Source organism: Streptomyces bacillaris, from assembly GCF_003268675.1.
In the GTDB taxonomy this organism is placed as follows: domain Bacteria; phylum Actinomycetota; class Actinomycetes; order Streptomycetales; family Streptomycetaceae; genus Streptomyces; species Streptomyces bacillaris.
Genome location: NZ_CP029378.1, coordinates 1,436,642 through 1,494,312, shown reverse-complemented (window position 1 = coordinate 1,494,312; position 57,671 = coordinate 1,436,642). Strand labels below are relative to the sequence as shown.

Here is a 57,671-nt window from a genome sequence, read left to right as displayed (position 1 = left end):
CCGAGGTCACCAGGCACACTTCACTCCCATGGCAACCACCACGGTCGCACCGCCGAGCGGCACCGGAACCTCCCGTTCCGGTGCCGCTCGGCCGGCGTTCCTCCTGCTCATGACGGTCGCGGCGGTCGTCGCCCTGGCGGTCGCGCTCGGCGCGAGCGTCATGTTCGGCAGCCGCTCCACCTCGTTCGGCGAGGTCCTCGACGTGCTCGGCGGCAGCGCCGACGCCAATGTCACCGCCATCGTCGAGAGCCGCTACCCGCGTACGGTCCTCGGCGTCCTCGCCGGGCTCTGCCTCGCCGTCGCGGGCACGCTCATGCAGGGCGTCTCCCGCAATCCGCTGGCCGAACCGGGCCTGCTCGGCATCAACGCCGGGGCCTCCGCGAGCACCGTCGCCGCGACCGCCTGGCTCGGTGCCTCGGGCGCCACCGACACCATGTTGTGGGCGTTGCCCGGAGCGCTGATCGCCGGGGTGCTCGTCCACGTCATCGGCTCCGCCGGTACGGGGACGAGCGTGGTGCGCCTGGTGCTCGCCGGGGCCGTGCTCACCGCCGTACTGATGGCGTTCATCCAGGCGGTGACCCTCAGCAAGCCGCAGGTGTTCGACAGCTACCGCTACTGGGTCGTCGGGGCGCTCGGCGGCCGGGACTTCGACGTGTTCTGGTCCGTGCTGCCCTTCGCCGCCGTCGGTCTCCTCCTCGCGCTCGCCCTCGGCCCCGGCCTCAACGCCCTGGCCCTCGGGGACGCGACCGCCGTCGCCCTCGGCTCCAACCCGGCCCGCACCCGGGGCGGCGGGCTGCTCGCCGCCACTCTGCTCAGCGCCGCCGCGACCGCCGCCGTCGGCCCGATCGCCTTCGTCGGCCTCGCCGTTCCCCACGTGGTACGGGCCCTGGTCGGCGTCGACTTCCGGGTCCAGCTCCTCTTCTCCGCGCTGCTCGGCCCGACCCTGCTGCTCCTCGCGGACGTGATCGGCCGGACCGTCATGCGCCCCAGCGAGCTCATGGTCGGCGTCGTCACCGCGTTCATCGGCGCACCCGCGCTGCTCATCGCCGTACGCAGGATGCGGGGCACCACATGACGCTCACCACCGAACCCACCGCCCCCGCCCGCGAGTCCGTCAAGGCTCCCCGCGGCTATCTGGTCGTCGGCCGCGCGGTGGCGGTGCCGATGCGCCGCGCCTCCGTCCTCGCCTTCGCCGGGCTCCTGGTCCTCCTGCTGGCCGCCGCCGTGGCCACGCTCACCTGGGGGCGCCTGGGCCTCGACCCGGCCGACCTGCCCGCCGCCCTCCTCGGGGACGCCCAGGGCAAGGACCGCTTCGTCTTCAACCGGCTCCGCGGCCCCCGGCTCACCGTGGCCATCGGGGTCGGCGCCGCGCTCGGCCTCTCCGGCGCGCTCTTCCAGTCCGTCACCCGCAACCCGCTCGGCAGCCCCGACGTCATCGGCCTCTCCGCCGGGGCCGGGGCGGGCGCCGCGATCTGCGCCCTGATGTTCCCCGGCACAATCCCCGTCGCCCTCGGCGCGCTCATCGGCGCGGTCGCCGCGATGGCCCTCGTCTACGTCTCCACCGGCACCGGCTTCCGCAACCCCGCCCGGCTCGTCATCGCCGGTATCGGGGTCGCCGCGATGGGCGCCGCTCTCACGCAGTACGTCGTCTACGCCCTGGAGCGCGACAAGGCCTCGGTCCTCACCGCGTACGTCAACGGCAGCCTGACCGCCCGCTCCTGGTCGGACGCCACCACCATCTGGCTGGTCCTGCTGGCCGTCGCCCCGCTGACCGCGCTGATCTCCCGGCGGCTCGACATCGGTGAGATGGGCGACGACATCTCCGAAGGGCTCGGCGCCGAACCGAAGAAGGCCAAGACCCTCGCCGTCATCCTCGCCATCGCCCTCTCGGCCGCCGCCGTCAGCGTCTCGGGCCCCATCGCCTTCATCGCCCTGACGGCCCCTCAGATCGCCAGGCGCCTCACCCGCGGCTCCGGCCCCCACCTGCTGCTGTCGGCCCTCACGGGCGGGCTGTTGCTGGTCGCCGCGGACCTCTGCGCCCAGCAGCTGCCGCTCTTCGACGACCTGCCGGTCGGCATCTACACGATGGCCATCGGCGGCGCCTACCTCGGCCATCTGCTGGTACGGGAGTGGCGCCGGGGCGTGCTCTGAGGCCGGCCCCGGTCCGCCACCACGGTCGTCAGGGCGGCGGTCCCGGCGTCAGGGCAGCAATCCCGAGCGTGCCGCCGCCACGCCCGCCTGGAAGCGGCTCTCCGCGCCGAGGCCGCTGTTGAGCGCGGCCACATGGCGCCGGAAGCTGCGCACCGACACCCCCATCTGGCGGGCGGCGGTCTCGTCCTTCAGCCCCTCGGCGAGCAGCTCTGCCACCATGCGGTGCACCTCGTCGAGGGCCTCGCCGTAGCCGCGCTCGTCCGCCTGCACGGGGGTCCCGTCGCGCCAGGCGGTCTCGAAGAGGTCCTTGAGATACCGCACCACGGTCGGGTCGCGGGTCACGATCGTGCAGGTGCCGTCGGGGCCGTCCTCGTCCCCGGCCTGGTGCACCAGATAGGCGACCCGGTCGTCGAAGACCACCATGTGGGCGAAGGGGGCCGCCATGGTGCGTACTTCGCCGCCGAGCCTCGCCAGCCGGTCGACGTGCGACCGCAGTTCGAGGTCGGGCAGGGCCGTGTGCGCGTACAGCCCCCGCAGCCGCAGCCCGCGCTCCGCGACTGCCAGGTCCCGCTGGGCCGCCTCCTGGTCCAGCACGCGACCGCCCGGATCTGCGGGCGGGTGCATGACAGCCATCTCCTCCGCCGCCTCCAGCGCGGACGCGAGCATCGCCGCCCCCGCCGCGTCCCGGCCGATCAGCACCTCCACCCCGCCCGTGCGGGAGGCGATCCGCCGGCCCTCGCGGTGCAGCGGGTCCAGCTCCATGAAGGCCTGGCGCAGTTCCGCGACCCGCCGCAGGGCGGTCCCGGCGGCCCGGTGCTCGGCGCGCAGCCGCTCCTCGACCGGGTCCAGGAGTTCGTGCGCCGCGACGCGCGGGTCCGCCGCGCTCCAGCGCCCCACGCTGTGCACCACGAGCCGCAACTGCGCCAGATCCGCGAGGTGTTCCCCGACGACCGCCGGCGGGAACCCGGTGCTCGCACCGACGTCCTCGGCGCTGCTGTGGGGAGCCCGCACCAGCGCCGCGTAGATCCGTATGCAGACCTGGTCGAGCTCGGGCAACAACGGCCACCCCCGCGGCTGATATCTGCTGACACGTGAACTGGCCCGCCATACTGCCCGCGTCGCCGGGGGAAGGACAGCGGCGTATCAGATCCTGAGATCACCGCCGACCGCCGCCCCGCGCCCTCCGCCCGGTGCGGGAAGCCGCAGGCCCGGCGGGTTCCGTGGCCGTACGGGGGCCTGTCACTGGCAGGTCCGTGCCGTCAGCTTGCTGCCACCTCGGCCCCCTGGTCCGTACCACGTGAGCGCTGTCAGGGTCCGGAGGGCCAGGCGGCCCCGGGCCGAACAGCACGCAACGGAGGAACCCATGACGACCGCTCCCGCCGACCCCACCACCAGCGCGTCCACGGACTGGCGGATCACGCCGGAGTTCACCTTCACCGACGAGGAGTCCGCGGCGCTCGCGGAGGCGATCGGCACGGTGTCGGCCAACCCGTACCGGCTCTACGACGCCCACGCCTTCCAGATCGCCCGGCTCGTCGAGGACGGCGTCGTACCCGAGCGCTTCCGCGCCTACGTGGAGACCCTCGCGGACCGCGACCGCCACCAGGAGCCGGTCGTCGTCCTGAAGAACGTGCCCTACGACCGGGACGTACCCGTCTTCGACTTCGACGAGCCGGTGAAGTCCAAGTACGAGCTGAAGCGGACCTTCGTCGCGGAAGGCTTCCTCGCCCTCTTCGCCCAGCTCGCGGGGACCCCGCCGATCGGCTACCTGAACGTGAACGACGGCGATGTGTTCCAGGACATCTACCCCAAGCGCTCCATGCAGACCAGCCAGTCGCAGAAGGCGCTCAACGCGATCCACTTCCACAAGGACCTCGCCAACCACTTCGTCCGCCCCGACCAGGTCTACATGGTGGGCATGCGCAGCAACCCCGAGAACGAGGTCTACACCTCCTTCGTCCGCAACATCGACGTCATCGCCTCCTTCACCGAGGAGGAGCTGGAGCTGCTGCGCAGCCCGCAGTTCCACACCCCGTTCGACGACCTGACGGTCATGGGCGGCTCCCTGGAGCTGGGCGAGGCCGACAAGCACCCGGTCATCGGCGGCGAGGACGACCTGCGCTACTTCGAGAACCGGACGGTCGGCGTCACCGATGCCGCCCGCGCGATCGTGCCGAAGGTCTCCGCGACCCTGCACGCCCTCAAGCAGCGGGTCTTCATCGAGCCCGGCGACTTCGTGATCACGTACAACAACCACACCGTGCACGCGAAGGAGGTGCTGGAGGTACGCAAGCCCGAGGAGCTGCGCAGCCGTTGGATCATCAAGACGGTCAACGTCGACGACCTGGAGCCGCACGCCCGGCACCTCATGCCGGGGACGCGTCACCTCGTGAATGGCTGACGGACCCGCCCGCTCGTGGTGCGCGGCGTACGGCGGCTGTGTCTGCGGCCACCGGCTGCACGGCGCCGACGGGACCCGCGCGGTCCCGTCGGCGGCCCTCGCCGTACGCCGCCTCGCCCACGCCGCCCGCCCGTTGGTGGTCATCGGCCCGGGACCGGTGGGCGCCCCCGCCGCCCTGGCCCTGGCCGCGCTGGCCCAGGCCGAGGTGCTCCCGGTGGTGGCCCTGGGCAGGGCCGCGGCCTGGCCGCCGACCGCGCCGTATCTGCTGCTCGGAGGCCTGGGACCGACAGGAACCGAGCCTGCGGGACTTGCCCTGCGGGCCGCCGACGTGATCGTGTGGGCGGACGGTCCCGCCGAGGCCCGCACCTGCGTGCCGGCCATGGTGGCCCCGCACCCCGCACACCACCGGGGCGCGGGCGTGGACCGTACGGACTGGTGGGCCGACATCACGAGCTGGCGGCTCCTCCGGAGGAAGAACGGTGCCGCGGCCGTCAGCACGGGCGCGGCGGACGAAGGAGTCCACGGGGGCACCGGCCCGCCCACCGTGCGGCTGACAGCCGCACGGCCAGGACCGGGTGCCGCCGCGCTGTACTCCGTGCCGCGCCCCGGACCCCCGGGACACCCCATCGACCGGCATCCGTCCCCGCCGGGCATCCGCCCGGCCCCCGCCCCCCTCCTCCCGGCGTCCGGCACCACCGCGGGACGCCTCGACCCCGACGGTCCCTCAGCCCTCCCGCCCCGCCCGGGAGGCCCGTCGGCCGACCCGCCCCGCCCGCGAAAGAGAGCGACGACCATGCCGACCCCGCCCCCGAGCCTCGCCGACCTGATCGAGACCGCCGCGCGTACGCACCCCGAGGCGGTCGCGGTCGAGGAGTCCGGACACCTCCTCGGTTACGGCGACCTCCTGACCGGCGCCCGGGCCGTCGCCGCCGACATCACGGCCGCCCGGGCCCGCGCCGTCGCGGTCACCGGCGAGCGCGGGGCCGCGCTCGTCACCGCCGTCGTCGCCGCCGTCCTGGCGGACGTGCGGCTCGTCCTGGTCGACCCCGTGCTGCCCGAGGCGCGGCGCGCGTCGATGATCCGGCAGAGCGGGGCGGAACTGCTGCTGACCGCCGGGGCCGGGGGCACCGGCATCTCGTTCGAGCCGCTGCCCGCCGAGGCGCCGGGCGGGGCCTCCGCGGGGGCTTCCACCGGCGAGGTGCTGCCCGGCTATGTCTTCTTCACCTCCGGCACCACCTCCGCCCCGAAGGCGGTCGACGGACGCTGGTCCGGCATCGCGCACTTCACCCGCTGGCAGCGGGACACCTTCGGCATCGGCCCCGGGGACCGCTTCGCCCAGCTCACCGGGGTCTCCTTCGACGTGGTCCTGCGCGATGTGTTCACCCCCCTGATCTCGGGCGCCACCCTCTGCGTCCCGCCCGCCGGCACGGCGACCGCGCCGGGCGGTGTCCCGGGCTGGCTGACGGCGGCCGGGATCACCGTCGTCCACACCGTCCCCTCGCTCGCCGCGCGTTGGACCGCCGCGGCCCGTGCGGAGAGCGGCGCCGCCGACGCCCTGCGGCTGACCTTCTTCGCGGGCGAGCCCCTGCCCGCGGCGGCCGTCACCGGCTGGCGCGAGCGGTTCGGCGGCACCCGGGTGATCAACCTCTACGGTCCCACCGAGACCACCCTCGCCAAGTTCTGGCGGGACGTGACGGAGCCGGGGCCCGGCATCCAGCCGGTCGGGGAGCCGCTGCCCGGCACCAGCGCCGCCCTGGTCGACGGCGAGGTCTGGATCAGCACCCCGTACGCCACGCGCGGCTACCTGGACGCCGCCGCGACCGCCGACCGCTTCGTGTCCGCGCTGCCCGACACCGGGGTCGAGGCCGTCATCGGGGGAGGGGCTGCGCAGGGGGCGGCCGAGGACGTCCCCTGGTACCGGACCGGAGACCTCGGCCGCCTCGGTGACGACCGCGCGCTCCACCTTCTCGGCCGCTCGGACTTTCAGGTCAAGATCGACGGCAACCGCGTCGAGCCTGAGGGCATCGCGGCCCTCCTGCGCGAACACCCCGCGGTGCGCAACGCCGTCGTCGTCGCCCACCGCCGCTCCGACGGCGCCGCGCGCCTCGTCGGCCACTACGCCGCGGAGCCCGGGGCGGGCGCCGAGCCCCTGGTCCGGCAGTGGGCGGGGGAGCGGCTGCCCGCCGCCCATGTCCCCTCCACCCTGGTCCGCCACGACGAACTGCCCCTGAACGCCAACGGAAAGGTCGACCGGGCCGCCCTGCCGGTGCCGGGCGCCGACGACGGAGCGGGGAGCGGCGCCGGGGTGGAGGGCGCCCGCGACGCGCTGACGCGGACCGCCGTCGAGGTCTTCCGCGCCGTGCTGCCCGACGCGCCCGACCGTGCCGACAGCGACTTCTTCCAGTACGGCGGCACCTCGCTGGACGCCGCCGACCTGTCGGTGCGGCTCCTGGACGCCACCGGCCGCAGGCTGGAGATGAGCGAGGTCTACACCCTGCGGACCCCGCGGGCGATGGCCGACGCCCTGCGCGGACGCCCGCTCGACAGCCAGGGCGGCATCCCGCGCGGCACCCACCCGGACCGTACGGGACTCTCCCCCCAACAGCGCCGCTACCGCAACGTCTACCTGCCCCGGGTCAACCGCTCCTGGAGCAACATGCCCGCGTTGTTCGCCCTGCCCGACGCCACGGACGCCCCGGCCCTGGAACGGGCGCTGCGCACCGTGCTCGACCGGCACGAGAGCCTGCGGGCCCGGTTCACCGAAGCGGCCGACCCCGAAGCGGCCCCCGGCGCACCGCGCCCGCTGCACCAGCACTTCGTGCCTACGGCGGAGCTGGCCCTCGACATCGCCACCGTCGACCTGCGGACGCTGCCCGACGCCGAACAGAGCGCCCGCATGGAGGAGTTGCGCATCGAGGGAGCCAACACCCCCATCGTGATCGACCACGCGCCGCTCTTCCGCACCACCCTGCTGCTCCACCACGGCGACCGCGCCACCCTCCTGTGGAACGTGCACCACATGGTCTCCGACGGCTACAGCCAACGGCTCCTGCACCAGGAGCTGACGCTGCTGCTCACCGGCGCCGAGCGGGAGCTGCCCGAACTCCCCATCGGCTACCGCGACTACATCGCCTGGCGCGAGCGGCTCGCCACCGACCCCGAGGCCCTCGCACCCCACCGCCGCTACTGGCAGCAGGTGTTCACCGAGCCGTACGAGCGCCCGCTGCTGCCCGCGCGCGACGGGGTGGCGGACGCGGCGCGCGGCATCGCCCACCAGTTCCCGGTCCCCGACGACCTGCGCGCCGAGGTGGCCGCGTTCTGCCGCGACCGCGGCACCACGCCGTTCTCCGTCTACTTCGCCGCCTACACCCTCATGGCCCACGACCTCTACCGGCGCGAGGACCTGCTGATCGGCACCCCGGCCGCCGGCCGCACCCGCCCCGAGTTCAGCAACCTGGTGGGCAACTTCATCTCCCTGGTCGGCATCCGTGCCCGGCGCGGCGAGGCGGCGACCTTCGCCGCCCTGGTGCGGGCCCTCCAGGACCGTACGGTCCTCGCGATGGAGCACCAGGACTACCAGTACGACGAGGTCATGGCCGACATCGGCGCCGAGCCGGACGACGACCGCTTCCCGCTGACCACGGTCTTCATCTCGCTGGTCGAGGCCCCCGCGGACCAGGCCGCGGCGCTGTGCGCCCCCGCCCACCGGGATCTCGGCTGCGAGGTGAAGTTCGACCTCATGGGCTACCTGCGGCGCGCGGGCGAGATGGTCGCGCTCGACCTGCACACCCGTCAGGGGCTGCTCTCCCCGGAGCGGCTGGAGACCCTCGCCGCCTCGTTCCTCGACCACCTGCGCGCCGGACTCAAGGAGAACTGACCGTGGCACACGCCGTCCTCATCTGCTCCGGGGCGCGGGTCCCCGCGGCCCGGCTGCTCGACCACCCGCTCCTGGACCGGCTCAGCATCATCACCGAACACGGCCACACCGCCCGCTACCCCGACGGCGTGGCCGTGGAGACCGTCGGCTCCGTCCACGACGTGGACGAGGTCCTCGCCGCCGCCTGGCGGATCGCGGGCCGCCACCCGCTGGACGGCGTGCTCGCCCCGTACGAGGTGGGCCTCCCCGCCGCCGGATACGTGCGCACCGTCCTCGGGCTGCCCGGACCGGACTTCACCACGGCGACCCTCTTCACCAACAAGCACGCCATGAAACAGCGGCTGGCCGCCGCCGGGCTGCCCCTGATGCCCTTCGCCGGAGCGCACAGCGACGCCCAGGTCCGGGCGCGGGCGGTGGAGTTCGGCTGGCCCGTGGTGGTCAAACCCGCCTACGGGGGAGGCAGCAAGGACGTCGCCGTCGTCGCCGACGCGGCCGAACTGGACGCCTGGCTCGCCGGAGGCGGCAGCCCCCGCCCCCGCAACCCCACGGCCGTCGTCGAGCGCCGCGCCGACATCCTCGTCGAGTACCACTGCGACGGGGTGGTCCACGACGGCGCGGTGCGGTCCGTCGTGACCTCGCGCTACCTGGAACCCGTCCTCGGCCGGATCGGGCAGGGCGACCCCTACGGTTCGTACCAGCTCCCGTCCGACCACCCCGAACACCGGGCCGTCGCGGAGCTGCACGCCGCCGCCGTCGCGGCGCTCGGCCTGCGCTCCGGCGTGACCCACCTGGAGGTGTTCGGCACGCCCGACGGGCTGCGCGTCTCCGAGGTGGCCTGCCGTCCCGGCGGCGGTGCCATCCCGGCCGCGATCCATCTGCGCAGCGGCGTCGACCTGGTGGACGCCTGCGTCCGTACGTCCCTGGGCCTGCCGCCCTTCCCCGACGGCACCCCGGCACCGGCCCGTACCGACGCCCGCTACGTGGGGCACTGCGGGCTCGCCCTGCGCCCGGGCACCATCACCGAGCTGAGCACGGAGGCCGAACTGGCCGCGCTGCCCGGCGTCCTGGACGTCGTGCTCCACCAGCGGGTCGGTGACCGGATCGCGGGGCACATCTACTCGGCGTCGGCGGCCGGGTTCGTCCACGTGGGCGCGGACACCGAGGAGGAGGTCCGCGAACGGCTCGCAACGGTACGAGCCGCGTACCGCATCCGTACACGGCCGGACGGCACGGGCCCGGACGGTACGGGTCCGGAGAGCACGCGACCTGAAGGTCCCCCGGCGAGCGCGGCCCCGGACAGCACCGTCCCCGACAGGACCGCTCCGGACGCCACCGACCCGCGGCCCCCGACACCGGACCACGCCGCATCCGTGGCCCCCGCCCGCCCCGTCGCCGAGGCGGTCGCCTCATGAGCGCCACGCCCACGCCCACCGTCCGCCCCGTCCCCGATGGCGTCACCCACGTCCTGGTCGGCTACAGCGCCCAGCTCATGGCCGAGGTCGACCGCCTCCTGCCGCCCGGCAGCGTCCTCGTCGTGGAGGAGCCGCACGTCATCCGGGCCCGGGACGTCCGCACCGCCGCGGCCGGCCACCGCTGTGTCGCCGGGGTGCTGGCCGCGCCCACCCAGGACGAGGCCCGCGCCGGTGAACTGGCCTCCCTCGTCCCGCGCCCGCCCGGCGTGCGCGCGGTGATGCCCGCCGTCGAGTACGGGGTGGTCGCCGCGGCGGCCCTCGCCGCCGCCTGGGGCCTGCCCGGCGCGGGCACCGAAGCGGCCCGGCTGCTGCGGGACAAACTGGCCCTGCGCCGCGCCGCCGCCCGGCGGGACGTCCCCCAGCCCGCGTTCACCGAGGCCACCGGACCGGCCGATGTCGATGCCCTGCGCGCCCGGCACGGTGGCCGCTGCGTGCTCAAGCCGGCCAACCGGCAGGCCAGCCTCGGCGTCGTGCTCATGGACCCCGGGGACGACACCGCCGAGGCCTGGCGGCACACCGTCGCCGCCGACGAGCCCCGCCTCCGCGTCCACTACGCCGACACCGCCCGCTACCTGGTCGAGGAGCGGCTCGACGGCCCGGAGGTGAGCGTCGAGGCACTGGTCCACGAAGGCGTGGTCGGCTTCCTCAACGTGACCGCCAAGCAGGTGCTGCCCGGGCCCTACCCCGTCGAGCTGGGCCATACCGTCCCCGCCCCCGAGGACGGCCCCGGAGGCGCCGCACGGGAGGCCCTGGCCCACGCCACGGCCGAACTCGTGGCCGCCGTCGGCTTCTCGACCGGCGTCCTCCACGCCGAGTGGGTGCTCTCCGACGGCCGCCCGCACCTGATCGAGTGCGCGGGCCGCCTGCCCGGCGACCACATACCCGACCTCGTCGACCTGGCGTACGGCGGCGAAGGCCTGCTGGCCGGGCTGCTCGCCCTGCTCTCCGGCGACGGCCCCCGCCCGCCCCGCCCCGCCGCACAGGGCGCGGCGATCCGCTTCCTGCCCACGCCCGCCGCCCCCGGTGCCGTGGTCCGTTCGGTCTCCGGGGTCACCGACGCCGAAGCGCTGGACGGCGTGCAGCGGGTGGCGGTCGCGCTCCGCGAGGGCACCGGGATCGGGCCGGTCACCAACTCCTGGCAGCGGGCGGGCCATGTCCTCGCCACCGGCACGACCCCCCAGGAGGCGGCCCGCACGGCGGAACGCGCCGCGGCGGCCGTGCGTTTCGGCCTGGCCGCACCGGCCGGTGAACCCCGGTGAGCCCCGCCGTGCGCAAGGTGCTCGACGCCTACGTCCCCGCCACCCGGGCCGGGCGGGTCTTCGCGCTCTCCACCCTGCTGAGCGCCTTCGGCACCGGCCTCTTCCTCGCGGGCGCCGCCGTCTTCTTCACCCGCCAGGCCGGACTGACCCCCACCCAGCTCGGTACCGGCCTCGCCCTCGCCGCCGCCTTCGGCCTCGCCGCGCTGCTGCCCCTGGGAGCGGTCGCGGACCGCTTCGGGGCCCGCGCCACGTTGGTCGGGGCGCTGCTCTGGCGTGCCCTGTGCTTCGTCGGTCTCGCCTTCGTCCAGGGGCCGGTCGCCTTCACCGTCGTGGCGGCCTGTCAGGCGGCCGCCCAGAGCATCACCGCACCCGTCACCCAGGCCCTGGTCGGCACCCTCGCGGACGAGGGCGACCGGACGCGCATGATGGCCGTGATCCGTACCGTACGGAACGTCGGCTTCTCCCTGGGCGCGTTGGCCGCCGCCCCGCTGCTGCTCGCGGACGGCGTCTGGCTCAACCGGGGCGTGCTCCTGGGCAACGCCGTCGCCTTCGTCGCCGCGGCCGTGCCGGTGGCCCGGCTCCGGCTCGCCGCCGCGCCGCGTCCCGTCACCGTCCGCAGCCCGCTCGCCGCCTTCGGCGCCGTACGGGACTGGCGTTACGTCTGTCTCACCGCGCTCAACGCGGTGCTCGCCCTCCACATGACGCTGCTGGCGGTGGGGCTGCCGCTCTGGGTGACCCACCACTCGGACGTGCCCGACGCCCTCGTGCCGTTCCTGGTGCTGGTCAACACCGTGCTGGCGATCGCCCTCCAGGTGCCCTTCGCCCGGGGCGTCACCGAACCCCGGAGCGGTGCGCGCGCCCTGCGCCGGGCCGGGCTCGCGCTCGCCGTCTGCGCCGCGCTGCTCGCCGTGCCCGCCGGAGCCGCACCCGCCGTGGCGATCGGCGCCGTGATCCTCTCCTGCGTCGCGCTCACCGCCGGTGAACTCTGGCAGGCCGCAGGCGGCTGGGAACTCTCGTACGCCTATGCCCCCGAGAACCGCCGCACCACCTATCTGTCGCTCTTCGGCCTGGGCACATCGGCGCAGGACATGGCGGGCCCGCTGGTGGTGGCCCTGGTCCTCGGCGTCGGCAGTGCCGGATGGCTGGCGCTGGCCGTGGTCTTCGTGGCCGCCGCGCTGCTGGCCGGGCCCGTCGTACCGCTCCTGGAACGCCGCCCCTCCGCCCCCGCGCCCGCAGAAGCGGCGTCCGCCGCACCGACCCCGGGATGAGTGCCATGGCCCCCCACCCGCACACCGCCACCCACGCCCCCGTCACGGTCCGCGCCGCCGACTCGCCCCGCGCGCACCGGGAGTGGGACCTCCTGGCCGCCCCCACGCCGTTCTACTGCGGCGCGCCCTGGCTGGAGTTCAGCGACACCGACCACGTCGCCGAGGCCCGCTACCTGGTCGCCGAAAGCACCGAAAGCACCGCGAGCGCGGGCAGCGGCGGGGACGACGGAACGGCCCGCCCGGTCGCCGGGCTCGTCGCCCACTGGTCGCCGCGCGAGAACAACGAACGGTACGTCCCCGAGCGGGTCTTCCCCGACCTCGACCGCGCGGACGTGCTGACCCTCGGAGGCAGACGCGGCTACCTCAGCGGCCCCCTGGCCGCCCCGGGGCTCACCCCCGCGCGGCGGGGCGCCGCGCTCGGGGCGCTGATCGACGCGGCGGCCGCCTGGCGCCCCGCCGCACAGGGCCGCTGGTGGTGGCCGTATCTGACCGGCGAGGACGCCGGGACCGTCCGTACCGCCCTCTCCGCCGCCGGACACGGCGCGGTGGCGGCCCGGCTGATCGGGGCCGACTGCTCGATCGCGGTGCCCGAGGGCGGGCTCGACGCCCACATCGCCGCCCTGCCCGCCAAACAGCGCCGCACCAACGCCCGCCGCGAACTGCGCGCGTTCACCGAGAGCGGGCTCCGTATCGTCCGGGCCACCCTGGCGGAGCACGTCGACACCCTCGGCCCGCTGCTCGCCAACGTCCAGCAGCGGTACGGCCACGACCACAGCGCCGAGCAGATGACCTCCCTGCTGCGCCGCCAGGCCGAGCACCTCCAGGACTCCTCGGTGGTCTTCCTCTGCCGTACCCCGGACGACGACCGGACCATCGGCTTCTGCCTCGCCTACCGCCACGGCCGCTCGCTCGCCGTGCGCGTGGTCGGCTTCGACTACGACCGGCTGCCCGGCGCCGCCGAGTACGCGCAGCTCGCCGTCTACGAACCGCTGCGCTACTGCCACGAGTCCGGGCTCGACCGCCTTGAGCTGGGCATGGAGTCCTTCGAGGCCAAGTGCCGCCGCGGCGCCGCGCTCCGCCCCCTCTGGGCCCTGTCGCACGGCCTCCCGGCGCCCGCCCCCGGCACCCCGGACGCCCGCCGCGACGCGCTCCTGGCCGCGCTCCCGGCGTACGAGGCCGAACTCTTCCGCACCGCCACGGAGGCCGGACCCGCCTAGGGCCTGTCGTCCCCCAACTCCGCGAACAGCTCCCGCAGGGTCTCCTCGCTCGGGATGTGGTCCGGCTCCCGCTTCTCCGTCAGCCGGGCGGCGGGGAGGAGCGCCGCGGTCGCCTCGGCCGCCGGGAACGGCACCTCCTGGTCGGCCGGTGCGTGCCACGATCTGGAGGCCCATGGCGAGGCGGGTGCGGGCCCGGACCGGCGCGAGCATCGAGGAGAGCGCGGCCCGCGCGGCGCGCGCTTCGGCTTTCGCCCGGTCCGCCGTCGCCCCGTTCTTCTCCGCGCTCTGTTCCGGCTCCCCCTGCGGGCCGTCGTCGTGATCCGTCCGCTCGCGCCTCCTCCTGGCATACCTCGGCACAGCTCTGCCGCTATCAGAGACAGGATGTCGTGATTAGGCAAGGCTAACTTTATATTGATGTGGGCGGACAGAGCTCCTCCCCGGCTTCTTCGTTCCGTATCAAGGGAGTTCGGCCGCGGAGCGCGGAGGAGGCGCCCGGATCGGGGCGCCGGAGACGGTGACGACTGGTCACGTACAGGTTCGTCGACCATACTGCCCGCCGTGGAGCAGAGCATAGATTCGAACAAGAAGCCCGAGTTCGCCGCAGGCACCGACCCGGCGTTCATCCCCCTCCCCGGCCTGGCGGCGCCCGCCGCGCCCCGGAAGACCGAACCGGAAGCGGAGGCCGACCCGAAGACGGAGCCGGAGCCGGAGGTGGAGGAGGCGCCGGGGGCAGCCACCGACGCCGACGGCGAAGCGGACGCGGAGGCGGAATCGGTACAGGGCCCGGAAGCGGAAGCGGAGGGCGCAGCGGAAGCGGAGGGCGCCGAGGACGGTCCGGTCTTCGAGATCAGTGACCGCCGCGGTTCGATCCGGGTGGCCCGGGAAGGCGTCCGGTTCACGCTGGACGACCAGGAGGCCGAGTTCGACTGGGCCGAGATCGGCGCGGTGGAGATGCACCCGGCCCGCTTCGGCCGCCGGTTCACCGTGACCGTGCACCTGTCGACCCGGCGCTGGTTCAACGCCGAGGTCGAGGCGGCGAGCCGGGCCCAGCTCAAGGAGTGGCCGGCCGAGCTGGACGCCGTCCTGGACGCCTACTTCGAGGAGTCCTGACCGCACCGCCGCGCCCCGGCCGCCGCCCTGGGGCCGGGGATGGTGCGCCGGGGCGACCGGGGCGCGTGATGCCGTGCGCGACGGGGTGCGCGGGGCCGTGCGCGACGGTGGTGTGTGCGGAGCCGTACGCGACGGGCCGCGCAGGGCCGGGCGGCGGCGTGCCGGGGCCCGGGCCGTCACTCCTCGCCGCGTCGGGAGCCGTTACGGCCCCGGAGGCGCGTCACCACGTACCAGGTCACCGACAGCACCGCCGCCCCGAGCACGACCTTGGACATGATGCCGACGTACGTCCCGACCACGTCCCAGCTGTCCCCGAGCCAGTAACCCGCCAGCACCAGCACGGTGTTCCACACCAGGCTGCCCGCCGTCGTCAGTGCCACGAACACCGGCAGCGGCATGCGCTCCACACCCGCGGGCACGGAGATCAGGCTCCGGAAGACCGGCATCATGCGGCTCAGCAGGACCGCCTTGGTGCCGTGCCGTGCGAACCACTCCTCCGTACGCACCAGGTCGGAGGCCTTGACCAGCGGCAGCTTGGCCCACAGGGCGTGCATCCGCTCCCGGCCGAACACGGCCCCGAGCCCGTACAGCGCGACCGCCCCCACGACCGAGCCGAGCGTCGTCCAGAACAGGGCGGAGGCCAGACTGAGCACCCCCTGCGCCACGGCGAACCCGGTCAGCGGCAGGATGATCTCGCTCGGCAGCGGGGGAACAGGTTCTCCAGGGCGATGGCGAACCCCGCCCCCGGCCCGCCGAACGTCTCGACCAGCCCGGTGGCCCACCCCGCGATGCCTCCCTGGGGCCCCTCGGCGGCGGCGACGGCTGACAGTGCGAGGTGCATGGGCTCTCCGGCATGGGGGGCGTAGGGCGCTCGGGGGGCGTGGGGCGCTCGGGGGGTGCGGGGCGCGCGGAGGGGATCGGCCGCGCCCCTGCCGCCATCCTCCCTCAGCCGTGACCCCGCCCCGCCGACCGGGGCCGGTGGCGGGGGCGCGGAGCCGTTTCCCGGGGCGGCTGTGCGAGGCTGGCGGCGGTCCGGCACGCCGCCGGCGACCGCGCTCCCGGGAAGCGCGGAGCCCGGCGCCGGACGGATGAGGAGAGGTACGTGGCCAGGGACGCCCGGTGGGACGCGCTGCTGGAACTGGTCGGCAAGCACGGCAGGGTGGAGGTCGAGGAGGCGGCGGCCGCGCTCGCCGTGTCGGCCGCGACCATCCGCCGCGACCTGGACCAGCTCGCCGAACAGCACCTGCTCACCCGCACCCGGGGCGGGGCGGTCGCGCACGGGGTCTCGTACGAACTGGCGCTCCGCTACAAGACCGGCCGCCACGCCCCCGAGAAGCAGGCGATCGGCCGCGCGGTCTCCGAACTCGTCGCCGTCGGTGAGGTGGTCGGTCTGACCGGCGGTACGACGGTGACCGAGGTGGCCCGGGCGCTGGCGGTCCGCCCCGATGTCGTCGGTGAGACGGCGGTCGCGGGCGGGCCGCCGACGCTCACCGTCGTGACCAACGCGCTCAACATCGCGAGCGAGCTGGCGATCCGGCCGCAGATCAAGATGGTCGTCACGGGCGGGGTGGCCAGACCGCAGTCGTACGAACTGACCGGCCCGCTCGCCGTCGGGGTGATGAACGAGATCACGCTCGACGTCGCCGTCCTCGGGGTCAACGCCATCGACCTCGAACGCGGCGCCTACGTCCACCACGAGGGCGAGGCGAGCGTCAACCGGCTCCTCGCGGAGCGGGCCCAGCGGGTGGTGGTGGCGGCCGACTCCTCGAAGATCGGCAAGCGGGCCTTCGCCCGGGTCTGCGACCTCGGGCGGATCGATGTGCTGGTCACCGACTCCCGTATCCCGGCGGCCGCCAAGGACCGGCTCGGTGAGGCGGGGGTTCAGGTCGTCACGGTGTGAGCGCGGTCCCGGCCCGGTGCGGGAGCGACTCGATCCGGCCCTTCGCCGTGTCGCTGGTACGCCGAACGGGTGAGGGAGGAGAGGATTGGCCGATGAACAGTGAGTGCAGCCGGCGCGGACCCGCCCGGCTCGACGACGGGGTGGCCCTGTGAGCAGGTACGACAGGTACGACAGATATGACGCCACCGACGAACAGTGGGAGGGGCTGGCCCAGGTCGTACCCCTGCGCGGCCGCGACGAGTGGCCGTCCCGGATCGACCACCGCACGGTCCCGGACGAACGCGCGGCCGAGCAGCGCCGCCTAGTGGTGCTGCGGGTGCAGGTCTTCGCGGACGCCCGCGAGGTCGCGGAGTACCTGGTCGCCCAGGTGCCGGTGCTGCTCGACCTGACGGCGGCGGAGACGGACGTGGCCAAGCGGATTCTCGACTTCAGCAGCGGTGTGGTCTTCGGGCTCGGCAGCGGTATGCACCGCGTCGACCGGAACGTCTTCCTCCTCGCCCCGGAGGGCATGGAGGTCGAAGGGGTCACGCCCGCGGGCCTCACCCAGGCGTAGCGCCCGCGCCACCCCGGCTCCGGCCCCGAACGCCATGGCCCCGCCACCGGACGCCCCTGTGGGCGTCCGGGGCGGCGGTGGTAGACCTGGGGCCGTGACGGAACTCGATGTGACAGAACTCCAGCGCCGGCTGGTCGCGTTCGCGGCGGCCCGGGACTGGGGGCAGTACCACACCCCGAAGAACCTGGCGGCGGCCCTGAGCGTCGAAGCCTCCGAACTGCTGGAGATCTTCCAGTGGCTGACGCCCGAACAGTCCGCGCGGATCATGGACGAGCCCGGACAGGCCCATCGCGTGACCGACGAGGTCGCCGATGTGCTCGCCTATCTCCTCCAGTTCTGCGCGGAGTTGGGCATCGACCCGCTGCGGGCGCTGGCGGCCAAGATCGAGCGGAACGAGGAACGCTTCCCCGTCCCTGCCCCCGCTCCGGACCCCGGCCCGGACTCTCCGGAAACCCGGGATCGTCACTCTTCGGAGTGATCGAGTTATCCACAATCGATTTTGTGTCCACAGATTTCCGATTTCCTCTGGCCTTCCGGTGCCATCTACCTCACTGTGGGTAATGAAAGAGGAGAGCAGGGTTGTGTGACGGCAGGCACGACGGGGGAGACCTGGCATGGAAGCGGAGCGACTCATCGAGAGCGGGCGGCGGGCCCTGGCGGAGAGCCGGGGCGCGCTGGAGGTCATGGCGGAGGCCTGGCAGGCACAGGCCCTCGCGCGGACGGTCGGCAGCCGGCTGGCGCTGCTCGGCCCGATGGAGTTACGGGGGGAGGCGCGGGCCCTCGGTGAGATCGGCGGCGGGTGCCCGGCGCCGGACCATCCGGCGGTCCTCGGCCGGGGCACCCGGGCGGCACAGCTCTCCGGGATCACCGATGTGCGGGCGGCCCTGACGGGCCTGGCGCTGCTCCTCGGAGAGGCGGGCATCGCGCTCGTCTCGGTGGCCTGCGACACGGGGGAGGACGGTCTCTACTGGCAGTGCATCGAGGCCATGGACGCCGCCGACGAGTCGCTGGACCGGGTGCACGGGCTGCTGAGACGGCTGGGCGAGCGGGAGCGGGAGCGCGACGGCCCCTACGGCGGGATACGCGGCCCGGCCCCGTCGGCGGCGGGGTCCTGAGGGAGCGCCGCCGCTGAAAGGGGCAGGATGGGGGGCATGGATCTTCGCATCTTCACCGAGCCCCAGCAAGGGGCCGACTACGACACCCTGCTCACCGTCGCCAAGGCCACCGAGGACCTCGGCTTCGACGCCTTCTACCGCTCCGACCACTATCTCCGCATGGGCTCCGGCGACGGCCTGCCCGGACCGACCGACGCCTGGATCACCCTGGCCGGCCTGGCCCGTGAGACCAAGCGGATCCGGCTCGGCACCCTGATGACGGCGGGCACCTTCCGGCTTCCCGGCGTGCTCGCCATCCAGGTGGCGCAGGTGGACCGGATGTCCGGCGGCCGGGTCGAACTGGGCCTGGGCGCGGGCTGGTTCGAGGAGGAGCACAAGGCCTACGGCATCCCGTTCCCGAAAGAGAAGTTCGGCAGGCTGGAGGAGCAGCTGGCGATCATCACCGGCCTCTGGGCGACGGAGATCGGCAAGACCTTCAGTTACGACGGCACCTACTACCAGCTCACCGACTCGCCCGCGCTCCCGAAGCCCGCCCAGCCCAAGGTGCCCATCCTGGTCGGCGGCCACGGCGCGACCCGCACCCCGCGCCTCGCCGCGCAGTACGCGGACGAGTTCAACATCCCCTTCGCCTCGCTGGAGGACAGCGAGAAGCAGTTCGGCCGCGTCCGGGCGGCGGCCAAGGCGTTCGGGCGCGAGCCGGACGACCTGGTGTACTCCAACGCCCTGGTCGTCTGCACCGGCAAGGACGACGCCGAGGTGGCCCGGCGGGCGGCGGCCATCGGCCGGGAGGTGGCGGAGCTGAAGGCCAACGGGCTGGCCGGCTCGCCCGCCGAGGTGGTCGACAAGATCGGCCGGTACGCGGAGATCGGCTCGTCCCGGATCTACCTCCAGGTCCTCGACCTGGCCGACCTGGACCACCTGGAGCTGATCTCCTCGCAGATCCAGTCCCAGCTGAACTGAGACCGCTCCCGGCCGGACCGGCACCGCATCCGGCCCCGGGAAAGGGACGAGGAGGAGATGACATGAGTTCCGGCCGTACGGTGGCCGAAGCGCTGGCGGAGGGACCCGTCCTGCTGGACGGCGGGCTCTCCAACCAGCTGGAGGCCCAGGGGTGCGACCTCTCCGACGCGCTCTGGTCGGCCCGGCTGCTGGCCGACGCGCCGGAACAGATCGAGGCCGCCCACCTGGCGTATCTGCGGGCCGGGGCACAGGTGCTCATCACCTCCGGCTACCAGGCCACGTTCGAGGGTTTCGCGCACTGGGGGATCGGGCCGGAGCGGGCCCGGGCGCTGCTCGCCCGCAGCGTGGAGCTGGCCCGGCGGGCGGCTGGTGCCGCCCGCCGGGCCGATCCGGGGCGGGAGGTCTGGGTCGCCGCCTCGGTCGGCCCGTACGGGGCGATGCTCGCGGACGGCAGCGAGTACCGGGGGCGGTACGGGCTCGCGGTTCGGGAGCTGGAGCGGTTCCACCGCCCCCGGATGGCGGCGTTCGCGGAGGCGGGGCCGGACGTGCTGGCGCTGGAGACGGTGCCGGACATCGACGAGGCCGAGGCGGTGGTGCGGGTGGCCGAGGAGACCGGGCTGCCGTACTGGCTCTCGTACAGCGTGGCGGGCGGCCGGACCCGGGCCGGGCAGCCGTTGGAGGAGGCGTTCGCGGTGGTCGCCGGGCGGGACCGGGCGGTGGCCGTCGGGGTCAACTGCTGCGACCCGGCCGAGGCGGAGGAGGCGGTGCGGGTGGCGGCGGAGGTCACCGGCAAGCCGGCCGTGGTCTACCCGAACAGCGGGGAGGGCTGGGACGCGGAGGGCCGGGGGTGGACGGGGCGGTCCACCTTCGCCCCGGAGCGGGTGCGGGCCTGGACGGGGGCCGGGGCACGGCTGGTCGGCGGCTGCTGCCGGGTGGGGCCGGAGCACATCGAGGAGCTGGCGGCGCTGCTGGGCGCGGGGCCGGGGGCCGGGCCGAGTGCCGGGCACGGTGGGGACGGGGCGCCGCACTCCTGAACCGGGGCCCGGCCGGAGAGCGGGGGAAAATGCCTGGTGGGGGACGGGAGGTGAGGACCATACTCGGACAGGTGTTCCTGACGATCAGTACGACCGGCACCCCAGAACGTCCCGCCACGGACCTCGGCTTCCTGCTGCACAAGCACCCCGACCGGGCGCAGACGTTCTCCACCTCGCACGGCACCGCCCACGTCTTCTACCCCGAGGCGTCCGCCGAGCGCTGCACGGCCGCACTCCTGCTGGAGGTGGATCCGGTGGCGCTGGTGCGGCGCGGCAAGGGCAAGGGCCGGGGCGGGGCGCCCGACGCGGCGCTCGCGCAGTACGTCAACGACCGCCCCTACGCGGCCTCCTCGCTGCTCTCGGTAGCCCTGTCCGCCGTCTTCAAGTCCGCGCTGGCCGGAGTCTGCCGGGCCCTGCCCGAGCGGGCCGAAGCTCCGCTGCCGCTGCGGATCGAGGTGCCCGCGCTCCCCGCCCGGGGCGGTGCGGAGCTGGTGCGCAAGCTGTTCGCGCCGCTCGGCTGGGAGCTGGTCGAGGCCACGGCCGTACCGCTGGACGAGCAGTTCCCGGCGTGGGGCGACTCGCGTTACGTACGGCTCGTGCTGGAGGGGGAGTTGCGGCTGGCCGACGCCCTGCGCCAGCTCTACGTCCTGCTGCCGGTGCTCGACGACGCCAAGCACTACTGGGTCGCGCCCGACGAGGTGGACAAGCTGCTGCGGGCCGGTGAGGGCTGGCTGGCCGACCACCCCGAGCGGCCCCTGATCACCCGGCGCTATCTCTCCCACCGCTGGGGGCTGACCCGCCAGGCCGACCAGGCCCTGGAGCTGGTCCGGCTCGCGGAGTCGGACGACCTGGACGTGGAGAGCGTCGACAACGCGGTGGACGAGAGCACCGACACCGAGGAGAAGCCGGTCCCGCTCGCCGAGCACCGCCGCACCGCGATCCTCGAAGCGCTGCGCACGGCCGGTGCCCGCCGGGTGCTCGACCTGGGCTGTGGCCAGGGCCAGTTGGTGCAGGCGCTCCTCAAGGACGTGGAGTTCACCGAGATCGTGGGCGTCGACGTCTCCATGCGGGCCCTCACCATCGCCTCGCGGCGGCTGAAGCTGGACCGGATGGGGGAGCGCCAGGCGGCCCGGGTGACGCTCCGCCAGGGCTCCCTCACCTATACGGACAAGCGGCTCAAGGGGTACGACGCCGCCGTGCTCAGCGAGGTGATCGAGCACGTCGACCTGGACCGGCTGCCCGCCCTGGAGTACGCGGTCTTCGGCTCGGCCCGCCCGCGCACGGTCCTCGTGACCACGCCCAACGTGGAGTACAACGTCCGCTGGGAGACCCTCCCGGCCGGGCACGCACGCCACGGGGACCACCGGTTCGAGTGGACCAGGGCCGAGTTCCGCGCCTGGGCCCGGAAGGTGGCCGAGCGCCACGGCTACACCGTCGCGCAACTGCCCGTCGGCCCGGACGACCCCGAGGTCGGCCCGCCCACCCAGCTGGCCGTCTTCACCCTGACCGACACCGCGCACGACCACAGGACCGAGAAGAAGAAGGAGGCGGAAGCCGCATGACGAACACCCACGACACCGACACCGACACCGACAGCGACACCAGCACCCCCACCGGCGCCGCCCCCCGCACCCTGCCCGTGCCCGACCTCTCCCTGGTCGTTCTCGTCGGCGCCAGCGGATCGGGCAAGTCCACCTTCGCCCGCAAGCACTTCAAGCCCACCGAGATCGTTTCCTCGGACTTCTGCCGGGGCCTGGTCGCCGACGACGAGAACGACCAGAGCGCCAGCGGCGACGCCTTCGACGTGCTGCACTACATCGCGGGCAAGCGCCTCGCCGCCGGGCGGCTCACCGTCGTCGACGCCACCAGCGTCCAGTCCGAGAGCCGCAAGCAGCTCGTCCGGCTGGCCCGCGAGCACGACGTGCTGCCCGTCGCCGTCGTCCTCGACCTCCCCGAGGAGGTCTGCCTCGCCCGTAACGCCGCACGCCCCGACCGTGCGGACATGCCCCGCCATGTCGTCCAGCGCCACCGCCGCGAGCTGCGCCGCTCCCTGCGCGGCCTGGAGCGCGAGGGCTTCCGCAAGGTGCACATCCTGCGCACCGAGGAGGAGGCCGAGAGCGCCGAAGTCGTCCTGGAGCGCCGCTACAACGACCTGCGCCACCTCACCGGCCCGTTCGACATCATCGGTGACATCCACGGCTGCCGCTCCGAGCTGGACACCCTGCTCGGCAAGCTTGGTTACGTGGACGGCGCCCACCCCGAAGGGCGTACGGCCGTCTTCGTCGGCGACCTCGTCGACCGGGGCCCGGACAGCCCGGGCGTGCTGCGCCGCGTCATGTCCATGGTCGCGGCGGGCACCGCCCTCTGCGTCCCCGGCAACCACGAGAACAAGCTCGGCCGCTATCTCGCGGGCCGCAAGGTCCAGCGGACCCACGGCCTCGCGGAGACCATCGAGCAGCTGGAGCGCGAGGACGCCGAGCACCCCGAGTTCCGGCAGCAGGTGCGGGAGTTCATCGACTCCCTGGTCAGCCACTACGTCCTGGACGGCGGCAACCTGGTGGTCTGCCACGCCGGGCTGCCCGAGAAGTACCACGGCCGCGCCTCCGGCCGGGTCCGCTCGCACGCGCTGTACGGGGACACCACCGGCGAGACCGACGAGTTCGGCCTGCCCGTGCGCTACCCGTGGGCCGAGGAGTACCGGGGCCGTGCCGCCGTCGTCTACGGCCACACCCCCGTGCCCACCACCTCCTGGATCAACAACACCATCTGCCTGGACACCGGCGTCGTCTTCGGCGGGAAGATGACCGCGCTGCGCTGGCCGGAGCGCGAACTCGTCGACGTACCGGCCGAGAAGGTCTGGTACGAGCCCGCCAGGCCGCTGTCGACCGAGGCGCCCGGCGGCCGGGAGGGCAGGCCGCTGGACCTCGCGGACGTGCAGGGCCGCCGGGTCGTGGAGACCCGGTACATGGGCCGGATCGCCGTGCGCGAGGAGAACGCGGCCGCCGCGCTCGAAGTGATGAGCCGGTTCGCCGTCGACCCGCAGCTCCTGCCGTACCTCCCGCCCACCATGGCCCCCACCGCCACCTCCCGCGAGGACGGCTTTCTGGAGCACCCGGCCGAGGCGTTCGCGCAGTACGCGGCGGACGGCGTCGAGCGGGTCGTGTGCGAGGAGAAGCACATGGGCTCCCGGGCCGTCGCCCTGGTCTGCAAGGACGCGGCCGCCGCCACCGCCCGCTTCGGCACGGACGGACCGGCCGGCGCCCTCTACACCCGCACCGGCCGCCCCTTCCTGGACGACCCGGCCCTGACCGAAGGCGTCCTGGACCGGCTCCGTACGGCGGTCACCGCCGCCGGGCTCTGGGAGGAGTGGGAGACCGACTGGGTGCTGCTCGACGCCGAGCTGATGCCCTGGTCGCTCAAGGCCGGCGGCCTGCTGCGCTCGCAGTACGCGGCGGTCGGCGCGGCCTCCGGCGCGGTCTTCCCGTCCGCGCTCGCCGCCCTGGAGACGGCCGCCGCGCGCGGGATCGACCTCGGGGAGCTGGCCGGACGCCAGCAGGGCCGGGCTACGGACGCGGCCGCGTTCACCGAGGCGTACCGGCGCTACTGCTGGACCACCGAAGGGCTGGACGGGGTACGGATCGCCCCGTTCCAGATCCTTGCCGTCCAGGGCCGCTCGCTGGCTGCCGTCCCCCACGACGAGCAGCTGGCCTGGCTGGACCGCCTCGTCGAGCACGACCCGACCGGGCTGCTCCAGGTCACCCGCCGACTCGTCGTGGACCCGGCCGACGAGGCGTCCGTCCGCGCGGGCACCGACTGGTGGCTGGAGCTGACCGGACGCGGCGGTGAGGGCATGGTCGTCAAGCCGCTCGGCGCCCTGGTCCGGGACGCCAAGGGCCGGCTGGTCCAGCCGGGCATCAAGGTGCGCGGCCGGGAGTATCTGCGGATCATCTACGGCCCCGAGTACACCCGCCCGGAGAATCTGGAGCGGCTGCGCTCCCGCTTCCTCGGCCACAAGCGCTCGCTGGCGCTGCGGGAGTACGCGCTCGGCCTGGAGGCGCTGGACCGGCTGGCCGAGGGCGAGCCGCTGTGGCGGGTCCACGAGGCGGTCTTCGCCGTCCTGGCCCTGGAGTCGGAGCCGGTCGACCCCCGGCTCTGAGAGCCGCCGCAACCCGTGGGCGGTTCGCGGGGTGAACGGTGCTCCGCCCGGTGAGGATGAAGGCATGGGATTCCACGTCGACTCCGAAGCCGGGCGGCTGCGCCGCGTCATACTGCACCGCCCCGATCTGGAACTGAAGCGGCTGACCCCCCGCAACAAGGACGCGCTCCTCTTCGACGACGTGCTCTGGGTGCGCCGGGCCCGGCAGGAGCACGACGGGTTCGCCGACGTGCTGCGCGACCGGGGGGTGGAGGTGCACCTCTTCGGCGACCTCCTCCAGGAGTCCCTGGACATCCCCGTCGCGCGGCGGCTCGTGCTCGACCGGGTCTTCGACGAGAAGGAGTACGGGCCGCTCGCCACCGAGCATCTGCGCGCCGCCTTCGAGGAGCTGCCCTCGGCGGAGCTGGCGGAGGCGCTGGTCGGCGGGATGACCAAGCGGGAGTTCCTGGAGCGGCACAGCGAGCCGACCTCCGTCCGCTTCCACGTGATGGACCTGGACGACTTCCTGCTCGGCCCGCTGCCCAACCACCTCTTCACCCGGGACACCTCCGCCTGGATCTACGACGGGGTCTCCATCAACGCGATGCGCTGGCCCGCCCGGCAGCGCGAGACCGTCCACTTCGAGGCGATCTACCGTCACCACCCGCTCTTCACCGGTCCGGAGGCCGGGGTCTTCCACCACTGGTCGGAGGGGCAGGACGACTACCCGTCCACGATCGAGGGCGGTGACGTCCTGGTCATCGGGCAGGGGGCCGTCCTGATCGGGATGAGCGAGCGCACCACCCCGCAGGCGGTGGAGATGCTGGCGCGCGGCCTCTTCGACGCCGGTTCCGCGCGCACGATCGTGGCGCTCGACATGCCCAAGGCCCGGGCGTTCATGCACCTGGACACGGTGATGACGATGGTCGACGGCGACACCTTCACCCAGTACGCGGGGCTCGGGATGCTCCGCTCGTACACGATCGAGCCGGGCAGCGGTCCCCGTGAGCTGAAGGTCACCGACCATCCGTCCGAGCACATGCACCGGGCCATCGCCGCCGCCCTCGGCCTCGACTCCATCCGGGTCCTCACCGCCACCCAGGACGTGCACGCGGCCGAGCGCGAGCAGTGGGACGACGGCTGCAACGTGCTGGCGGTCGAGCCGGGCGTCGTCGTCGCGTACGAGCGGAACGCGACCACCAACACCTATCTGCGCAAGCAGGGCATCGAGGTCATCGAGATCAGGGGCAGCGAGCTGGGCCGGGGGAGGGGCGGACCGCGCTGCATGAGCTGTCCGGTCGTGCGGGACCCTGTGTAGTACCAGCGCTTTCGGGACAGGGGGCGACGATTTCCGGACCGAGGGGACTGTATATAGATGCAGGTGGTCGTATAGACTTCCAGCACTGTCCGTCGCCCTCCCCGGAGGGTCCGCGGACCCGTGGATCCCGCAGACACCCCCGTCCCACCCCTGGAGCAGTCACCATGGCCATCGACCTCACCGGCCGCCCCTTCCTCAAGGAGCTGGACTTCACCGCCGAGGAGTTCCTCGGCCTGGTCGCGCTGGCCGGTGAGCTGAAGGCGGCCAAGAAGGCCGGGGCCGAGGTGCTGCGGCTGCGCGGGAAGAACATCGCGCTGATCTTCGAGAAGACCTCGACCCGTACGCGCTGCGCGTTCGAGGTCGCCGCCGCCGACCAGGGCGCCTTCACCACCTACCTGGACCCCTCCGGCTCCCAGATGGGCCACAAGGAGTCGGTGAAGGACACCGCCCGGGTGCTCGGCCGGATGTTCGACGGGATCGAGTACCGGGGCGACAGTCAGCAGGTGGTCGAGGAGCTGGCCGCGTACGGCGGGGTCCCGGTCTTCAACGGGCTCACCGACGACTGGCACCCCACCCAGATGCTCGCCGACGTGCTGACCATGACCGAGCACAGCGGGAAGCCCGTCACCGATCTGGCCTTCGCCTACCTCGGGGACGCCCGCTTCAACATGGGCAACTCCTACCTGATCACCGGCGCCCTGCTCGGCCTCGACATCCGGATCGTCGCCCCCGAGATGTACTGGCCGGCCCCTTCCGTCGTGGCCCAGGCGGAGAAGCTCGCCGCCGTCAGCGGGGCGAAGGTCACGCTCACCACCGACGTCACCGAGGGGGTCCGGGGCGCCGACTTCGTCGCCACGGACGTCTGGGTCTCGATGGGGGAGCCCAAGGAGGTCTGGGACGAGCGCATCGCCGCCCTCGCCCCGTACGCCGTGACGATGGACGTCCTGCGGGCCACCGGCAACCCGGACGTCAAGTTCCTGCACTGCCTGCCCGCCTTCCACGACCTCGGCACCCAGGTCGGCCGGGACGTCCACGCCGCCCACGGCCTCACCGAGCTGGAGGTCACCGACGAGGTCTTCGAGTCGGCGCACTCCGTCGTCTTCGACCAGGCCGAGAACCGGATGCACACGATCAAGGCCGTCCTGGTGGCCACGCTGGCGGGCCCGTAGTCACACCCGTACACGGGCAGGGATTCGCATGCTCATACACCCGATTGGGTGAACATGCGCGGAGGTGGCTACCATGTCGCCTCTTGGTGGGGTTCGGGCTCTGACGCGCCCGGACCCCTTTCCCGTGCCGCCCCCGCGCGGACGGGACCGTCCCCCCACTGCACCACCAGAGAAGAGAACGTCCCGCATGAGCCCCGGCCTGCCGAACTCCGGCACCCCGAAGCGCACCGGCCCCTCCCTGCCCGGTCTGCGCCGCAAGAGCCCCGCCCAGCTCATCGCCGAGTCCGGCGGCGACCTGGAGGGCCACGGCCTCAGGCGGACGATGGGCCTCTTCCAGCTCGTCTGCTTCGGCGTCGGGGCCATCGTCGGCACCGGCATCTTCGTCGGCCTCTCCGACACCGTCTCCGAGGCCGGGCCCGCCGTCGTCATCTCGTTCGTCCTGGCCGCGATCACCTGCATCTTCACCGCCTTCTCCTTCGCGGAGCTGGGCAGTGCGATCCCGGTCTCCGGAAGCTCGTACTCCTTCGCGTACGCCGCCCTCGGCGAGCGCACGGCGTTCCTCGTCGGCTGGTGCCTGATGCTGGAGTACGGCGTCTCGGTCTCCGCGGTCGCGGTGGGGTGGAGCCAGTACGTCAACGAGCTGCTGAACAGCCTGATCGGCTGGCAGCTGCCCGCCGCCGTCTCCGCCGGGCCCGGCGACGGCGGGGTGATCAACCTCCCGGCGGTCGTCGTGATCGCCATGGCCGCCACCCTGCTGGTGCGCGGTGTCCGGGAGAGCGCGGGCGCGACCGCCGCCATGGCGGTCCTGAAGATCGGCATCCTGCTGGCGTTCTGCGTGATCGCCTTCACCGCGTTCCAGGACGACAACCTCGTGCCGTTCGCCGGTCACGGGCTCGGCGGGATCACGGCGGGCGCCTCGCTGGCGTTCTTCTCGTACATCGGCTTCGACGCCATCACCACCGCCGGCGAGGAGGTCAAGAACCCCCGCCGGAACATCCCCATCGCCATTCTGATCTGCATCGGCGTCGTCACGCTGCTCTACTGCGCGGTGGCGCTCTCGGCCATCGGCGCACTCGGCGCGGACGCCGTCTCGGACAAGCCCGCGGCCCTCTCGCTGGTCGTCAACCAGGTCACCGACTCCGCCGTGGGCGGGGGCATCATCGCCTTCGGCGCGGTCGTCGCCATCGCCTCGGTGGTGCTCGCCGTGATGTACGGGCAGACCCGCATCCTGATGTCGATGTCCCGCGACGGGCTGATCCCGCGCGTCTTCGAGCGGGTCTCGCCCCGGACCCACACCCCGGTCGCCAACACCTGGATCGTGGCCTGTGTCTTCGCCGTACCGGCCGCCTTCGCCTCGCTGGACGTCGTCGTCAACCTGACGACCATCGGTACCCTCGCCACCATGGTCGCGGTCAACGTGGCCGTCGTGGTGCTGCGCCGCCGCAACCCCGAGCTGGAGCGGACCTTCCGGGTGCCGCTCTACCCGGTGAGCCCGGTGCTCGGCGTCGTGTTCTGCCTGTATCTGATGTACGGGACCGGCTGGACGACCTGGCTCCAGTTCGCGGTCTTCCTCGCCGCCGGATCGCTGCTCTACACCTGCTACGGGCGCAAGCGGTCCCGGCTGGTCAGCTCTCCGGCGACGGACCCGGCTGGGACGGTATCGCCGGAAGCGTGAACCAGACGGCCTTGCCGTGCTCCGTGGTGCGGTGACCGCAGGCGGAGCTGAGGGTCCGGATCAGCAGCAGACCGCGCCCGTGCTCCTGCCAGGGGTCCACCTCGAACCCCGGCCGGGGCCGGGAGAGGTCGCCGGGCGGCGCCGGGTCGTGGTCGTGCACCTCGACCTGGCAGCCGGTCGGCAGCAGCTCCACGACCAGCTCGATCGGCTCGCTGCTCACCGTGTGCTCGACCGCGTTGGCCACCAGCTCGGCCGTCAGCAGCTCGGCGGTATCGCTGTCCGCCGGGGCGTCGATGTCCGACAGGGCGGTGCGCACGAGGGCGCGGGCGATCGGCACGGCTGCCGTGGAGTGCGGCAGGGCGATGCGCCAGGAGGCGGGAGCGGAGGGATCGGGCGGCACGGCGGGGTTCCGTTCGGGAGCTGGTCTTCCTTGTAGCGGGACTTCTCGACTCATCGTGGTCACTCGACTCGTCATCGGGGTCACACGACCGGTCATCGGGGTCTCTCGACTCGACGTCGGGCTCCGACGACCTGGTGTCGGGGTTTCTCGACTCATCGGCATCGCGTATCGAGACTTCCTGGGGACTTCCTGGGGTCAACCTTACGAACCGCACGGCCCCGGCCATAGAGCCGGTCGGCCGGTGCAAACAGGACTTTCGCCACAACAGTCTCACGGCTCGTCTATTGCGACCTCGTGACGACAGTCACGCACGAGTGATAACTTCGGTGGTGGAATGCGCCCCGCGCCCGGTCGGCAACCCGCCCGAATGCTGAAGGGAACCCCTTCATGAGTTCGTATCCCAGCTCCGCCCAGCGCGTGGAGGAGTGGCGCCACATCCGGGTCACCCGGGACGACGGTGTGGTGACCGTCACACTGGACAGGCCCGAGAAACTCAACGCCCTCACCTTCGGCGCCTACGCCGATCTGCGCGACCTGCTCGCCGAGCTGACCCGGGAGCGCTCCGCCCGGGCCCTCGTCCTCGCCGGGGAGGGGCGCGGCTTCTGCTCCGGCGGGGACGTCGACGAAATCATTGGCGCCACCCTCGCCATGGACACCGCCGCGATCCTGGAGTTCAACCGGATGACCGGCCAGGTCGTACGGGCCCTGCGCGAATGCCCCTTCCCCGTCGTCGCGGCCCTCCACGGGGTCGCCGCCGGGGCCGGAGCGGTGCTGGCCCTCGCCGCCGACTTCCGGGTCGCCGATCCCACCGCCCGCTTCGCCTTCCTCTTCACCCGGGTCGGCCTCTCCGGCGGCGACATGGGCGCGGCCTATCTGCTGCCCCGGGTCGTCGGCCTCGGCCACGCCACCCGGCTGCTGATGCTCGGGGACGCCGTCCGGGCTCCCGAGGCCGAGCGGATCGGGCTGATCAGCGAGCTGACCGAGGAGGGGCAGGCCGACGCCCGCGCCGCCGAGCTGGCCCGCCGCCTGGCGGACGGCCCCGCGCTCGCCCTCGCCCAGACCAAGGCGCTGCTCACCGCCGAGCTGGACATGCCGCTCGCCGCCTCCGTCGAGCTGGACGCCAACACCCAGGCCCTCCTGATGCACGGCGAGGACTACGCGGAGTTCCACGCCGCCTTCACCGAGAAGCGGCCCCCGAAGTGGCGGGGGAGGTAGCCGTGGCGGGCAGCGGACCGTCCGTGCGGCGCATCGCGGTCATCGGCGGCGGACCCGGCGGGCTCTACGCCGCCGCCCTCCTCAAGCGGCTCGACCCGGCCCGCACGATCACTGTGTACGAGCGCAACGCCCCCGACGACACCTTCGGCTTCGGCGTCGTCCTCTCCGACGAGACCCTCGGCGGCATCGAGCACGCCGACCCCGAGGTCTACCGCGCCCTCAGCCGCGCGTTCGTCCGCTGGGACACCATCGACATCGTCCACCGCTCCCGCACCCACACCTCCGGCGGCCACGGCTTCGCCGCCCTGGGCCGCCGCCGGCTGCTGGAGATCCTGCACGAGCGCTGCACCGTCCTCGGCGTCGACCTCCGCTTCCGCACGGAGGCCCCGCCCGCCACCGAGCTGGCCGCCGGCCACGACCTGGTCATCGCCGCCGACGGGGTCAACAGCGTGACCCGCCGGGCCCACGCCGACGTCTTCGGCCCCTCCCTCACCGAGCACCGCAACCGCTACATCTGGCTCGCCGCCGACTTCGCCCTCGACGCCTTCCGCTTCGAGATCGCCGAAACCCCGTACGGCGTCATGCAGTTGCACGGCTACCCGTACGCCGCCGACGCCTCCACCGTCATCGTCGAGATGCGCGAGGAGGTCTGGCGGGCCGCCGGACTCGACAGCTGCGACCCGGCCGAATCCACCGCCCGCTGCGCCAAGTTCTTCACCGAGGCCCTGGACGGCCGGCCTCTGCGCTCCAACAGGTCCAGCTGGATCGCCTTCCGTACGGTCACCAACTCCCGCTGGTCGCACGGGAACACGGTCCTCATCGGGGACGCCGCCCACACCGCGCACTTCTCCATCGGCTCCGGCACCAAACTCGCCGTCGAGGACGCCCTCGCGCTCGCCGCCTGCATCGAGGAACAGCCGGACCTGCCTGCCGCGTTGACGGCGTACGAGGCCGAGCGCCGCCCGGTCGTCGCCTCCACCCAGCGGGCGGCGGCGGCCAGTCTGCGCTGGTTCGAGGAGCTGGCCACCTATGTGGGCCAGCCGCCCCGCCGCTTCGCCTTCAACCTGCTCACCCGCAGCCGCCGGGTCACCCACGACAACCTGCGGCTGCGCGACGCCTCGTTCACCGCCGCCGTGGAGGAGGAGTTCGGCTGCCCGCCCGGCACCCCGCCGATGTTCACCCCCTTCCGGCTGCGCGGTCTGGAGCTGCGCAACCGGGTGGTCGTGTCGCCCATGGACATGTACTCGGCCACCGACGGGCTCCCCGGCGACTTCCACCTGGTCCACCTCGGTGCCCGCGCCCTCGGCGGCGCCGGGCTCACCATGACCGAGATGGTCTGCGTCAGCCCCGAGGGCCGCATCACCCCCGGCTGCACCGGTCTGTGGACCGACGAACAGGCCACCGCCTGGCGGCGGATCACCGACTTCGTCCACACCTCCGCCCCCGGCGCGGCCATCGGCGTCCAGCTCGGCCACTCCGGCCGCAAGGGCTCCACCAAGCTCATGTGGGAGGGTATCGACCAGCCCCTGGAGACCGGCAACTGGCCCGTGTCGGCCGCCTCCCCGCTCCCGTACCGGCCGGGCGTCAACCAGGTCCCGCGCGAGCTGGACGCGAACCAACTTGGCGCAATCCGGGACCAGTTCGTGGCGGCGGCCCGCCGGGCGGCCACCGCCGGGTTCGACCTCCTCGAACTCCACTGCGCCCACGGCTACTTGCTCTCCGGCTTCCTCTCCCCGCTCACCAACCACCGCACCGACGGCTACGGCGGCCCGCTGGAGAACCGGCTCCGCTTCCCCCTCGAAGTCTTCGACGCCGTCCGCGAGGTCTGGCCGGCCGAGCGGCCGATGACCGTCCGCATCTCCGCCACCGACTGGGCCGAGGGCGGCACGGACGCGGCCGACGGCGTGGAGATCGCCCGCGCCTTCGCCGCCCACGGGGCCGACGCCATCGACGTCTCCACCGGCCAGGTGGTGCCCGAGGAGCGCCCCGAGTACGGCCGCTCCTACCAGACCCCGTACGCCGACCGGATCCGCAACACCGTCGACGTCCCGGTCATCGCCGTCGGCGCCATCTCCTCCTGGGACGACGTCAACTCCCTGCTCCTCGCGGGCCGCGCCGACCTCTGCGCCCTGGCCCGCCCGCACCTCTACGACCCCCACTGGACCCTCCACGCGGCGGCCGAACAGGGCTACACCGGCCCGGGCGCCCCCTGGCCCCTCCCGTACGGCGCGGGCAGCCGCACCCCGCCCACCGGCCGCACGGACGCCCCGAAGCCCCGGCTCGCCCTGGACTGACCGGAACCGGAGACATCGTCAACTCCCTTCATTCACAACGAAGAACGAGTAAAATCAACTGTCTACTCGGGGGAGGGCAGATGTCCGAACTACTGGCTGCCGCCGCAGTCATCGCACCATTCGTCAGCACCGCCGCGATCTCCTTCGCCGGGGCCGTCGTCGACTCCGCACGGGACCGGCTGGCGGACAGCGCGGTGGAGCGGGGGCGGAGGCTGCTCGGCGCGGCACTGCACCGGGGCAGTGAGGAGCCGCCCCTCACCGCGGACGACACCGAGGCGGTCGCGGCGATCGAGGGGCTGCACCTGCGGGAGCGGGAGATGCTGGAGAGCGCCATCGGGCGATGGCTGGCCGACGGCGGTGATCTGAGCGCGGGGTCCCTCGTCCACTCCATCGGGACCGTCCACAGCGAGTACAGGTCGGGTGACCGGATCCAGGCGACCACCCACGGGCCCAACTCCCCGGCGATCGGCACCGTGCACACGGCGACCTTCAACTTCCCCGGCGGACCGGACGGCGGGACGGCTTGACGGCCGAACCACCGTTCCGGGGCGACGCCGTCACCCATGGGCCCAACTCCCCGGCGATCGGTTTCGTCGGCAAGCTCTTCCTGAGTGTCCTGGTCGGGGACTCGGTCGACCTCACCGACCGGGCCCGGCGCTGGAGCCTGTGGAACTGGCCCCCGTTCCTGCTGGTGGTGACGCTCGTGGCCGCCTCCCTGGTCGCCGCCCCGGACGGGCCCGCCCGCCAGTTCCTCTGGGTCCACCTCGCGCTCGGCCTCTCGGTGGCCCTGGTGCTCGTCCGGCTGGTCCTGCCGGTGCGCAAGGGCCGACCTCACTGGCGCGTCCTGATGTCGGCGACGGCCCTGATCGGCTCGCTGACCGGAGTGGTGGGCATGGACCACCTGGCGGACCACGGTGAGCTGGACGTCACCGGCCGCAGCCGCATCGGCGGCGGCCCGTTCACCGACGGCTCCTCGGCCGGCCTCGTGGTGGACAGCCCGGCCTACCGCGCACGGCTGCGGCTGACCCTCACGATCCGGGACGCCGACCGCGCCACCCAGTTCTGCGCGCCGGAGACCCGCTACTCCGCACAGCTTCGAGGCGTCACGAGCACCCGCGTCGAGGACGTGCGCGGCGGGCAGACGATCGGCTTCCCCCTGGGCGGGCTCCAGGGCCCGATCCATGTGGAGATCACCCTGCGGACCGACGAGGGGTGCTGGATGAACCTGTCCGTCACCCGCGCCGTCCTGCACGACTGAGAGGACACCGTGGCATCCATCCGTGACAGCAGCCGCCGGGCCCGGCCCCGGACCGTCCGGCTGGCCGGCGGCCTGGCCGCGCTGGGCCTGCTGGTGACCTCAGCCGCTTGCTCCGCCCCCGCGGTGGAGCGGGAGTTCCTCGGTGTGAAGCGGGTGACGGTCGCGATGCACAACGACCTGCCCGGCCTGTCGTACTCCTCGAACTACGACCGCTCCGGCCTCGACTTCATCATGCTCCAGCACATCGAGGAGGAGATCGAGGTGCCGTTCAGCGAGCCCGTCGACGTCTCATCGGGGGACCGGATCACCCAACTCCTGCAAGGCAAAGCTGATATGACCATCGCCTCGTTCTCGATCACCGCCGAGCGGATGGAGGAGATCGACTTCGTCGGCCCCTACCTCAAGACCCGCCAGGGCTTCCTCGTCGGCCCCGGGAGCGCCGAGGTCGAGAGGCTGCGCGACCTGCGCGGCAGCCGGATCTGCACCTGGCAGGGAACCACCTCGGTCGAGGCGCTGGGCGGCATCAGGGAGAGCAGCGGCTCCGACCCCGTCGTCCTGACCGACGCCTCGGACTGCATCGACCAGTTGGTGGAGGGCCAGGTGCAGGCGGTCTCCACCGACCAGGCCATCCTCTACGGTTTCGCGCGGCAGTACGAGAAGGAGGGGCTGCGCGTGGTGCCGGACGTCACGATAGGAGCGCCGCAGCACTACGGCATCGGGCTGCCGAAGGGGCACACCGAGGACTGCCGCAGGCTCGCGTCCTGGCTGATGAGGCACGTCGGGACCAGCGGTTGGATCAGGGACGTGGAGACCTCGCTACCCGCCCTGATCAAGGCGGACCCGGGCTGGATCAGCAGCCACAAGCCGAGCGCCGCCGAGATCGAGGCCCGCTCCTGCCGGAACAGCATCAGCCCCTGACGAACCGCTCCCCGGCGTCTCGCAGCCGCTCGTGCAGCTTGCCGAAGACCTCCGCCGAGCGCCCGCCCGGCCACCCCTCCGGCAGCAGCTCCTCCGGCAAGCCCGGGTCGGCGTAAGGGAGTTGGCGCCAGGAGTCCAGGGCCAGCAGATAGTCCCGGTAGGCGTCCTGCGGGCGCGGGCCCTCCTCGGTGGCGGGGGCCGCCTCCCACTCCCTCAGCACCGGCTCGTGCAACTCCAGGAAGTCCTGGTGGAGTCGGGCCACCGCGTCTAGGTCCCACCAGCGGGCCACCGACTCCCGGGTCGCGGCGAACCCCAGGTGGTCGCCGCGGAACAGGTCGACGTACGGGGCCAGTTCGAGCCGCTCCAAGGTGTGCCGGGTCTCCTCGTAGAGTCCGGCCGGGGCGATCCACACCCCCGGGGCCGCCGTGCCGAAGCCGAGCCGGGCCAGCCGGGAGCGCAGCAGATGACGCTTGCTCCGCTCGGCCTCGGGCACCGAGAAGACCGCCAGCACCCACCCGTCGGCCAGCCGGTGCGCCGGACGGTCGTAGATCCGCCCGTCCCCGTCGTCGAGCAGCTGGCGGGCGTCCGGCGACAGGGCGTACCCCGCCGAGCCGTCCGCCGTCCGCGCCGCCACCAGCAGCCCGCGCCGCTTCAGCCGCGAGACGCAGGAGCGTACGGAAGGGGCGTCGACGCCCACGGCGTGGAGCAGGCGGATCAGCTCCGACACCGGGAACGGGGCGTGGTCGGCGGGCCGACCGTAGGCGCCGTAGAGCGTGACGATCAGGGAACGGGGGGTGCGCAGCTCGGCCACGTGATCACTCTAGGGGCAGTCTTCCCGGAGCAGGAAGCGCTGGAGTTTGCCGGTCGCGGTGCGTGGCAGCGACTGTTCGAAGACGAAGACGCGCGGGCATTTGTGTGGGGCCAGGTTGGCCTTCATGTGCGCGCGCAGCGAGTCCGCGGTCTGCTCCGAGCCCTCCGTCAGCACCACGTGCGCCACCACGATCTCCCCGCGAAGTTCGTCCGACCGGCCGACCACCGCCGCCTCCGCGACCTCCGGATGGCGCAGCAGGGCGTCCTCCACCTCGGGGCCCGCGATGTTGTAGCCCGAGGAGATGATCATGTCGTCGGCGCGGGCCACGTAACGGAAGTAGCCGTCCGGTTCGCGGACGAAGGTGTCGCCCGTCAGATTCCAGCCGTGCCGGACGTACTCCGTCTGCCGGGGGTCGGAGAGATAGCGGCAGCCGACCGGTCCGCGCACGGCGAGCAGCCCCGGCTCGCCGTCGGGCAGCTCCTCGCCGTGCTCGTCGACCACCCTGGCCTGCCAGCCGGGGACGGGGACGCCCACGGTGCCGGGGCGGATGGCGTCGTCGGCGGCGGAGATGAAGATGTGCAGCAGCTCGGTGGCGCCGATGCCGTTGATGATGCGCAGCCCGGTCGCCTCCTGCCAGGCGTGCCAGGTGGCGGCCGGCAGGTTCTCCCCGGCCGAGACACAGCGGCGCAGTGCGGAGAGGTCGTGGCCGTCCAGCTCCCCGAGCATCGTGCGGTAGGCGGTCGGCGCGGTGAAGAGGACCGAGACCCGGTGGCGTACCAGCGCGGGCAGCAGCTGCCGCGGCCCGGCCTGCTCCAGCAGCAGCGTCGAGGCCCCGGCCCGCAGCGGGAAGACCAGCAGCCCGCCGAGGCCGAAGGTGAAGCCGAGCGGCGGGCTGCCCGCGAACACGTCGTCGGGGACGGGCCGCAGGACCTCGCGGGAGAAGGTGTCCGCGACGGCCAGCAGATCCCGGTGCAGGTGCATACAGCCCTTGGGCTGCCCGGTGGTCCCCGAGGTGAACGCGATCAGCGCGACCTCGTCGGCTGCCGTGTCGACCGCCCGGTACGGGCCGGAGCCGGTGTGCGCGGCCGCCAGCCGGGTCAGGTCCCCGGGGTCCTCCCCGCCGTACAGCGTGGTCCGCAGCCCCTTCACGTCCGCCTCGGCCAGATCCGCGGCCGACCGCGCGTCGCACAGCGCGTGGCTCACCCGGGCGAGTGAGCAGATGGTGGCCAGCTCGCCCGCCCGGGCCTGCGCCAGGACGGTCACGGCGACCGCGCCCGCCTTCATGACGGCGAGCCAGCAGGCGGCCAGCCACGGTGTGGTGGGGCCGCGCAGCAGCACCCGGTTGCCGGGCACCACGCCCAGCTCGCCGGTCAGGACGTGCGCGATGCGGTCCACGGTCTCCCGCAGCTCCCCGTAGCTCCAGACGCTCCCGTCGCCCGCGTGCAGCGCGGGGCGGTCGGGCCCCCGCTCCTCGACCGTGCGGTCGAGCAGCTCATGACCGCAGTTGAGCCGATCGGGGTACTGCGGCCCGGGCGGGCCGAGGAGGAGCCGTGGCCACTGGTCCGGTGGTGGCAGGTGGTCGCGCGTGAACGTGTCGGTGTGCGCGCCGGGGACGCGTACGGACGCGTCGGCGGCGGTGGGCGTGTGCGGCGTGCTCTTCGGCGTGGTCGAGGAATTCGGCTCCATGAAGGATCGCCCCCTTGTCGCTTCTGGAGCGTATCGTTTGGGTGACGGTAGTCAACGGTCCGCGATAAGACGGTTCCGCGGCAAGACTGGGACGCGCCAACACGCAGACGCGAAATGACCAGAGAAGCGACAAGAGAGGCGCCGCCATGACGGCATTCTCCCTCGAACCGGAACAGACCGCCTGGTGCGAGGAGCTGCGCACCCTCGCCGAGGAGAGGCTCCGTCCGCTGGCGGAGAAGGGGGAGCCCGGACGCGTCAACCGCCCGCTGCTGGCCGCCCTCGGGGAGCTGGGCCTGCTGGACCGGATGTTCGGCTCCGGCGCGCTGGAGCTGTGCCTGCTGCGGGAGTCCCTGGCCCGGGGATGCACCGAGGCCGAGACCGCGCTCGCCCTCCAGGGGCTCGGCACCACCCCCGTCGTCCGGGCCGGCACCCCCGCCCAGCGCGAGCGCTGGCTCCCCGGTGTCCGGGCGGGCCGGACCGTCGCCGCCTTCGCCCTGAGCGAGCCGGGCGCGGGCTCGGACGCCGGGGCCCTCTCCCTGGCCGCCGAGCCCACCCCCGGCGGCTGGCGGCTCACCGGCGAGAAGTGCTGGATCTCCAACGCCCCCGAGGCCGACTTCGCCACCGTCTTCGCCCGCACCACCCCCGGGGCAGGATCGCGCGGGATCACCGCCTTCCTGGTCCCCGCCGACCGCCCCGGACTCACCGGCCACCGCCTCGACATGCTCTCCCCGCACCCCATCGGCACCCTGGAGTTCGACGGCGTACCGGTCACCGCCGACGACATCCTCGGTGAGCCCGACCGGGGCTTCCGGGTCGCGATGGACACCCTCAACCTCTTCCGCCCCAGCGTCGGCGCCTTCGCCGTCGGGATGGCCCGCGCCGCCCTGGACGCCACCGTCGCCCACACGGCCCGCCGCACCGCGTTCGGCGGCCCCCTCAGCGACCTCCAGGCCGTCTCCCACCAGGTGGCCGAGATGGCCACCCGTACGGAGGCCGCCCGCCTCCTGGTGTTCGCGGCGGCAGCGGCGTACGACGCGGGGGAGAGCGGGGTGCCGCGCCGCGCCGCGATGGCCAAGCTGTACGCCACCGAGACCGCGCAGTACGTCGTCGACACCGCCGTCCAGCTGCACGGCGCCCGGGCCCTGCGCCGCGGCCATCTGCTCGAACACCTCTACCGCGAGGTCCGCGCGCCCCGGATCTACGAGGGCGCCAGCGAGGTGCAGCGCGCCATCATCGCCAAGGAGCTGTACGCGACGGCGGCCGCCCGGCAGGCCGAGGCGCGGCAGACACCCGTCCAGGAGCCCGCAGCCGACCCCCGTACCCAGGAGCCGACCGTATGAGCCCGTCCCACCGGATCAACCCGGCCGAACTCTCCCCGCCCACCGGCTTCTCGCACGCCGTCGTCGCCACCGGGGGCCATCTGGTCTTCCTGGCCGGGCAGACCGCCCTCGACACGGACGGCAAGGTCGTCGGCGCCACCCTGCCCGACCAGTTCGCCACCGCGCTCACCAATCTGCTCACCGCCCTGCACGCTGCGGGCGGTGCCCCCGCCGACCTGGCCCGCGTCACCGTGTACGCCACCGATGTGGCCGACTACCGCTCCCATGCCCCCGAACTGGGCCGGATCTGGCGCAGGCTCGCGGGGCGCGACTACCCGGCGATGGCGGTCATCGGGGTGGCCCGGCTCTGGGACGAACAGGCGATGGTCGAGATCGACGGGGTCGCCGTACTGCCCTGAGACGGGCGCCGCCCGGCCCCGGCCATGCGTGCCGGGGCCTGGTCACGGTCCGGACTCCGGGAGGAAATACCGAAACAACGACCCCGTAAAGAAACCGTCAAGAAGGTCGCGTTAGGCTTGCCGGGTGCGGCACCACATGGAACACCCCCAGCACCAGTCACTGCGGCTCCTGCACCCTCTGCTGACGAAACGTCACAACCGCCCCCGGCCCAGGCGGGCCGGAGCGCGCGCGGCGTGCCGGTCCGGTGAATCCGCTGGGGCGATATATCTGTATTTGGTGCCCCCTATCCCGGTTGTCCCCATCTCGGCCGTCTCGCCGCCTGACCCGGACACCGCCCCGTGATCGCGCTCATCCTCTTCCATTTCGCGCTGGCGGCCTGTGCGGGCCCCCTGGTGCACCGGTTCGGCCGGCGCGCCTTCGTCGTGCTCGCCCTGCCCCGGCGGCCGCCGCGGGCTGGGCGCTGACGCAGTGGAACACCACCGCCTCCGGTGACGCGGTCACCTGGTCCTGGCAGTGGATCCCGGACTACCGGGTCGGGCTCGACCTCCGCCTGGACGCGCTCTCCGAGCTGATGGTCCTGCTGGCCACCGGGGTCGGCGCGCTCGTCCTGGTCTACTGCGCCTCCTACTTCCGCGACGACACGCCCCAACTGGCCCGGTTCGCCGGGAACCTGCTGGCCTTCGCGGGCGCGATGGTCGCCCTGGTCCTCGCCGACGACCTGATCACGCTCTATGTGTTCTGGGAGCTGACCACGGTCTTCTCCTATCTGCTGATCGGCCACGGCAGCGAACACCGGCACAGCCGCCGCTCCGCCCTCCAGGCCCTGACGGTCACCACGCTCGGCGGCCTCGCCATGCTGGTCGGCTTCCTGATCGTCGGTCACGCCGCCGGGACGTACCGGATCTCCGCGATCGTGGCCGACCCGCCGGAGACCACCCTCGCGATCTCCGTCGCCCTCGTCCTGATCCTGAGCGGTGCCCTGTCGAAGTCCGCGATCTGGCCGTTCTCCATGTGGCTGCCGAACGCCATGGCCGCCCCCACCCCGGTCAGCGCCTATCTGCACGCCGCCGCGATGGTGAAGGCCGGTGTCTACCTGGTCGCCCGGCTCTCCCCGGCCTTCGCCGACGTACCCGTGTGGAAGCCCGTCGTCCTGGTGCTCGGCGGGGCCACCATGCTGCTCGGCGGCTGGCGCGCCCTGCGCCTCAACGACCTCAAGCTGGTCCTGGCCTACGGCACCGTCAGCCAGCTCGGCTTCCTCACCCTGCTCGCCGGCACCGGCAACCGGAACGCCGCCCTCGCCGCCGTCGCGATGATCCTCGGCCACGCCCTCTTCAAAGCGCCGCTCTTCCTCGTCACCGGCATCGTCGACCACGCCACCGGCACCCGCGACCTGCGCAGACTCTCCGGCGTCGGCCGCTCCCTGCCGTACGTCGCCGGGGTCGCCGTCCTCGCCGCCGCCTCCATGGCCGCCCTGCCGCCACTCCTCGGCTTCGCCGCCAAGGAAGCCGCGTTCGAGGCGCTGCTGCACGGCTCCACCGCCGACCGGTGGGCGCTGGCCGTCGTCGTCGTGGGCTCGGCGCTGACCACCGCGTACACCCTGCGCTTCGTCTGGGGCGCCTTCGCCCGCAAGCCCGGCGTTCCCGACACCCCCGTGCACCGCGTCGGCTGGGCCTTCCTCGCCCCGCCCGCCCTGCTCGCCGTCCTCGGCCTGGTCCTCGGCCCCGCCGTCGGCCTGACCGACCGGCTGCTCTCCGCGTACGCCGACACCTATCCGGCCGCCGAGGACCCCTACCACCTGGCCCTCTGGCACGGGTTCGGCCTCGCGCTGCTCCTGTCCGCCGTCGCCTGGGCCGCCGGTACGGGCCTCTTCCTCGCCCGGAACACCGTCACCAAGCTCTCCCGCCGCGTCGCCTGGCCCACCGCCGACAGCGTCTTCGGCCATCTGCTGCTCGGTCAGGAACGGCTCGCCCTCCAGGTCACCGGCTTCATCCAGCGTGGTTCCCTCTCGGTCTACCTGGCGACCACGCTGCTGGTGATGGTCGGCGGCCAGCTCGCCGTCCTCATCACCGACACCCCGTGGCAGGACGCCCCCGCCCCCGGCTCTGGGACAACTGGCTCCAGGGCGGTGTGGCCGTGCTCACCTGCATCGCGGCTCTGCTCTGCCTGACCGTACGGCGCCGCATGAAGGCGGTCGTCCTCAGCGGCCTGATCGGTTACGGCACCGCCCTGCTCTTCGTCGTCCAGGGCGCGCCGGACCTGGCGCTCACCCAGTTCTGCGTCGAGACCGTGGCGATGATCGTCTTCGTCCTGGTGCTGCGCCGGATGCCGGTCCACTTCGAGGAGACCGTCTCGCCCTGGCGGCGCGCGGTCCGCATCCCGGTGGCCCTCGTCGCGGCCGCCACCGTCGGCGTCGCCGTCTGGGTGGCCGCCGCCGCCCGTACCGCGGACCCCGCCGGTGCCGCCATGGTCAAGGAGGTCGCGGACCACGGGTACAAGGACGTGGTCGCCACGATCCTGGTGGACCTGCGCGCCTGGGACACCATGGGCGAGTCCGCCGTGCTGGCCGCCGCCGCGATCGGCGTCACCAGCCTCATCTACCTGCACCGCCGCAGCGACGGCCCGATGCCGCCGGAGGAGCTGAAGGGGCGCACCGCCTGGTCGCTCGCCGCCCAGCACACCATCCGGCTGCCGCAGGGCGACGACGTGGCGCCCGAGCGCAGTTGGCTGGCGGCCGGCTCCACCCTCGCCCCCGAGCACCGCTCGATCGTCTTCGAAGTGGTGGCGCGGCTGCTCTTCCACCCGATCCTGATCCTCTCGGTCTACCTGCTGTTCTGCGCCGAGAACATGCCCGGCGGCGGCTTCGTCGCCGGACTGGTCGCCGGGGTCGCGCTCATCACCCGCTATCTCGCGGGGGGCCGCTTCGAACTGGCCCAGGCCGCGCCCCTGCAACCCGGACTCTTCACCGGACTCGGCCTCTTCATCTCCACCGGCGTCGGCCTGCTCGGTCTGATCGACGGCACGGTGCTGCACGCCTTCACCTACCACGGACACCTGCCGATCTTCGGCGATTTCCACATGAGTACGCCGGTCCTCTTCGACTTCGGCGTCTACCTGCTGGTCCTCGGCGTCGTCCTGGACATCGTCCGGGCCCTCGGCGCCAAGATCGACCGGCAGATCGAACGGGCCGCGGGCGCGCTCAACGCCCCGGGCGGCCCCGCGGCGGGAGGGGACCCCCGATGACCGTCAGTGCCTCACTCCTCGCCACCGCCGTGGTGCTCTGCGCGGTGGGCGGCATCCTGATGCTCACCCGGCCGCTGACCCGCATCCTGCTCGGCGCCGTGATCCTGAGCAACGGGGTCAACCTGCTGATCATCGCGTCGGCGGGCAGGGCGGGTGCCGCTCCGTTGCTCTACGGGGTCGACCTGGACCTGGTCACCGACCCGCTGCCGCAGGCCATCGCGCTCACCGCGATTGTGATCACCCTCGGCACCACCGCGTTCCTGCTCGCCATGGCCTACCGCAGCCACCAGATCACCGGCACCGACGAGGTGCACGACGACCTGGAGGACCGGCGCATCGTGCTCCGCGCCGAAGTGCTCGGCGAGCGCGCCCAGCTCCGCGAGGAGTTCCGCTCGGGCGCCGAACCCACCGCGGACGAGCGCGAGCGCTACCGGGAGGAGCGCCGCAGACTCCGCGACCGGCTCCGCGCCGACCGCGCCCGCCAGGCCCGCGGCCGCGACGCGTCCGGCGACCTCTGGCACGACGTCATCGGCGCCGACCCCGATGACTACGAACGCGACGGCGACGCCAAGGCCGACGACCGCTACCCGAGAGACGAAAGAGGAGCCGCCGGATGAACGCGCTCGTCCCGCTGCCGGTGCTCCTGCCGCTCTGCGCCACCGGACTCAGCCTCACCTTCGGCACCCGGATGCAGCGCTTCCAGCGCTTCATCAGCGTTGCCGTGCTCACCGCCGTACTGGCGCTGTCGATCATCCTGATGATCGCCGCCGACCGGCAGGGCCCGCTCTCCGTCCACCTCGGGGACTTCGCCCCGCCGCTCGGCATCACCCTGGTCGCCGACCGGCTCTCCGGGCTGATGCTCACGGTCTCCTCGGCCGTCACGCTCTGCGTGCTGATCTACTCCCTCGGCCAGGGCATGACCGACCGGGACCGGGAGACTCCGCTCGCCGTCTTCCACCCGGCCTATCTCATCCTGGTCGCCGGGGTCTCCTGCACCTTCCTCGCGGGCGACCTCGTCAACCTCTTCGTCAGCTTCGAGATCATGCTGGTGGCCAGCTTCGTGCTGCTCACCCTCGGCGGCACCGGACCCCGTATGCGGGCCGGTTCCACGTACGTGATCATCTCGCTGTTCTCGTCGATGCTCTTCCTCATCGCCATCGCGATGACGTACGCGGCCCTGGGCACCGTCAACTTCGCCCAGCTCGCCGAGGGGCTGCCCGAGCTGTCCATCGGGGTGCAGACCCTGATCCAGGCGATGCTGATCACCGTCTTCGCCATCAAGGCGGCGGTCTTCCCGCTCGCCGCCTGGCTCCCCGACTCCTACCCGACGGCGCCCGCGCCCGTCACCGCCGTCTTCGCCGGACTGCTCACCAAGGTCGGCGTCTACTGCATGATGCGGACCGAGGCTCTGCTCTTCCCTGGCAACCGGATCGGTGACCTCCTGATGGCCGTCGCCCTGGCCTCGATGATCATCGGCATCCTCGGCGCGGTCGCCCAGACCGACCTGAAGCGGCTGCTCTCCTTCACCCTGATCAGCCACATCGGCTTCATGGTCTTCGGGATCGGCCTCGCCACCCGGGAGGCGTACGGCGGAGCCATCGTCTACGTGGTCCACCACATCACCGTGCAGACCACCCTTTTCCTCGTCGCGGGGCTCATCGAGCGCCGGGGCGGCACCACGGAGCTGACCCGGCTCGGCGGGCTGGCCAAGGCCGCGCCGGTGCTCGCGCTCCTCTTCTTCGTCCCCGCCATGAACCTCGCGGGCATCCCACCGCTCTCCGGCTTCATCGGCAAGCTCGGACTGATGCGCGCGGGTGTCGCGGACGGCTCCACCTGGGCCTGGACCCTAGTGGCGGGATCGGTGGTCACCAGCCTGCTGACGCTGTACGTCGTCGCCAAGGTCTGGAACCTGGCCTTCTGGCGGGCGGCCCCGCCCGGCCAGGCCGAGACGGGCACGGTCCTGGAGTCCGGCGACGACAGCGACGACGACGTCGACGAGGGCCCCGACGGCCTCCCCGGCACCGGTGACGAGGGCGTGACCCCGGTCCCGTCCGGCGGGCCCGTCGCGGCGAAGCTGCGCGAGAAGGCGGTCACCACCACCAGCCGGCTGCCCTGGCCGATGACGGCGGCCACCGCCGCGACCATCGTGCTGGCCCTGTCCTTCACGGTCCTGGCCGGTCCGCTCACGGCCTTCACCGACCGCTCGGCCGTCGAACTGCTCGAACGCACGCCCTACATCGAGGAGGTGCTGGGCCGGTGAGCCGTTTCCTGCGGTTCTCGTACCGCGACGCCGACCTGCCGCCGATGAGCTGCAAGATCGGCCGCCGCGGCCGGGTCCTGGACCTGCCGCTGATCGCCTGGCTCACCCTCATCTGGGTGCTGCTCTGGTCCACCTTCAACCTGGCCAACATCATCACCGGCGTGATCGTCGCGTCCGCCGTCTGCCTGGCCTTCCCGCTGCCCCCGGTCGACCTGGGGCTCCGGCTCCACCCCTGGGGCATCATCCGGCTCGCCGGCTATCTGCTCTACGACATGTACACCTCGGGGGTGAAGGTCACCCGGCAGATCTTCGTCGGGCTGCCGCACCGGGCCGCCGTCATCGGCGTGCCCCTGCGCTGCCGCAGCGACCTGATGCTCGCCGCCGTCGCCGTGGCCGTCTCCAATGTGCCGGGCGGCTCCGTCATCGAGGTGCGCCGGGCCACCGCCACCGTCTTCCTGCACGTCCTGGACGCCGATCTGCCCGAGGAGCTGGACGCCGCCCGGCGCCAGGTCTGGCGGCTGGAGGAGCTGACCGTACGGGCCTTCGGCACCCCCGACGAGATCGCCCGCGTCGCCGAACCGCCCCCATCGCCGCAGCCCGAGGCCGGGAGGCTCGAACCGTGAGCGTTTTCGAACAGATCGACCGCATCCTGCTGACGGCCGCCGTCGTCCTGGTGCTGGTGGCGGGCCTCCTGCTGCTGGTCCGGATCTGGCGGGGCCCCTCCATGCTGGACCGGGCGATCTCGCTGGATGTGATCGCCGCCCTGATCATCGCCGGTCTCGGCGCCAAGTCCGCCTTCGCGCGGGACGCGTTCTACTTCCCCATCATGATGGTGCTGGCCTTCCTCGGATTCACCGGCTCCGTGGGCATCGCCCGCTTCATCGCCGTACGGGACAGGCCCACCGTCACGGCCCCGGCTCCCGACACCGACGAGACCCAGAAGGGCCCGCAGTGAACGCCTGGCTCCAGATCCTCGACACGGCCGGGGCCGTGCTCGTCCTCCTCGGCGCGGCGATCTGCCTGCTCGGGGTGATCGGCATGCTCCGGCTGCCCGACGTGCTCTCCCGCAGCCATGCCGCGACCAAGCCCCAGACCCTCGGCATGATCCTCGTGCTGGCGGGGGTCGCCCTGCGGCTGCGCACCGGCATGGACCTCGCCACCCTCGCGCTCATCGGCTTCTTCCAGATGCTCACCGGTCCGGTCGCCTCGCACCTGGTCGCCCGCTCCGCGTACCGCACCGGACAGGTCCAGCACGAGGAGCTGCTCTTCGACGACCTGGACGAGCAGCTCACCAACGGCAGCAAGAAGTAGCCCGCCCCGTCGCGAGGTGATCACGGAACTGTTCCGGCTCCGGAGATCACCCCACGCCCCCGGTGTCCGCATGCCATGATGCGGGCAATGCCGGACGCTGGGGGGCGTATGGGAAGCACGGGCACAGTGCTGCGCGAACTGCGCGGCGCACAGAAGAGCGCCAAGGGCGTCTCGCTCTACTCGCGGTACGTGAACCGCCCGGCCGGGCGGGTGCTCGCCGCGGGCGCCTACCGGACCGGATTGACGCCCAATCAGGTCACTCTGATCAGTGGCCTGTTCACCTACTCCGCGATCGCGGCGGTGGCGCTCGTCGAGCCGTCCTGGACGCTGGGCCTGGTGGTCTGGGCGGGCCTCGTCATCGGCTTCGCCTTCGACTCGGCCGACGGCCAGCTGGCCCGGCTCACCGGTCGCGGCGGGCCCGCGGGGGAGTGGCTGGACCATGTGGTGGACTGCGGCAAGCTGCTGCTCGTCCACGCCGCCGTGCTGATCTCCTTCTACCGCTTCGGCGAACTGCCCTCGGACGGCTGGCTGTTGCTGCCGCTGGGCTTCCAGCTGGCCGCCGTGGTGACCTTCTGCGCGGGGCTGCTGCGCGAACACCTCGGCAAGGCGGCGGCCGGGCAGGCGACGACGGCTCCCGCCGCCCCGGTCTCCCGGGCGCGGGCCGTCGCCCTGCTGCCCGCCGACTACGGGGTGTTCTGCCTGGTCTTCCTGCTGCTCGGCGCACCCGGAGTCTTCCTGGCCGGGTACGCCGCGCTCGCGGTGGTCCACACGCTCTTCCTGGCGGCCTTCCTCGCCAAGTGGTTCAGGGAGCTGAGAGCGCTCCGTCCCGGCTGACGAGCACGTCCAGCGCCCGGCGCAGCTGGGTGCTGGACGTGTGCACGGTGTACGGGAAGTAGACGACCTCCACGCCGACCTCGGCGAAGTCGCGCTCCAGCTTCTTCCCCTTCTCCGTGCCCCGCCAGTCGTCGCCCTTGAAGATCACGTCGAACCGGACCTGCTGCCAGGTCTCGACCTTGTCCGGCACGGTCTCCACGAACGCCGCGTCGACGAACCGCACACTGCGGACGATCTCCAGCCGCTCGCGCAACGGGATCACGGGCGTGTGGCCCTTGGCGAGGGCGGCCATCTCGTCCGAGACGACCCCGGCGACCAGGTAGTCGCACTGACTGCGGGCGTGCCGCAGGATGTTGAGGTGACCCACGTGGAACAGGTCGTACACCCCTGGTGCGTACCCCACCCTGTGCTGCACCATCCGTATCTCTCCCCCCACGGTCGACATGATCCGGTGATGTTCCAACGACCTTACTGTGAAGAACACTTGTGCAGGCCGTGAACGGATAAGCTCGACGGGAGCCGCTCCCGTGCAGGGGGCGGCGGCTGTTGTGGGGGAAGGACCGACCGATGTCCGATGGCGAACGGCACAGGCCGTTTGAGGGCCGCCGCCTTCTGGTGGTCTCGACGAACTACGCACCCGAGGTCACGGGCATCGGCCCGTACGCCACTCAACTCGCCGAGCACTGGGCGCAGTCGGGCGCCAGGGTGCGGGCGCTCACCGGGTTGCCGCACTACCCGTCCTGGCAGCTGGACGAGGCGTACCGGAGCGTCTGGCGGACCGTGGAGGTGCGCGGCGGCGTCGGGGTCCACCGGCGGCGCCACTATGTGCCGTCCCGTCAGAGCGCCCTGCGCCGCGCCGCGTTCGAGGCATCCGTCCTCGCCACCGGGCTCCTCGCGCCACCATCGGGACGGCCGGACGCGGTGGTGGCGCAGATGCCCAGCCTGGCCGGCGGGGTCATCGGCGCCCGTATCGCCCGCCGCCACCGCGTCCCCTACATACCCGTCGTCCAGGACCTGATGGGCGCCGCCGCCGCGCAGAGCGGCATCCGGGGCGGGGACCGGGCGGCGGCGCTCGCGGCGGCGGCCGAGCGGTACGCGCTGAGCCGCGCGACCCTGGTCGGCGTCATCCACGAGAGCTTCGTCCCCCGCGTCACCGCCCTCGGCGTCGACCCCGGCCGCATCCGTACCGTCCCCAACTGGACCCATGTGCAAGGCCCCACGGCCGACCGGGCCGCCACCCGCGCCCGGCTCGGCTGGGGCCCCGCCACCCCCGTCCTGCTCCACTCCGGGAACATGGGCCTCAAGCAGGGCCTGGAGGTCCTGGTGGACACCGCCCGCCTCGCTCCCGACCTCCGGGTCGTCCTGATGGGCGACGGCAACCAGCGCGACGCCCTGCGTGCCCGGGCCGAGGGGCTGCCCAACGTCGACTTCCTGGAGCCCGCGGGGGCAGGGGAGTTCACCGACATCCTCGCCGCCGCCGATGTCCTCGCGGTCACCCAGCGGGCCTCCGTCCTCGACATGAGCGTCCCCTCCAAGCTCACCTCCTACTTCGTCTCCGGCCGCCCGGTCGTCGCCTCCGTCGCCGACGAGGGCGGCACCGCCGACGAGGTGCGCCGCTCCGGGGCCGGGGTGCTCGTCGCCCCCGAGGACCCGGCCGCGCTGCTGGAGACCGTACGGAAGCTGGCCGCCGACCCCGTCGCCGCGGGCGAGCTGGGGGCCGGGGGACCGGCGTACGTGGCGCGCCGGCTGAGCCGGGAGGCGGGGCTCGCCCGCTTCGACGACCTGCTGACCGAGGCCCTGGACGGACGAGGGAGCGCCCGCCGATGACCCCTGCCAACCGAATCCCGGACGACCAGGACGAACCGGCACTCCTGCGCGACCAGTTCCGCCAACTCCTGCGCTACCGCGCCCTGCTGGCGGCCGGAGTCGTCATCGGCCTGTTCGGCGGCGGCTTTCTCGCCCTCAGCGGCGAGGACACCTACACCGCCACCGGCGAAGTGCTCGTCCGCTCCGCCATCTCCGACCCCTTCGCCGCCGGGGCCAGCGCCGACAAGGGCATCAACATCGGCTCCGAGCGCCAGACCGCCGTCAGCGACACCGTCGGCACCCTGGCCGCCGCCACCCTCCTCAAGGCGGGCGACGACGTCACCGCCCGCGACCTCCTCGCCGGGATCCAGGTCACCAACCCGCCCAACACCCTCACCCTCCGCTTCGCCTACACCGGCGCCACCCCCGAGCAGGCCCGCGCCCGCGCCGAAGCCCTCGCAGGCGCCTATCTGACCCACCGCAAGGCGCGCACCGAGGACAGCATCAAGAACATGTCCGACGGCTACCGGGCCCAGCTCGGCCCGCTGGAGGAGAAGCGCGACCTGCTGGAGAAGCAGATAGGAGCGGGTGCGGACAACGACGTCACCAGCGCCCGCGCCAACATCATCGTCTCCATCTCCGAGCTGAGCCGGAAGATCTCCGAACTCAAGGCCCTGGACACCACCCCCGGCTACCTCAACAAGAAGCCCGTCGCCCCGACGTCGCCCACCGGCCCCGGTCTGCCCCTGCTGCTCGGGCTCGGCGGGGTCGTCGGCCTCGCGCTCGGGCTGCTGCTCTCCTGGGTGCGGCTCGTCTTCGACCCCGCCGTACGCTCCACCCGCGAGCTGGTCCGCTCGCTCGGCGGCCCGCTGCTCGGCACCCTGCCCCGCGAACGCGCGGCCACCGGGACGGTACTGGCCATCGGCCGCGGCGGCTCCCGGCTCGCGGAGGAGTACCGCGCCGTCGCCTTCCGGCTCGCCTACGACCCCGAGTTCGCCGAGCGCCGCAGGCTCCTGGTCACCTCTCCGCGCGGCGACAACCAGGAGGCGGCGGCCGCCGCCGCCAACCTGGCCGCCGCCTTCGCCGAGATGGGCCGGGACGTCCTCCTGGTCGAGGCCGACCTCCGTACGCCCTCCCTCGCCCGCGCCCTGGGCTCCGCCGCGCACGAGGTCCGCCCGCCGCGCTGGGCCGCCGAGGAGGGCGACGGCAGCTGGCCCACCGGCGGCCGCGCCAATGTGGACGTCCCCGGCTCCGGCGCCTTCGCCCTGATCCCCGGCACCATTGTCGACAACGTCCCGCGCGCCCTCACCTCCACCCCGGTCGGCCGCATCGTCGCGGAGGCCGACCGGCCCGGCAGCGTCGTCATCGTGCTCGCCCCGCCGGTCCTCTCCTACGCGGACGCGGTCGCCCTGGTGGACCGGGTGGAGGGCGTCATGATCGTCTGCGACCCGCGCGAGGTGCACCGCAGCGACCTGGAGCGCATCCGCGAGATCATCGGCGCCTCCGGCGGCTCCGTCCTCGGCGCCCTGCTCCACCCGGGCCGACGGCGGCTCCGGCCGGTGCGCCGCTCCACATCCGCCCGGCGCCGCACCGGAGGCGACGGACCCGGCCCCACCGGCGGTCCGGAAGGCCCCGAGATCACCGGGGACCCCACCGAGACCCTCGGCCTGCGCTCGCTGACCCTCCCGGCGGTCCGGCGGTGAGAGCCCGCTGGGCCGTCCTCAGCTCGGTGGCGGACCAGGGCGTGGCGGCGCTCACCAACATCCTGGTGCTGGTGGCCGCCGCCCGGCTCTCCACCCTGGCCGACTTCGCCCGCTTCTCCGCGGTCTACCTGGTCTTCACGGTGCTGCTCGGCGTCTCGGGCGCGTACACCGGACAGCCCCTCGTCCTCAAGCGCGGCGGAGGTACGGAGACCCAGGGCGCCTGCCGCTCGGCCGTCGCCTTCACCCTGCTCGCCGCCGCCTCGCTCGGCGCGCTGCTGGCCGCCGTCTGCTTCCTCGTCCCCGGGGACACCGCACGGGCGCTGATGATGCTCGGCCTGGTGCTGCCGGTGGTCCTCGGCCAGGACGCCGTACGGTACGCCTTCTCCACCCTCCAGCAGCCCCATCTCGCCCTGCTCTCGGACCTGTTGCGGCTGGCCTGCGTCCTCGGCGCGCTCGGCACCCAGGTGTACGGGGCCTCTCCCGCCCGCCTGGTCGCGCTCTGGGGCCTCTCCGCCCTGCCCGCGCTGCTGCTCTCCGCCGCCCTGCTCCACCGCGCCACCGCCGGGGCCCCCATGGCCCTGCGCCCGCTGCTCCGGCGCGGCCACCTCGGGCAGCGGTTCACCGTCGAGTTCGGGGTCGGCAACGCCACCAGTCAGCTCTCCGTCCTCGGCCTCTCCGCCGTCGGCAACCCGCTCCTGGTCGGCGCCCTGCGCGGGGCCACCACCCTCTTCGGCCCGCTCAACGTGCTCTTCACCTCCGCCACCTCCTTCGGCCCCCCACTGCTCGGCCGCATCACCGACGAGCGCCGCCGCGTCCGGGCCACCGCCGCCCTGGCCGCCGTCCTCGCCGCCACCGCCGCCCTCTGGGCCACCGCGCTGGCCCTGCTGCCCGACCGCACCGGACGCCAACTCCTGGGCGACACCTGGTCCGTGGCGGCCGACCTGCTGCCCGCGACCGGCAGCCAGTACGCGGCGATGGCCGTCGGCACCTGCGGGCTGCTGGCCCTGCGGATGCTCGACCCGCGCACCACCCTCGCCATCCAGGTGGTCTTCTCGCTCACCGCCGTGGCGTTCCTCGCGGGCGGTTACGTCCTCGGGGGCGTCCAGGGAGCCGCCTGGGGGCTCTTCCTCGGCTCGCTCTGCAAGGCCGTCGTCACCTGGATCAGGGTCTCCCGGCTGCGCCGCCGCCCACCGGCCCCGCGCGAGGACGTCAGCGCCGCCGCGCTGCCCGCTGCTCCCTGAACGTGGCTATCGCCAGCAGACAGAGCGCCGCGATGGCCAGCTTCCCCGCCGCCTGGAGGAGCGGGCCGCGCAGCAGGATGAAGGTGTACCCGGCGATCAGCGGCGCGGCGATGGCCAGCACGCTCCCCGGGCCGGGCCCCGCCCGGGTGACGGCCAGGGCGTACCGGCGGTCGGTGCGGGCCGACGCGTAACCGATCAGCGCCATCCCGCCGATCATGCCGGTGGCGCCGAAGTCGACCCAGAACTCCGTCCATATCGGGGCCGAGAGGTTGGTCATCCGCAGCCCCATCCACTGCCCGACCCGCACCCCGGTGTCCTCCGGCTTCCCGCTCCACACCGCGCGCGGCACGAAGAACAGCCCGGAGCCCGCCAGTTGGCGGCCGTAGGTATGGCCCCGGGTGTCCACCCACGAGATGGTGTTGGCGAACATCACCATCTGGTCGTAGTCCTTGGTCACCAGCGGCTCGAAGACCGAGGCCGACTGCGCGGGCCGCTGCCCCTCGTCGTCGTACCGGAACTTGTCCGCGTACGGGAACACCACCAGCGCCCCCACCACCCCCGTGGCCAGCACGGTGCGGTAGACCGCCGCGCTGCTCGGCATCGCGGTGAACACGAACGCCATCAACACCGTCAGGAACCAGTAACGGGCGTTGGAGATGGGGTTGTTGACCACCAGGTTCAGCCCCGCCAGCGCCACCCACACCAGCACCGTCGAGGGGGTGCGCCGGGCCCGGTAGGAGGTCGCCAGGCGGCGGGTGTAGAAGAGCAGCGCCAGCAGCGCCGGGACCTGGCCGAACCCCTTGATGAAGGCCGAGCCCACATTGGACCCCTCCGTGACCACCCCGCTCGCCGCGACGGTCTCGTTGATCTCCTGGCGGCTGGTGAAGAAGACCGCGGGCCCGCCCAGCTTCAGCACGTAGAACGCGCTCGCCGCGAACGCCAGCACCACCAGCAGCCGCAGCCGCACCGGATGCGCCACCGCGGGGCCGCCGCCCGACCCCCGCGCGGAGGGCGTACGGCGCCGCAGCGGCCGGCGCGAGGCCAGCAACGCCCCCAGGTCGTAGGCGGCACACCCCACCAGGATCATCGCGATCGCGGTCACCAGGTCCTGGCGCGGCCCCACCATCGGCGTCGGCGTCTGCCCGATCACCACCTGGGCGAACGGCGCCACGCCCATCGCGATGTACACGAACATCCAGAAGACGCCCTGGAGCAGCCGCCGCCGGGTGGAGAGGATCATCGTCGCCAGCCGGGCCCCCGCGTAGCAGGTCAGCACCAGCTGGAGCCAGTACGCCGTGTCCCGGACCCCGCTGCCGGGCTGGGCGGCGATGACCGCGGGCAGGAAGCAGACCAGCCCCAGGATGAGCGGCACCGAGAGCGCCCGCGACAGCATCGACCAGGCGATCGGCCGCTCGGGCGGCTCCAGGGGGCCGCCCGGGGCCCCCGGCCCCTTCGGACCCGCCACCGCGCCCCCGGCCTCTCCCCGCGCCGACGTGTGCACCGACGCCATGCGCCGCCCCCCAGAGATCAGTGAACCGCTGAACACTCTAACGAATCAGCCCACTTGGGGAGGGCCGATGACTACCCTGTAAATACTTGGCCTTAGTTGAGGGGAACTCTGGTGAAAATCCTGCACGTCGTCACGCTCCACACCCCGGACCACGCCTTCGGCGGTCCGACCCGAGTGGCGTTCAACCTCTCCAAGGTCCAGCGGGCACACGGCGACGACGCCCGTGTCATGGCGCTCGGCGACGGTTTCCCCGGCGGCGAACTACCCAGCCAAGTCGAGGGAGTTCCGGTCCACCTCTTCCAGGCCCGCCACCTGCTCCCGATGTTCGAGGTCAGCGGCATCACCTCCGCCGGACTGCTGCGCACCGCCCGCCGCATGATGCGCGGCGCCGACCTGGTCCACGTCCATCTGATGCGGGACCTGGTGACCCTGCCCGCGGCGCTCCTCGCCCTCGCGACCCGTACGCCGCTGGTCGTCCAGACCCACGGCATGATCGACCCCACCGAGAAGAAGGTCGCCCAGCTCACCGACCTCCTCGGGGTCCGCAGGGTGCTGCGCGAGGCCGACGCCGTGCTGCACCTCACCGAGATGGAGCGGCTCGATGTGAACGCCGTCGCCGCCCCCGTCCCGCTCACCCGCACCGTACGGCTGGTCAACGGCGTCCGCCCGCAGGAGCGCAAGCCCGCCCGCGAGCCCGGCCGCCCGCCCACCATCCTCTACCTCGCCCGGATCCAGGAGCGCAAGCGGCCCGAGGACTTCATCGCCGCGATGCCGCACGTCCTCGCCCGCCACCCGGACGCCCGCTTCGTGCTGGCCGGTCCGGACACCGGCGCGCTGGCCGGCACCCTCGCCCTCGCCCGGAAGCTCGGCGTGACCGGATCCCTGGACCACGTCGGCCCGTTGGAGCACGACGAGGTGCTGGCCGCCGGGCGCGAGGCCGATGTGTATGTGCTCCCGGCGATCGAGGAGCCGTTCCCGGTCTCGGTGCTGGAGGCGATGTCGGTCGGCACCCCGGTCGTCATCACCCGCACCTGCGGCCAGGCCCCCGATGTGGCGGCGGCGGGATCGGGCCGGGTCATCGACAGCAGGGTCGGCGAGGACGCGGCCAACGCCCGCAAGGTCGCCGACGCCATTCTGGAGCTGCTGGAGCCGGAGGCCGCCGAGCAGGCGGGCAAGGCTGCCTGGGAGCTGGTGAACGAGCAGTTCACCATCGAGGCCGTCACCGCCACCCTCCGGCGGACCTACGAGGACGTGGTCCACCGGAGGCGAGGGTGACCGGGGGAGCCGTCAACGTACGGGCTTCTCACGGGACTTGAGGGCGATCTGCCAGCGGTAGAAGCTCATCGCCAGCGCGAAGTCGAACCCGGCGCGGCCGTCCAGGAAGCCGCGCTTGTAGAGATACATGTAGGCGAACGAGACCACCGGCTTGAACGGCGCCTTGTGGAACAACTGCCCCTGGCGTGACTTGACCTGGCGCACCTGCTCCTTCACCTGGGGGTGGTGCTCCAGCCAGGCCTCCCAGTCCGAGTACCGGTTGTGGCGCTCGAACCAGGCGGTGACCGGGTCGAGGTCCTGGTGCTCGATGGGGTGGGTGAGCGTGCCCACGGTCGCCGCCACCGGCTGGTAGTGGCCCTCCACCTCCCCGATCCCCGGTGCGTCCAGGTCCCCGACCTCCGGGTAGTGGCAGCGGGTCCGGTCGGTCAACGACCGCTTGCGGATGGTGTATCCGTGGCGCAGCCGCTTGCCGGAGAACCAGTAGCCGAGCGGGATGTCGTATGCGGCGGGCTTCGGCGCCGACGGGTCGCGGAAGGTCTCCCGCAGCTCGGCCAGCAGCCCCGGGCTCAGCCGCTCGTCGCCGTCGAGCAGCAGGATCCAGTCCAGGTCGGTGCGGACGTTCTCCAGGCACCACTGCTTCTTGCGGGGGTGGCCCCCGTCCCAGGTGTACGTGACCACCTCGGCCCCGCACTCCTCGGCGATCTTCGCGGTGTCGTCGGTGCTGTGGGAGTCCACCACGACGACCGCCTCGAAGTGGCCGAGCACCGACTTCACCGCCTCGGCGATGTTCAGGCCCTCGTTCTTCGTGGGGATCGCCACGGCTATGGGCAGCTTCGTCGTGCCGGCGGTCATCCCTTGACTCCTTCGGGCAGCCAGGCGTAGCAGCCTGTGGAGGTGAACGTACGGGCGGACTTCGGGATCGTGATCTTCCGCGACTCGCCCGTGTCGGAGGTCCCGGAGGCCAGCTCCTTGCCGTCCGCGCCCTCGATCTGCCAGGAGCAGTTCAGGGTGGGGGAGGCGGAGCGGTAGACGCCGGGGCGCAGCGCCTTGCCGGTGTGGGTGCCGTCCGGATAGGCGTACACGGCCTCGTCGACCAGGTCCTGGTGCTGGGGGCAGAGCCCCGCCACCGCGGCCGGGGCGCCCTTGATCTCGCCGGTGGCGATGGCGCCCACGGCGGTGTCCCGGTCGGCCTTGACCAGATAGCGCAGCTTGTCGCAGGTCTCCTGGCCGGTCTGGAGCACGGCGGCCGGGTCCATGCCCTGGGGCACCCGGTCCTCCAGATACTTCTTCTGCTTCTCGGTGAAGGTCCCGGTGGCCGGGGTGATCTCCCCGGGGGGTGTCTTCGGGCCCTGGGCGGCCGCGCCGGGAGCGGACGGCCCGCCGGGCCCCGGCTCCTCGGTGGCGGGCGCCGTGGGCGTGCCGGGGGTGCCGGTCGTCTCGGGCGGGGTGGACGTCGTGGCGGACGGGCCGGGGGCGGAGGGCCCGGAGGCCGCGGGGCGCTGTGCGCCCGCGGCCTCCGGCCCGTTCCCGTCGGCGGACGATCCGCAGGCGGCCAGCGCCACCGCCGTCAGGACGACGGCGGCACCGGCCAGGAACGGATTTCTCATGGGTCAGCTGTTCCTCAGAGCGTAGTGCGCACTGACCTGGGAAGAGGTCAGCGTGGTCGGATAGACGGCTGTCTCGTCGATCTGCCCGGCGAAGAAGTTGCTCGTCGGACGGTTCGGCCAGCTACCGATGTTGTCCCCGCCGATCCGCCAGTACCCCGGGGTGCTCTCGTTGGTGGAGACCAGGATGTTCGACGCGCGCAGCTGCCCGTCGACGTACAGCGCCATGCCCTGGCCGAAGGGGCCCTGGGTGGCGACGACATGGTGCCACTGGCCGTCGTTGTAGGCGGCCGGGGTGGTGACCGTCTGGGCGGAGCCGTTGTGGACGCCGAAGACGAGCCGGCCGTCGTTGCGCATGTAGATGTGCTTGTCGTGGCGGGTGCTGTTCTGCTGGGTCAGGTTCCCGAAGCCGATGATCTTGCCGCCGCGGGTGGTCGTGGTCTTGATCCAGGTCTCGATGGAGAACCGGCCCGGCGCGGTGTGCTGCCGGTTGCTGTAGGCGTACTGGTTGGTGCCGTTGAACCCGATCGCGGTGGACGGGCCGGTGATGGCCGCCGGGGTCTGCCGGTAGGCCGGGGCGTTGCGCAGGAAGCCGTTGTTGAGGTTGCCGCTGCTGTCGTGGGCGAAGGTGGCGCTCGGCTCGTCGAAGCGCCAGTAGAGGATCGCTCCGTCGGACTTCACCCGGGCGGGGTAGGCCTGGGTGGAGGTCGCCACGGTGGCCGACTGGGCCGGGGACCTGGCGCTGGTGTTGGTGCCGTCGCTCGCGGTGATCCGGTACGAGTAGGTCTGGCCCGGTACGACGTCGGTGTCGGTCCAGCTCAGCTGCGGCCGGTCCCAGAAGACGGAGTACCCGGTCGTGGTGTGGACGGGGGTGTTCGACCCGTCCTTGTAGATCCGGTAGGTCAGCTCACCGTCGTCGGTGTCGAAGCTGGTCTGCCAGTTCACCTCGATGGTGCCCGGGTTGAGCGTGGAGAGACTGACGTTGGGCACCCAGGGCGCCCCGGTGTCCGGACCGTCCCAGAACCGGGTCAGCCCCTGCTGCGGGGCCCCGTTGACGGTGGTGAACTCGCCGCCGACCCACAGGTAGTGGCGGCCGTCCTTGCCGGTCTGGGTCATGACGCGGGGACCGACCGGCTCCCCGATGCCGTCGTTGGTGTCCGGGAACCACGGCAGCAGCTTCGGGTCGTCGACCGACTGGGCCAGCAGGTGCTTGCGCGGCTGGTCGGGGAAGGCGCCCATGGAGGAGCAGTCGTGGGCGTGGCTGCCGCTGTAGAGCACACCGGAGTAGACGGCCACGGCCTGGGTGGCGCCCAGGCAGGTGTCCCGCCAGCGCTGCTGGAAGTTGTTCAGGTTGAGCGCGATCCGGCCGTCGAACACCCCGCCGCCGGTGCCCTCGTTGGCGGTGTAGAAGCCGGTCTCGTCGGTGGTGATGTCCATGACGGTGGACCGGTCGTGGATGAAGCCCGGGTAGGACTTGGTGAGCTGGCCGGTGGTGGCGTCGACCACGGCCAGGGCGTGGGTGCTGGTGCCGTTGATCCGGAAGAAGTCACCGCCGAGCAGCACGTTCTGCCCGTCGGGGGTCACCTCGACCGCCCGGCCGACCTCGTCGGCGTTGGCCGTGAACGGCAGCAGGGAGGCGTTGGCGGTGGTGACCGCCGCGAACCGGGTCCGGCTCTGGCCGCCGACGCTGCTGAAGTCTCCGCCCAGGTAGACCGTGTCGGACGTGACGGCGAGTGCCCGCACGGTGGCCGAGACGGCGATCTTGAAGTTGTTGCGGACGGTGCAGGTCGCGGTGTCGATCGCCGCGATGTTGCTGACCCCGACCCCGTTCACCGCGCCGAACTGGCCGCCCGCGTACAGGGTTTCCCCGTCGGGGGAGAGCGCCAGCGAACGTACGGTCGCGGTCCCCGAGGAGACGGTGAACGACAGCGAGCAGTCGGTGGGCGCCCCGG

The 57,671-nt window shown here is 72.9% G+C and carries 48 protein-coding genes and 2 pseudogenes (1 of these 50 cut by a window edge); 39 read left to right on the top strand and 11 right to left on the bottom strand.

What is annotated here, in order from left to right; genetic code table 11:
* The first annotated feature begins 28 nt into the window (after nt 1-28).
* The gene (locus tag DJ476_RS06125) at nt 29-1,075 is read left to right on the top strand and encodes a FecCD family ABC transporter permease (RefSeq protein ID WP_103419573.1); all 1,047 of its coding nucleotides are present in this window, start codon (nt 29-31) and stop codon (nt 1,073-1,075) included.
* Nucleotides 1,072-2,151: a FecCD family ABC transporter permease gene (locus DJ476_RS06120; protein ID WP_103419572.1), complete on the top strand. Its 1,080-nt coding sequence runs from the start codon at nt 1,072-1,074 to the stop codon at nt 2,149-2,151. Before DJ476_RS06125 ends, DJ476_RS06120 begins: the two co-directional genes overlap by 4 nt.
* A 48-nt stretch (nt 2,152-2,199) precedes the next feature.
* Here the strand turns inward: DJ476_RS06120 and DJ476_RS06115 are convergent, their stop codons facing one another.
* A complete protein-coding gene (locus tag DJ476_RS06115; RefSeq protein ID WP_103419571.1) occupies nt 2,200-3,207 on the bottom strand; it encodes a hypothetical protein in 1,008 nt (335 codons plus the stop codon).
* Nucleotides 3,208-3,514: 307 nt separating this feature from the next.
* On the opposite strand from DJ476_RS06115, the gene DJ476_RS06110 reads away from it, so the two are divergent.
* The 6 genes from DJ476_RS06110 to DJ476_RS06080 are packed head-to-tail and all read left to right on the top strand — an operon-like array spanning nt 3,515 to nt 13,645.
* Nucleotides 3,515-4,552 (top strand): thymidylate synthase family protein, encoded by a 1,038-nt coding sequence (locus DJ476_RS06110; RefSeq protein ID WP_103419570.1) that lies wholly within the window; start codon nt 3,515-3,517, stop codon nt 4,550-4,552.
* Nucleotides 4,545-8,429, top strand: a complete 3,885-nt coding sequence (locus DJ476_RS06100) for a condensation domain-containing protein (RefSeq protein ID WP_208853474.1) — start codon at nt 4,545-4,547, stop codon at nt 8,427-8,429. The genes DJ476_RS06110 and DJ476_RS06100 overlap by 8 nt, the downstream gene beginning before the upstream one ends.
* A 2-nt stretch (nt 8,430-8,431) precedes the next feature.
* Nucleotides 8,432-9,841, top strand: coding sequence for an ATP-grasp domain-containing protein (locus DJ476_RS06095; RefSeq protein WP_112490035.1), 1,410 nt, complete (start codon nt 8,432-8,434; stop codon nt 9,839-9,841).
* Nucleotides 9,838-11,160: an ATP-grasp domain-containing protein gene (locus DJ476_RS06090; protein ID WP_103419568.1), complete on the top strand. Its 1,323-nt coding sequence runs from the start codon at nt 9,838-9,840 to the stop codon at nt 11,158-11,160. Before DJ476_RS06095 ends, DJ476_RS06090 begins: the two co-directional genes overlap by 4 nt.
* Nucleotides 11,157-12,428: an MFS transporter gene (locus DJ476_RS06085; protein WP_206608345.1), complete on the top strand. Its 1,272-nt coding sequence runs from the start codon at nt 11,157-11,159 to the stop codon at nt 12,426-12,428. Before DJ476_RS06090 ends, DJ476_RS06085 begins: the two co-directional genes overlap by 4 nt.
* Nucleotides 12,425-13,645 carry a GNAT family N-acetyltransferase gene (locus DJ476_RS06080; RefSeq protein ID WP_318294405.1) on the top strand — a complete coding sequence of 407 codons (1,221 nt, stop codon included), beginning with the start codon at nt 12,425-12,427 and terminating at the stop codon, nt 13,643-13,645. Before DJ476_RS06085 ends, DJ476_RS06080 begins: the two co-directional genes overlap by 4 nt.
* Here DJ476_RS06080 and DJ476_RS34815 read toward each other — a convergent pair.
* The gene (locus tag DJ476_RS34815) at nt 13,642-13,779 is read right to left on the bottom strand and encodes a hypothetical protein (RefSeq protein ID WP_167480368.1); all 138 of its coding nucleotides are present in this window, start codon (nt 13,777-13,779) and stop codon (nt 13,642-13,644) included. The genes DJ476_RS06080 and DJ476_RS34815 overlap by 4 nt on opposite strands.
* Nucleotides 13,780-13,817: 38 nt before the next feature.
* Here DJ476_RS34815 and DJ476_RS34395 point away from each other — a divergent pair, with 38 nt between their 5' ends.
* On the top strand, nt 13,818-13,964 hold the full coding sequence (locus DJ476_RS34395; RefSeq protein WP_162638634.1) for a hypothetical protein: 147 nt from the start codon (nt 13,818-13,820) through the stop codon (nt 13,962-13,964).
* 239 nt (nt 13,965-14,203) lie between these two features.
* Nucleotides 14,204-14,755, top strand: a complete 552-nt coding sequence (locus tag DJ476_RS06070; protein ID WP_103419566.1) for a hypothetical protein — start codon at nt 14,204-14,206, stop codon at nt 14,753-14,755.
* Nucleotides 14,756-14,931: 176 nt separating this feature from the next.
* Here DJ476_RS06070 and DJ476_RS06065 read toward each other — a convergent pair.
* Nucleotides 14,932-15,596: pseudogene (locus tag DJ476_RS06065) on the bottom strand (DedA family protein).
* Nucleotides 15,597-15,857: 261 nt separating this feature from the next.
* Here DJ476_RS06065 and DJ476_RS06060 point away from each other — a divergent pair.
* From DJ476_RS06060 to DJ476_RS06010, 11 genes are all read left to right on the top strand, one after another.
* Nucleotides 15,858-16,655, top strand: coding sequence for a DeoR/GlpR family DNA-binding transcription regulator (locus DJ476_RS06060; RefSeq protein WP_103419564.1), 798 nt, complete (start codon nt 15,858-15,860; stop codon nt 16,653-16,655).
* A 148-nt stretch (nt 16,656-16,803) separates the two neighbouring features.
* On the top strand, nt 16,804-17,208 hold the full coding sequence (locus tag DJ476_RS06055) for a cell division protein SepF (protein ID WP_018491767.1): 405 nt from the start codon (nt 16,804-16,806) through the stop codon (nt 17,206-17,208).
* A 94-nt stretch (nt 17,209-17,302) separates the two neighbouring features.
* Complete coding sequence (locus DJ476_RS06050; RefSeq protein WP_103419563.1) at nt 17,303-17,686, top strand: nucleotide pyrophosphohydrolase; 384 nt, start codon at nt 17,303-17,305, stop codon at nt 17,684-17,686.
* Between the two features lie 136 nt (nt 17,687-17,822).
* Complete coding sequence (locus DJ476_RS06045) at nt 17,823-18,323, top strand: DUF6099 family protein (RefSeq protein ID WP_070202407.1); 501 nt, start codon at nt 17,823-17,825, stop codon at nt 18,321-18,323.
* A 36-nt stretch (nt 18,324-18,359) separates the two neighbouring features.
* Complete coding sequence (locus DJ476_RS06040; RefSeq protein ID WP_103419561.1) at nt 18,360-19,283, top strand: LLM class F420-dependent oxidoreductase; 924 nt, start codon at nt 18,360-18,362, stop codon at nt 19,281-19,283.
* A 62-nt stretch (nt 19,284-19,345) separates the two neighbouring features.
* A complete protein-coding gene (mmuM, locus tag DJ476_RS06035) occupies nt 19,346-20,317 on the top strand; it encodes a homocysteine S-methyltransferase (protein WP_112490033.1) in 972 nt (323 codons plus the stop codon).
* A gap of 71 nt (nt 20,318-20,388) precedes the next feature.
* Nucleotides 20,389-21,879, top strand: coding sequence for a 3' terminal RNA ribose 2'-O-methyltransferase Hen1 (locus tag DJ476_RS06030; protein WP_103419559.1), 1,491 nt, complete (start codon nt 20,389-20,391; stop codon nt 21,877-21,879).
* Complete coding sequence (locus DJ476_RS06025; RefSeq protein ID WP_112490032.1) at nt 21,876-24,473, top strand: polynucleotide kinase-phosphatase; 2,598 nt, start codon at nt 21,876-21,878, stop codon at nt 24,471-24,473. The genes DJ476_RS06030 and DJ476_RS06025 overlap by 4 nt, the downstream gene beginning before the upstream one ends.
* A gap of 64 nt (nt 24,474-24,537) precedes the next feature.
* Entirely contained in the window at nt 24,538-25,770 is a 1,233-nt protein-coding gene (locus tag DJ476_RS06020; protein ID WP_112490031.1) for an arginine deiminase, read from the top strand.
* A 164-nt stretch (nt 25,771-25,934) separates the two neighbouring features.
* The gene (gene argF, locus DJ476_RS06015) at nt 25,935-26,939 is read left to right on the top strand and encodes an ornithine carbamoyltransferase (RefSeq protein WP_112490030.1); all 1,005 of its coding nucleotides are present in this window, start codon (nt 25,935-25,937) and stop codon (nt 26,937-26,939) included.
* Nucleotides 26,940-27,126: 187 nt separating this feature from the next.
* Complete coding sequence (locus DJ476_RS06010) at nt 27,127-28,614, top strand: amino acid permease (RefSeq protein WP_103419555.1); 1,488 nt, start codon at nt 27,127-27,129, stop codon at nt 28,612-28,614.
* On the opposite strand, the gene DJ476_RS06005 is transcribed toward DJ476_RS06010, so the two are convergent.
* Complete coding sequence (locus DJ476_RS06005) at nt 28,565-29,014, bottom strand: ATP-binding protein (protein ID WP_103419554.1); 450 nt, start codon at nt 29,012-29,014, stop codon at nt 28,565-28,567. The two genes, DJ476_RS06010 and DJ476_RS06005, sit on opposite strands and share 50 nt — an antisense overlap.
* Nucleotides 29,015-29,401: 387 nt before the next feature.
* Between DJ476_RS06005 and DJ476_RS06000 the strand changes: the two genes are divergently transcribed.
* The 5 genes from DJ476_RS06000 (at nt 29,402) to DJ476_RS05980 (ending at nt 34,699) form a co-directional block, all read left to right on the top strand.
* Nucleotides 29,402-30,229, top strand: a complete 828-nt coding sequence (locus tag DJ476_RS06000) for an enoyl-CoA hydratase family protein (RefSeq protein ID WP_070202414.1) — start codon at nt 29,402-29,404, stop codon at nt 30,227-30,229.
* Nucleotides 30,214-32,523, top strand: a complete 2,310-nt coding sequence (locus DJ476_RS05995) for a bifunctional salicylyl-CoA 5-hydroxylase/oxidoreductase (protein ID WP_112490029.1) — start codon at nt 30,214-30,216, stop codon at nt 32,521-32,523. Before DJ476_RS06000 ends, DJ476_RS05995 begins: the two co-directional genes overlap by 16 nt.
* A gap of 80 nt (nt 32,524-32,603) precedes the next feature.
* Nucleotides 32,604-33,050, top strand: coding sequence for a hypothetical protein (locus DJ476_RS05990; RefSeq protein ID WP_112490028.1), 447 nt, complete (start codon nt 32,604-32,606; stop codon nt 33,048-33,050).
* Nucleotides 33,047-33,781 carry a hypothetical protein gene (locus tag DJ476_RS05985; protein ID WP_103419551.1) on the top strand — a complete coding sequence of 245 codons (735 nt, stop codon included), beginning with the start codon at nt 33,047-33,049 and terminating at the stop codon, nt 33,779-33,781. The genes DJ476_RS05990 and DJ476_RS05985 overlap by 4 nt, the downstream gene beginning before the upstream one ends.
* Nucleotides 33,782-33,790: 9 nt before the next feature.
* Nucleotides 33,791-34,699, top strand: a complete 909-nt coding sequence (locus DJ476_RS05980) for a transporter substrate-binding domain-containing protein (RefSeq protein WP_103419550.1) — start codon at nt 33,791-33,793, stop codon at nt 34,697-34,699.
* Here DJ476_RS05980 and DJ476_RS05975 read toward each other — a convergent pair.
* Together DJ476_RS05975 and DJ476_RS05970 are read right to left on the bottom strand one after the other, a co-directional pair.
* Nucleotides 34,689-35,510, bottom strand: coding sequence for a PaaX family transcriptional regulator (locus DJ476_RS05975; protein ID WP_103419549.1), 822 nt, complete (start codon nt 35,508-35,510; stop codon nt 34,689-34,691). The genes DJ476_RS05980 and DJ476_RS05975 overlap by 11 nt on opposite strands.
* 9 nt (nt 35,511-35,519) lie before the next feature.
* On the bottom strand, nt 35,520-37,196 hold the full coding sequence (locus DJ476_RS05970; protein ID WP_112490027.1) for an AMP-binding protein: 1,677 nt from the start codon (nt 37,194-37,196) through the stop codon (nt 35,520-35,522).
* Nucleotides 37,197-37,342: 146 nt separating this feature from the next.
* Here DJ476_RS05970 and DJ476_RS05965 point away from each other — a divergent pair, with 146 nt between their 5' ends.
* From DJ476_RS05965 to DJ476_RS05925, 9 genes and pseudogenes are all read left to right on the top strand, one after another.
* Nucleotides 37,343-38,536 carry an acyl-CoA dehydrogenase family protein gene (locus DJ476_RS05965; RefSeq protein ID WP_103419547.1) on the top strand — a complete coding sequence of 398 codons (1,194 nt, stop codon included), beginning with the start codon at nt 37,343-37,345 and terminating at the stop codon, nt 38,534-38,536.
* A complete protein-coding gene (locus DJ476_RS05960; protein ID WP_103419546.1) occupies nt 38,533-38,934 on the top strand; it encodes a RidA family protein in 402 nt (133 codons plus the stop codon). The genes DJ476_RS05965 and DJ476_RS05960 overlap by 4 nt, the downstream gene beginning before the upstream one ends.
* Nucleotides 38,935-39,273: 339 nt before the next feature.
* Nucleotides 39,274-42,175 (top strand): annotated as a pseudogene (locus tag DJ476_RS05955) (Na+/H+ antiporter subunit A).
* Nucleotides 42,172-42,792: a Na(+)/H(+) antiporter subunit C gene (locus DJ476_RS05950; RefSeq protein WP_112490026.1), complete on the top strand. Its 621-nt coding sequence runs from the start codon at nt 42,172-42,174 to the stop codon at nt 42,790-42,792. Before DJ476_RS05955 ends, DJ476_RS05950 begins: the two are co-directional and overlap by 4 nt.
* Entirely contained in the window at nt 42,789-44,435 is a 1,647-nt protein-coding gene (locus DJ476_RS05945) for a Na+/H+ antiporter subunit D (RefSeq protein ID WP_070202421.1), read from the top strand. Before DJ476_RS05950 ends, DJ476_RS05945 begins: the two co-directional genes overlap by 4 nt.
* Nucleotides 44,432-45,058, top strand: coding sequence for a Na+/H+ antiporter subunit E (locus tag DJ476_RS05940; RefSeq protein ID WP_103419544.1), 627 nt, complete (start codon nt 44,432-44,434; stop codon nt 45,056-45,058). The genes DJ476_RS05945 and DJ476_RS05940 overlap by 4 nt, the downstream gene beginning before the upstream one ends.
* Nucleotides 45,055-45,390, top strand: coding sequence for a monovalent cation/H+ antiporter complex subunit F (locus DJ476_RS05935; RefSeq protein WP_070202423.1), 336 nt, complete (start codon nt 45,055-45,057; stop codon nt 45,388-45,390). The genes DJ476_RS05940 and DJ476_RS05935 overlap by 4 nt, the downstream gene beginning before the upstream one ends.
* On the top strand, nt 45,387-45,746 hold the full coding sequence (gene mnhG / locus DJ476_RS05930) for a monovalent cation/H(+) antiporter subunit G (protein WP_070202424.1): 360 nt from the start codon (nt 45,387-45,389) through the stop codon (nt 45,744-45,746). The genes DJ476_RS05935 and mnhG overlap by 4 nt, the downstream gene beginning before the upstream one ends.
* Nucleotides 45,747-45,854: 108 nt before the next feature.
* Nucleotides 45,855-46,580 carry a CDP-alcohol phosphatidyltransferase family protein gene (locus DJ476_RS05925; protein ID WP_112490025.1) on the top strand — a complete coding sequence of 242 codons (726 nt, stop codon included), beginning with the start codon at nt 45,855-45,857 and terminating at the stop codon, nt 46,578-46,580.
* On the opposite strand, the gene DJ476_RS05920 is transcribed toward DJ476_RS05925, so the two are convergent.
* Nucleotides 46,549-46,998, bottom strand: a complete 450-nt coding sequence (locus DJ476_RS05920; protein WP_015612087.1) for an adenylyltransferase/cytidyltransferase family protein — start codon at nt 46,996-46,998, stop codon at nt 46,549-46,551. The genes DJ476_RS05925 and DJ476_RS05920 overlap by 32 nt on opposite strands.
* A gap of 149 nt (nt 46,999-47,147) precedes the next feature.
* Between DJ476_RS05920 and DJ476_RS05915 the strand changes: the two genes are divergently transcribed.
* The 3 genes from DJ476_RS05915 to DJ476_RS05905 are packed head-to-tail and all read left to right on the top strand — an operon-like array spanning nt 47,148 to nt 51,330.
* Nucleotides 47,148-48,407, top strand: coding sequence for a glycosyltransferase (locus tag DJ476_RS05915; protein ID WP_112490024.1), 1,260 nt, complete (start codon nt 47,148-47,150; stop codon nt 48,405-48,407).
* The gene (locus DJ476_RS05910; RefSeq protein ID WP_112490023.1) at nt 48,404-50,089 is read left to right on the top strand and encodes a lipopolysaccharide biosynthesis protein; all 1,686 of its coding nucleotides are present in this window, start codon (nt 48,404-48,406) and stop codon (nt 50,087-50,089) included. The genes DJ476_RS05915 and DJ476_RS05910 overlap by 4 nt, the downstream gene beginning before the upstream one ends.
* Entirely contained in the window at nt 50,086-51,330 is a 1,245-nt protein-coding gene (locus DJ476_RS05905) for an MATE family efflux transporter (protein WP_112490022.1), read from the top strand. Before DJ476_RS05910 ends, DJ476_RS05905 begins: the two co-directional genes overlap by 4 nt.
* Here DJ476_RS05905 and DJ476_RS05900 read toward each other — a convergent pair.
* Nucleotides 51,299-52,840 (bottom strand): hypothetical protein, encoded by a 1,542-nt coding sequence (locus DJ476_RS05900; RefSeq protein WP_103419539.1) that lies wholly within the window; start codon nt 52,838-52,840, stop codon nt 51,299-51,301. The two genes, DJ476_RS05905 and DJ476_RS05900, sit on opposite strands and share 32 nt — an antisense overlap.
* 111 nt (nt 52,841-52,951) lie before the next feature.
* Between DJ476_RS05900 and DJ476_RS05895 the strand changes: the two genes are divergently transcribed.
* On the top strand, nt 52,952-54,115 hold the full coding sequence (locus tag DJ476_RS05895) for a glycosyltransferase (protein ID WP_112490021.1): 1,164 nt from the start codon (nt 52,952-52,954) through the stop codon (nt 54,113-54,115).
* Nucleotides 54,116-54,127: 12 nt separating this feature from the next.
* Here DJ476_RS05895 and DJ476_RS05890 read toward each other — a convergent pair whose 3' ends face one another.
* The 3 genes in view from DJ476_RS05890 to DJ476_RS05880 are tightly spaced (at most 3 nt apart) and all read right to left on the bottom strand, a layout consistent with a single transcriptional unit that may run on beyond the window.
* A complete protein-coding gene (locus DJ476_RS05890) occupies nt 54,128-54,967 on the bottom strand; it encodes a glycosyltransferase family 2 protein (protein WP_103419537.1) in 840 nt (279 codons plus the stop codon).
* The gene (locus DJ476_RS05885) at nt 54,964-55,722 is read right to left on the bottom strand and encodes a hypothetical protein (protein ID WP_112490020.1); all 759 of its coding nucleotides are present in this window, start codon (nt 55,720-55,722) and stop codon (nt 54,964-54,966) included. The genes DJ476_RS05890 and DJ476_RS05885 overlap by 4 nt, the downstream gene beginning before the upstream one ends.
* A 3-nt stretch (nt 55,723-55,725) precedes the next feature.
* A protein-coding gene (locus DJ476_RS05880; RefSeq protein ID WP_103419535.1) for a LamG-like jellyroll fold domain-containing protein crosses the window boundary here: on the bottom strand, nt 55,726-57,671 show its 3' portion. It continues 316 nt past the right edge of the window; the window shows 1,946 of its 2,262 coding nt (coding positions 317-2,262); its start codon lies off the right edge, out of view; the stop codon is at nt 55,726-55,728.

Coding starts and splice junctions, on each gene's coding strand:
- DJ476_RS06125 (WP_103419573.1), top strand. CDS start 29: ATGGCAACCACCACGGTCGCACCGCCGAGCGGCACCGGAACCTCCCGT.
- DJ476_RS06120 (WP_103419572.1), top strand. CDS start 1,072: ATGACGCTCACCACCGAACCCACCGCCCCCGCCCGCGAGTCCGTCAAG.
- DJ476_RS06110 (WP_103419570.1), top strand. CDS start 3,515: ATGACGACCGCTCCCGCCGACCCCACCACCAGCGCGTCCACGGACTGG.
- DJ476_RS06100 (WP_208853474.1), top strand. CDS start 4,545: ATGGCTGACGGACCCGCCCGCTCGTGGTGCGCGGCGTACGGCGGCTGT.
- DJ476_RS06090 (WP_103419568.1), top strand. CDS start 9,838: ATGAGCGCCACGCCCACGCCCACCGTCCGCCCCGTCCCCGATGGCGTC.
- DJ476_RS06080 (WP_318294405.1), top strand. CDS start 12,425: ATGAGTGCCATGGCCCCCCACCCGCACACCGCCACCCACGCCCCCGTC.
- DJ476_RS34395 (WP_162638634.1), top strand. CDS start 13,818: ATGGCGAGGCGGGTGCGGGCCCGGACCGGCGCGAGCATCGAGGAGAGC.
- DJ476_RS06045 (WP_070202407.1), top strand. CDS start 17,823: ATGGAAGCGGAGCGACTCATCGAGAGCGGGCGGCGGGCCCTGGCGGAG.
- DJ476_RS06040 (WP_103419561.1), top strand. CDS start 18,360: ATGGATCTTCGCATCTTCACCGAGCCCCAGCAAGGGGCCGACTACGAC.
- mmuM (WP_112490033.1), top strand. CDS start 19,346: ATGAGTTCCGGCCGTACGGTGGCCGAAGCGCTGGCGGAGGGACCCGTC.
- DJ476_RS06025 (WP_112490032.1), top strand. CDS start 21,876: ATGACGAACACCCACGACACCGACACCGACACCGACAGCGACACCAGC.
- DJ476_RS06020 (WP_112490031.1), top strand. CDS start 24,538: ATGGGATTCCACGTCGACTCCGAAGCCGGGCGGCTGCGCCGCGTCATA.
- argF (WP_112490030.1), top strand. CDS start 25,935: ATGGCCATCGACCTCACCGGCCGCCCCTTCCTCAAGGAGCTGGACTTC.
- DJ476_RS06010 (WP_103419555.1), top strand. CDS start 27,127: ATGAGCCCCGGCCTGCCGAACTCCGGCACCCCGAAGCGCACCGGCCCC.
- DJ476_RS06000 (WP_070202414.1), top strand. CDS start 29,402: ATGAGTTCGTATCCCAGCTCCGCCCAGCGCGTGGAGGAGTGGCGCCAC.
- DJ476_RS05990 (WP_112490028.1), top strand. CDS start 32,604: ATGTCCGAACTACTGGCTGCCGCCGCAGTCATCGCACCATTCGTCAGC.
- DJ476_RS05970 (WP_112490027.1), bottom strand. CDS start 37,196: ATGGAGCCGAATTCCTCGACCACGCCGAAGAGCACGCCGCACACGCCC.
- DJ476_RS05965 (WP_103419547.1), top strand. CDS start 37,343: ATGACGGCATTCTCCCTCGAACCGGAACAGACCGCCTGGTGCGAGGAG.
- DJ476_RS05960 (WP_103419546.1), top strand. CDS start 38,533: ATGAGCCCGTCCCACCGGATCAACCCGGCCGAACTCTCCCCGCCCACC.
- DJ476_RS05950 (WP_112490026.1), top strand. CDS start 42,172: ATGACCGTCAGTGCCTCACTCCTCGCCACCGCCGTGGTGCTCTGCGCG.
- DJ476_RS05945 (WP_070202421.1), top strand. CDS start 42,789: ATGAACGCGCTCGTCCCGCTGCCGGTGCTCCTGCCGCTCTGCGCCACC.
- DJ476_RS05925 (WP_112490025.1), top strand. CDS start 45,855: ATGGGAAGCACGGGCACAGTGCTGCGCGAACTGCGCGGCGCACAGAAG.
- DJ476_RS05920 (WP_015612087.1), bottom strand. CDS start 46,998: ATGGTGCAGCACAGGGTGGGGTACGCACCAGGGGTGTACGACCTGTTC.
- DJ476_RS05915 (WP_112490024.1), top strand. CDS start 47,148: ATGTCCGATGGCGAACGGCACAGGCCGTTTGAGGGCCGCCGCCTTCTG.
- DJ476_RS05910 (WP_112490023.1), top strand. CDS start 48,404: ATGACCCCTGCCAACCGAATCCCGGACGACCAGGACGAACCGGCACTC.
- DJ476_RS05900 (WP_103419539.1), bottom strand. CDS start 52,840: ATGGCGTCGGTGCACACGTCGGCGCGGGGAGAGGCCGGGGGCGCGGTG.
- DJ476_RS05890 (WP_103419537.1), bottom strand. CDS start 54,967: ATGACCGCCGGCACGACGAAGCTGCCCATAGCCGTGGCGATCCCCACG.
- DJ476_RS05885 (WP_112490020.1), bottom strand. CDS start 55,722: ATGAGAAATCCGTTCCTGGCCGGTGCCGCCGTCGTCCTGACGGCGGTG.